Origin of the sequence: Pseudomonas sp. Irchel 3H9 (genome assembly GCF_900187495.1) — a bacterium.
GTDB classification, from domain to species: Bacteria; Pseudomonadota; Gammaproteobacteria; order Pseudomonadales; family Pseudomonadaceae; genus Aquipseudomonas; species Aquipseudomonas sivasensis.
The window spans coordinates 1-56504 of the sequence record NZ_FYDK01000013.1; the positions used below are offsets into that span (position 1 = coordinate 1).

The following is a 56504-nucleotide window of genomic DNA, read 5'->3' on the forward strand; positions in this document are numbered from 1 at the left end:
GATGATGTTCGAGACTTTCAGGTACGAGTTCGTGGCCAGTGGCGGGCCGATGCAGATGCTTTCGTCCGCCAGTTTCACGTGCATCAATTCGGTATCGGCCGTCGAGTAAACAGCGACGGTCTTGATGCCCTCTTCCTTACAGGCGCGCAGGATCCGCAGCGCGATCTCGCCGCGGTTGGCGATCAGGACTTTTTGCAGTTTCTTCGCAGGTTTCAACATCGAAGGCGCTCCGCGGTTCAAACGATGGTGAACAGCGGCTGGTCGTACTCAACCGGCTGACCGTTTTCTACCAGGATGGATTCGATGACGCCGGCTTTTTCAGCGGTGATGTGGTTCATCATTTTCATCGCTTCAACGATGCAGATGGTGTCGCCCACTTTCACAGTCTTGCCGACTTCAACGAAGGCTGGCGAGGTCGGTGCCGGGGTACGGTAGAACGTACCGACCATTGGCGATTTGACCACGAAGCCGTTCAGTGCAGGAGCGGCCGGGGCAGCAGGTGCGGCGGCAGCGGCTGGCGCGGCAGCAGGTGCAGCGGCCGGAGCCGGTGCTTGCATCTGTGGCGCGTAGAACTGTTGGGCCGGGGTCTTGCTGTGGCGGCTGATCCGGACGGACTCTTCGCCTTCCTTGATTTCCAGCTCGTCGATACCGGATTCTTCCAGCAGTTCGATCAGTTTCTTAACTTTACGGATATCCATGAATCATCAACTCCCAAGGGGCGGTCAGGGGCGCTTGGCCGGTTGTTCAAGTTGTTCCAGGGCGGCCTCCAGGGCCAGTCGGTAACCGCTGGCGCCAAGGCCGCAGATCACTCCTACCGCTACGTCGGAGAAGTACGAGTGATGGCGGAAAGCTTCGCGTTTATGCACGTTCGATAAATGCACTTCGATGAATGGGATGCTCACCGCCAGCAGCGCGTCACGTAATGCAACACTTGTGTGCGTAAAAGCGGCGGGATTGATCAGGATGAAGTCCACACCTTCGCCGCGCGCGGCGTGAATGCGATCAATCAATTCGTACTCGGCATTGCTTTGCAGGTAGAGCAGATGGTGGCCAGCTTCACGAGCCCGTCGCTCCAGATCAAGGTTGATCTGATCCAGGGTCACAGCCCCGTAGACGCCCGGTTCGCGGGTGCCGAGCAGGTTCAGGTTGGGTCCGTGAAGAACCAGTAGGGTCGCCATCGGCTGTTCCTTGTTATTGATGGGAGTACGGCAGAACCCGGCGACTATGCCGCAAAGCCTTTGTGACTGTCCAGTTCTATGCAGTAGGCAGCACGATTAGCGAGGATTGCGCAAAATTTGTGACTGGTGGTCGAGATCTGGTCATTGGTAATACGCCCTTGAATCCCGTGAAGATCAAATGTGGGAGGGGGCTTGCTCCCGATAGCGGTGGATCAGTTACAGGTGCTGAGACTGACACACCGCAATCGGGAGCAAGCCCCCTCCCACATGTTGATCTTCATTTGATTTTGGATCTTCATGGGGCAGGTCAGACGCGGAACGCCTGCACCGCCGTATTGAGCTGCCCACCCAGTACCAACAGGTGCTCGCCCTGGCTTCGGCCTTGGCCGATGCGCAGCAAATTATCCTCACCCAACTGATGAATCCGCTCACTGTTATCGCGAATCTCGCTCACCGCACCACTCTGCTGCGCCGTCACATCGGCAATCCGCACAGCGGTGTCGGAAATGGTCTGGATTGCCCCGACGATTTCATCCAGTGCGCCGTCAGCCGCTTGAGCTTGCTGGGCGGTGGCTTCGGCGTGTTCGACCTGGGCGCGCATGCCCTCCACTGACTGGTGAGCGGCGTTTTGCAGGCCGGTGATCAAACCCTGGATTTCGGCGGTGGCGCCGGCGGTGCGCTGGGCGAGGGTACGTACTTCGTCCGCGACCACAGCAAATCCACGTCCGGCCTCCCCGGCGCGGGCGGCTTCGATGGCGGCGTTGAGTGCCAGCAAGTTGGTCTGGTCGGCAATCGAGCGAATAACGGTGAGCACACCGCCGATGGTGGCGGACTCTTCAGCAAGTTTCTCGATCATCTGCGCGTTTTGCTGCACTTCGCCGACCAGCGCATGCAAACCGGTCAGGCTCAGGCCGATCACCCGCTGGCCTTGTTCCACCGCCTGGCCCGCACTGCGGCTGGCGCTGGCGGCTTGGCTGGCATCGCCGGCGACCTGTTGGATGGTTGCTTCGAGTTCGCCCAGGGAGTCGCGGATTTGCGCCGTGTCGCCCGCCTGGCGTTCAGCGCCGTCATGCAGGCCGCTGCTCAGTTCGGCGAGGGCGCGGCTGCTGCCGGCCACTTCTTCGGCATTGCCGCGAATGGTGCCCACCAAGTCCACCAAGTAAGCGCGCAAACGGTTCAGAGAGGCTTCAATGTCGCGCAGTTCGCGGTTGGTCTTGCCCAGTGCGATCGGCTGGCTGAAGTTGCCTTCGGCCCAGGTGGATAGGGCGGGTGCGAGATTGGTCAGCACCCGTGCCAAGCGGCGTTGCAGGGTGTCGATCAACAGCGCGATCAGCAGGATCAGGCCGATCATCACCCCTTGCATCAGGCGTACTTCGCCTTGGATGAGCCCATGTTGTGCGCGTACGACAGGTTCAAGCCCAGCGATGGCCTGTTGCACGGCGTTGATCTTCTGGTGGGTGCTGGCGGCCAGGTCGGCGCGTTGCTGGATCTGTTCGCGGGTGCGCTTGAGTTCGGCGGGGTAGCGGGTCAGCAGGCTGTTGAGCTCGCGCTTGAGGTCGACGCCGGTGTCCTGGGCTTCGGTTTTTTCAGTGTTTTCCAGGCCCATCAAGGCGGAAAAATCATCGGTGTTGGACTCGCTGCTGGCTTTGACGCCAAGCAATGGCAGTTGCCCCAGTACGTCGGCTTGGGCGCGAATATTGGCGACTTCGCGCTCAACATCATCGGCCAACTCTGCGCGCCCGCTGCTCACCAGCTTGTCGCGGGCCAGGGACAACCTGCCCAGGTGCTGGGACGCGGTCAGCAGTGGCGGCAAGTAGCGTGCGGCTTCAGGGGAATTGACGCTGATGGCGTACTGGCTCAACTGGTCCAGATTGGCGCCCAATTCGCGCTCTGCTTGCAGCAGCAACGCTTGTGGGTCGCCGGCCAGCTTGCCGGCGGCCAGCAAGTCGGTCTTGCTGAATGCATCCAGGGCCACCAGGCTGGGGCGCAGGTTCTGCGCCAGATCAGCGGGCAAATCATCCAGATGTTGCAGCAGGTTTTCCAGGCTTTGGCTGGCGCTGCTCAGGCGCAGGGCGTCGCCGCTCGCAAGGTACTCGTCGATATTGCGCGCAGCTTGGTTTTGGAACGTCTGGGACAACCCCAGGTAGCGCTCCATCAGCAAATACGGCCGTTCAAGCGCCCGCTGCGACCACCACAGCGTCGCCCCAAGTGCCAGGCACACGGCCACCAGAAGAAGGGTATTGAGATTGGTCAGCAGCTTCAGGCGCATGCGTGGTTTCAACCGACAGCAAAAGGTAAGTGCCTGAAGTTATTGCGTTTTCATTACAGCGTTATGACGGAATCAGTGGATTCCGGTGAAAAGGTGGCACTTTGCTTTGATGCGCGCGCGGCTTGCACACGGTTGCGTCCGGCATGCTTGGCGCGATACAGCGCCTCGTCGGCCTGGGCGGCCATCATCAGGCTGTCGGAGCCGTCGCACAACTCAACCAGCCCGGCGCTGAAAGTGCACCACAAGTCCTGGGGTTGTGCCGGATAGTGGATTTCGGCAAAGCGCCCGCGGATTTCATCCAGCACCTTGCAGGCCGACTCCAGGTCGGTGTCGGGCATCACGATGGCGAATTCTTCACCGCCGTAGCGCCCGATGTAGTCGGTCTTGCGCAAACGCTGCTTGAGAAACAGCGCCAGGCTCTTGATTACGCGGTCGCCCATCGGGTGGCCGTGACTGTCATTCACGCGCTTGAAGTGGTCGATGTCGAGCATGGCAAAGCTCAGCGGCTTGTTCTCGCGGCGCGCGCGGAAGCTGCAGTCTTCGAGCAATTGCAGGATATGGGTGTGGTTGTACAGCCCGGTCAGGCTGTCGCGCACCATTCGCGCCTTGAGGTGGCGGGCGCGGGCGGCGCGGTTGCGCACGGTGGTGATCAGGTGGCGCGGTTTGATCGGCTTGGTGAGGAAGTCGTCACCGCCTTCGCTCATCGCATCCAATTGCTTGTCGAGGTCGTCTTCGGCCGACAAGTAAATGATCGGCACGCTCACATAGCGGTCGTTATGGCGGATCACCTTGGCCAGTTCGGTGCCGGTGCAGGCGGGCATGTACATGTCGAGGATGATCAGGTCGGGCTGGAAGTCCGCCAGTTCGGCCATGGCCTGGATCGGCTCAATCAAGGTGCGGGTGACGATCCCGGCGCTGTTGAGTAAGCGCTCGGTGTGCAGCGCCTGGGCGCGCGAGTCGTCGATGATCAGCACTTTATAGGGCTCGTACTGGGCGACGCAGGTCAGCACTTCGATTTTTTCCAGCAGGCTGGAGGCTTCCAGTGTGCCGGTCAAAAACTCCTGGCCACCGGCGCGCACGGCGGCCAGGCGGGTCGGGGTATCGGTTTCGTGCAGGCTGAAAAATAACAGCGGCAGCTTTTGCTCCAGGCCTTCCTGGGCTTCGGCAGCGAGCTTGAGGCCCAGGCCTGGGCCGCAGAAATCCACGTCCATCACGATTGCCGACGGCAGGCGCTCGGCCATGGACGCGCGAAACGCTGCCACGCTGTCCAGAGATTGGGCGCTCATACCAAAAAATTCCAGCTGCTTGGCCAGGCGCTCAGCGCGGTCGTGATCGGCCAGCATCACGTAGATCGGCTTGCGCATCGGCGGCAGGAAGGTTTGTTCCAGCTGGTCGCCCTGGCGCAGGCCGGTGCGGGACAGGCGCTGCATCAAACGGTTGAGTTCGGTGATCAGTTGGCTGCTCAGGCGGCCACGATTTTCATCCACAGCTTTGAGTGATTCACCGATGTTGCGTGCCAACTGGCCGTGTTCGGGCTGCTCAAAACGCTCAGCGAAGCGCAGCAGGCGCAGGTTGGCCTCACTGAGTTCTGAGAGGTCGGCGCCTGACCATTCGCTGCGTTGCAGGCGCTGCCAGATCTCAAGAATTTGACGTGCCTGATGAATTACCCGCTGGGCAAAATGCTGCTTGAGACGCTCACGGCTGGGGTCTTCTGGCTCGGTCATATCCTGACTACTAGTAAGGGTGCATGCTGAGGTCGAACTGATGGCTCTATGCTAGCACCTCTTGTCAGCGGGATGAGTGTCATATGTCAATTAACTGCATGTCGGCGATATTCAGTTAATGACCTGACAGTCGCACAGCGTAAAACGCGTGCATCCTTTATAGTCGAATGCTTCCCGCGCGCCAGTTTGGTGAAAAGCCCCGCATGGGCGGGCACGATGGGGTAGGGTTGTGGTCGGAGTGTTTGAACGCACGCCGTCAATTCAAGTGCATGAACTCAAGTGATTGAAAGGATATCGCCATGCTGGACTGGAAAAACCGCGCAGGCAGTGCCAAAGGCCCCGCCCCTGAGCCAAAGTCGGCCAACCGCAGCTATTTTCGTACCCTGCTGATGAGTCGGGCGCTGCTTAGCGTGCTTGGCCTGTACCTGTTGGTCACAGGTGCCCTGGGTTGGTACTGGAGCGAAGAGCCGGCGCTGTTCCCGGTCCAGCAGAACGCGCAAATTGCTGCCGAGAAAGAAGGCAAGCAGATGGTGGTGGGCTATACCACCGTCGAAACCCTCAAGACCGTGGTCGGCACCTTGCTGAACAAGCCAGGTGGCTATATTTCCAACGACCGTTTCCCGCCGGGCCTGTGGATGGACAACATGCCGAGCTGGGAATACGGCGTGCTGGTGCAAGTGCGCGACCTGACCCGTGCCTTGCGTAAAGATTTCGCCCGTTCCCAGTCGCAGTCGGCTGAAGACGCCGACTTGGCGAAGGCCGAGCCGCGCTTCAACTTCGACAACAAGAGCTGGGTGCTGCCATCGAGCGAGTCGGAGTATCAGGAAGGCATCAACTCCCTGAACCGCTATGAAGCGCGCCTGTCCGACCCCAACCAACGCGGCGCACTGTTCTATTCGCGTGCCGACAACCTGAACAACTGGCTGGGTGATGTTGCTACCCGTCTGGGTTCGTTGTCCCAACGCCTGTCGGCCAGCGTGGGCCGGGTCAAATTGAACACCGCACTGAAAACCGAAGCCCTGGCACCGGGTGAAGTGCCGCAGGTCGACGAAGAAGTGGTGGAAACCCCATGGATGCAGATCGACAACGTGTTCTACGAAGCCCGTGGCCAGGCATGGGCACTGTCCCATCTGCTGCGCGCTATCGAAGTTGACTTCGCCGACGTACTGGCCAAGAAAAACGCCACGGTCAGCGTGCGCCAGATCATCCGTGAGCTGGAAGCCTCCCAAGAACCTGTCTGGAGCCCGATGATCCTCAACGGCAGCGGCTTCGGCGTACTGGCGAACCACTCGCTGGTGATGGCCAACTACATCTCGCGGGCCAACGCTGCGGTGATTGATCTGCGTCAGCTGCTTAACCAGGGTTGATGATGGACGCTTCTCAACAGGAGGCCGCGCACCGTGCGGCTTCCGATGCTGAACTGATTTGCTGGGTCGACGAGCAGGACAACCTGCTCGGCACCCTCGTCAGGTCCGACCTTCGCCAGCGCGGCCTGATTGGCCGCTGCACGTTTATCTTCCTGTTCAACTCTGCCGGCGAGCTGTGTGTGCACCGGCGTACCCTGAGCAAAGCCATGTACCCAGGATTTTGGGATACGGCGGCCGGCGGCATGGTGGCGGCCGGGGAAGAGTACGCCGACTCTGCAGCGCGTGAGCTGGAGGAAGAACTGGGTGTGGGCGGGGTGGAATTGGTCGAGCATGATCATTTCTACTTTGAGGACGGTAACAACCGGCTCTGGTGCAGATCCTATTCCGCCGTGTGGGATGGCCCCCTGCGGTTGCAGCCCGAAGAAGTCATGGAAGCGCGCTTTTTGCCCATCGAAATTGTCCTGCAGGAGGCCGAACAAAAGCCCTACTGCCCGGACGCACAAGAGGGCTTGCGCCGCTATCTGGCCTCGCGTCGCTAAAGTTGCATAAATTGGCGCCATTTGGCCCTTAGCAAGTCGGCCTTTTGCCGTTACACTGCGCGACTTTTCACCCGAGCCACCTTGGCGGTTCGGTAGCGCTGCCCCTGCCTGAGTGGGGCTTCGCGGTCGGTCGTGCTTGAGCGCGCCGATCAGTCTTCATCCTCCCAAGAGGATTGCCGGTGGCCAAAAAAGCCGCATCCTTCGCCGCCCTTGGTGGCCTGGTATTTTCCACCGATGCAGGTCGACACTGCCCGGACTGTCGTCAGCCCGTGGATTCGTGTACCTGCAAACAGACCCTGATCCCTGAAGGCGACGGTATTGCCCGCGTGAGACGCGAGAGCAAGGGCCGTGGCGGCAAGACGGTGACGACTATCACCGGCGTGCCCCTGGCTGAAGATGCGCTCAAGGAACTGGCTACCACGCTGAAAAAGCGTTGTGGCACCGGTGGCGCGTTGAAAGACGGCGTCATCGAGATCCAGGGCGATCACGTCGAACTGCTGTTGGCCGAGCTGATCAAGCTCGGTTACAAGGCCAAGAAGTCCGGCGGCTGACAGCCTCTTCCCAACCTGTGTCTAAACTCTGTCCTGCGAGTGGGGTCTACCTTCCTTACAGGCAAATCGTCATTTTCATTCTTTAGACTGCGCCAGCCTCCCTGAGAGGTGGCGCCTTCGCCTTCATTTATAGGGGACTTCGATGTCCGTACGACGCACACGCAAAGACGATGGCAGCCAATGGACAGTTGCGGACAGCCGCAGTGTTTACGGGATCCGCCATTGGGGGGCCGGGTATTTCGCGATCAATGACGCCGGTCGCGTTGAAGTCCGTCCGAACGGCCCGAACAGCACGCCTGTCGATCTCTTCGAGCAAGTCGACCAGTTGCGCAAAAGCGGCCTGTCGTTACCGTTGCTGGTGCGCTTCCCTGACATCCTGCAAGACCGTGTACGCCAGTTGACCGGCGCCTTCGACGCCAACATCGAGCGCCTGGAATACCAGAGCAAGTACACCGCGCTGTACCCGATCAAAGTGAACCAGCAGGAAGCGGTGATCGAGAACATCATCGCCACTCAGGACGTGTCTATCGGCCTTGAAGCCGGCTCCAAGCCTGAGCTGCTGGCCGTACTGGCCCTGGCGCCGAAGGGCGGCACCATCGTCTGCAACGGTTACAAAGACCGTGAGTTCATCCGCCTTGCGCTGATGGGCCAGAAGCTCGGTCACAACGTGTTTATCGTGATAGAGAAAGAATCCGAAGTCGGCCTGGTGATCGAAGAGGCTGCCAACCTCAAGGTCAAGCCTCAGGTTGGCCTGCGTGTGCGCTTGTCGTCCCTGGCGTCGAGCAAATGGGCAGACACCGGTGGCGAGAAGTCCAAGTTCGGTTTGTCGGCGGCGCAGCTGTTGTCCGTGGTTGAGCGCTTCCGCGCGGCCGGGCTGGACCAGGGCATTCGCTTGCTGCACTTCCACATGGGCTCGCAGATCGCCAACCTGGCCGATTACCAGCACGGGTTCAAGGAAGCCATTCGTTACTACGGCGAACTGCGCAACCTCGGCCTGCCGGTGGACCACATCGACGTGGGCGGCGGCCTGGGCGTCGACTACGACGGTACCCACTCGCGTAACGCCAGCTCGATCAACTACGACATGGACGACTACGCCGGCGTGGTCGTGGGCATGCTCAAGGAGTTCTGCGACGCGCAGAGCCTGCCGCACCCGAATATCTTCTCCGAAAGCGGTCGTTCCCTGACTGCTCACCACGCCATGCTGGTGGTGCAGGTGACTGACGTCGAGAAACACAACGACGAAATCCCGGTCATCGAAAACAAGGAAAGCTTGCCGGAAACCGTGCAATGGCTGGTGGACCTGCTGGGTCCGACCGATATCGAGATGGTCACCGAAACCTACTGGCGCGCCACTCACTACATGAGCGACGTGGCCACCCAGTACGCCGACGGTAAACTGACCCTGGCCGAAAAAGCCCTGGCCGAACAGTGCTACTTCGCGGTGTGCCGCCGTCTGCACAACTCGCTCAAAGCCCGCCAGCGTTCGCACCGCCAAGTGCTGGACGAACTCAACGACAAGCTGGCCGACAAGTACATCTGCAACTTCTCGGTATTCCAGAGCCTGCCGGACACATGGGCCATCGGCCAGGTACTGCCGATCCTGCCGCTGCACCGTCTCGACGAAGAGCCGCTGCGCCGCGCCGTGCTGCAAGACCTGACCTGCGACTCCGACGGCAAGATCAAGCAGTACGTCGACGAGCAGAGCATCGAAACCAGCCTGCCGGTACACGCCCTGAACGAAGGTGAAGACTACCTGTTGGGTATCTTCCTGGTCGGCGCCTATCAGGAAATCCTGGGCGACATGCACAACCTGTTCGGTGATACCGATTCGGTGAACATCTACCAGCGTGAAGACGGTTCGGTGTACAGCGCCGGGATCGAGACACACGACACCATCGAAGACATGCTGCGCTACGTGCACTTGTCGCCGGAGGAGTTGATGACTCACTACCGTGACAAGTGTGCGAGCGCGAAGATCAGCGCGTCGGAGCGTACTCAGTTCTTGGACGCGTTGCGTTTGGGCCTGACGCGCTCTTCGTACCTTTCCTCGTAAGTACAGGCGACACAGATCCAGTGTGGGAAGGGGCTTGCCCCCTCCCATAGCTGGGCCTCGTTTGGCAGTACCTTCTTCGTGGGGGTCAATGATGTCGAGCAAATACCTGCAAGCGTTTACCCTGGCCTTCGCCGCCTTCCTGGCAGCCTGCTCCCCAATAAAAGTGCTCAACGCACTCACCCCCAGCAGTACCTTCACCAAGACTTCAGCCATTGCCTACGGCGATGATCCCCGCCAGAAACTCGATATATACCGAGCCGTTCCTGCCGTGCCCAACGCTCCCGTGGTGGTGTTCTTTTACGGCGGCAGCTGGAACAGCGGATCCAAGGACGATTACAGGTTCGTCGGCGAAGCCCTGGCTTCAAGGGGCATCGTGGTGGTGATCGCCGATTACCGGCTGTACCCGCAAGTGCGTTACCCCGCCTTTCTTCAGGACGGCGCCAAAGCGGTGGCCTGGACATATAACCACGCCGCTGAATATGGCGCCGATCCCCAGCAGCTTTATGTGATGGGCCACAGCTCCGGCGCCTACAACGCCTCGATGCTGGCGCTGGATGGGCGTTGGCTAAAAGAAGTGGGCTTGGCGCCGTCGATCTTCAAGGGATGGATTGGCCTGGCCGGGCCTTATGACTTCTTGCCGATTGAAAACCAGGACGTGCGCCCGGTGTTCTTCTTCCCCGATTCACCGCCGGAGTCGCAGCCGATCAACCACGTCAGCCGTGACGCGCCGCCGACGCTGCTGATGGCCTCGACCGACGACAACTTGGTCAACCCGACGCGCAATACCGCAGGGCTGGCGAAAAAATTGCGCGAGGCGGGTGTGCCGGTTGAGGCGTTCTACTTCACCAGGACCAACCACGCGACGTTAGTGGCGTCTTTCGCCAAGCCGTTGCGCTGGCTGGCGCCAGTGTTGAACCAAGTGACAGCGTTTATCCAAGCCACTGATCCCGCTGGTTCAAGCGCCAGGCTATCGCCCACAAAGTGAGGCTGCGCAGGGCCATGAACAGCAGAAAGGTTATCCACAACCCATGATTGCCCTGGCCCTGCAACGCCCAGGCAAACGGCAGTGTCAGCAATACCGTTAGTAGCATCCCATTGCGCATTTCCCGCGCGCGGGTGGCGCCGATAAACAGGCCGTCCAGCAGGTAACTCCACACCGCAATCAGTGGCAGCAGCGCCAGGTAAGGCAGGTAGGTGTCAGCGGTGTCGCGCACGCTGGGGATATCGGTCTGCATGGCGATAAACAGGTGCCCGGCAAAGCTGAACAGCAGCGCAAACCCGACGCTGGCGATCAGCGACCAGCCACCGGCGACCACCAATGAGCGGTGCAGCGACTGGCGGTCGCGGGCGCCGATGGCGTGGCCACAGAGGGCTTCGACCGCGTGGGCCAGACCGTCCAGCGCATGCGCCGTCAGCAGCAGGCCGTTAAGCAGCAAGGCATTGGCAGCAACGGTGGCATCCCCCAGCCGCGCGCCTTGCACCGTGATCATGAAAAACACCGATTGCAGCGCCAGGCTGCGGATAAAGATGTCGCGGTTGACCGCCAGCAACGGGCGCCAGCTTTGCCACACTTTCAGCGCGGCCCAAGCGATATGGCCTGGATAGGCGCGCAGGGCCTTTTGTGTGAGCGCCAGGCCGAGCAGGGCGCCGGTCCATTCGGCGATGACCGACGCTCTCGCCGACCCGACGACCCCCCAATCCAAACCGAGTACGAACCACAGGTTGAGAGCGATATTCACCAGATTAGTGGTCAGCAGAATTGCCAGCGGCGCACGGGCGTTCTGTGTGCCGAGGAACCAGCCGACCAGCGCATAAGTGGCCAGGGCTGCGGGCAGGCCGAACAGGCGCGTGTGGAAGAAGTCGCGGGTGAGCTGATTCAGCTCGGGGGAGGGCTGCATCCATTCCAGGGCGAGGTGGCTTAGGGGAATGCCCACGGTGCCCAGCAGCATCGCCAGCCCCAGTGCCAGCAACAGACCTTGCAGCAGGATTTGCCGCAGTGCCGCCCCGTCATTGCGCCCTGCAGCCTGCGCGGCAAAACCGGTGGAGCCCATGCGCAGAAAACCCATGGCCCACGCGAGAAAGGTATACAGGCTGGCCCCGACGGCCACGGCGCCCAGTTGATGGGCATGGGGCAGGTGGCCGATGACCATGCTGTCGACCAGGGCTACCAGCGGCACCGAGATGTTCGACAGAATCATTGGCGCGGCAAGGGCCCAGACGCGTCGATGGGTAGGGCGGTGGCGCCAGTCGGTGAGTAAGGTGGACATGCAGGCTCCTTGGGGGAGCGGCATTGTAACCGTCCAGTAGCTACGCAGCAGAACCAATGTGGGAGGGGGCTTGCCCCCGATAGCAATAGATCAGCCAGCCTATCTGTAGCTGACCCACTGCTGTCGGGAGCAAGCCCCCTCCCACAGTTTGATCTCCAGTGTGTGTGGGAACTGGCTTGGCTTGAGCCGATCGAGAACCAAACCACCCTCCGTCGGTCAATGTGACCAGCGCCACATCGGCTTCGCCGGCACTGATATATAGTTCACCCCTCGGTTCCCTCTGACTACGAGTGCCCCATGCTTAACAAAGGATTGTTCCTGGCCTGCGCGCTGGCCCTGCTGAGCGCCTGCGATTCCTCCGATAAACCGGCTACGCCGCCCGCACCTACAGTGGCGGCAGCGCCGAAACCGGCCAAGGCGGCGGTGGATGTGCCAGCGCTCAAGCAGCGCTACGCCGGGCGTGAGTTGAGCGTGGTGGACGTGTCCGAGGTTCAGTTGGACGGGGCCAGCACCTTGTCGGTGAGTTTTTCCATTCCCTTGGACCCCGATCAGAAATTCGCCGACAAGCTCCATCTGGTGGACAGCAAGTCGGGCAAGGTCGATGGCGCCTGGGAGCTCTCGGATAACCTGATGGAGCTGCGCCTGCGCCACCTTGAGCCGCAACGCAAACTGGTGCTGACGGTCGACGCCGGTGTAAAGGCGGTCAACGACAACACGCTCGCCGCCGAGTACATCGCCCGCCTGGAAACCCGTGACCTTCAAGCCACTGTCGGCTTTGCCAGCCGTGGCACCTTGCTGCCGACGCGCCTCGCTGAGGGCCTGCCGGTGATCGCGCTGAACGTCGACAAAATCGACGTTGAATTCTTCCGCATCAAGCCTGAATCCCTACCGTCATTCCTGGCGCAGTGGGGGCGCAACACCAGCCTGCAAAGTTATGAATCCCGCGAACTGCTGCCGCTGGCGGATCTGGTCTACGGCGGCCGTTTTGACCTCAATCCGGCGCGCAACACCCGCGAAACCCTGTTGCTGCCGATCGCCGGCCTCAAGCAATTGCAACAACCGGGCGTGTACCTGGCGGTGATGCGCGCGTCGGGCACCTACAACTATTCGCAACCGGCGACGCTGTTTACCCTGAGTGATATCGGGCTGTCGGTGCACCGCTATGCCAATCGCCTGGATGTGTTTACCCAGGCGCTGGAAGGCGGCAAGGCGCTCGATGGCGTGGACCTGGAAGTGCTCGATGCCGATGGCCGCGTGTTGGGCCAGGGCAAGACCGAGAAGGGCGGCCACGCTGAGTTGCCGTTGCCGAAAAAGGCCCAGGTCTTGCTCGCCAAGCAGGGCGAACAGACCAGCCTGTTGCGCCTCGACAGCGCTGCGCTGGACCTTGCCGAGTTCGACATCGGCGGCCAACCCTCGCACCCGTTGCAGTTTTTTGTGTTCGGCCCACGCGACCTGTATCGCCCCGGCGAAACCGTGCTGCTCAACGCCCTGCTGCGCGACAAGGACGGCAACGCCGTCAAGCCGCAACCGGTGAGCGTCGAGGTACGTCGCCCGGATGAACAGGTCAGCCGCAAATTCGTGTGGGATGCTGACGCATCCGGCCTGTATCAATATCAACTGCAACTGGCCGGCGAAGCACCGACCGGGCGCTGGCAGTTGGTGTTCGACCTGGGTGACGGTAAACCGCAGCTGTATGAATTCCTCGTCGAAGACTTCCTGCCCGAGCGCCTGGCGTTGGAACTCAAGGGCAGCGACACGGCGCTGAGCCCGGCGGATAACCCGGTCATCCAGGTTAACGGTCGTTACCTGTACGGCGCGCCTGCGTCGGGTAATCGGGTCAGCGGGCAAGTGTATGTGCGGCCGCTGCGCGAAGCGGTCAAGTCGCTCCCTGGTTATCAGTTCGGCTCGGTCACCGAAGAAGAACTGAGCCAGGATTTCGAACTGGACGAAAGCGTCCTCGACGCCAAGGGCCAGGAAAAACTGACCCTCGAAAGCAAATGGGCCGAAGCTAAATCCCCCTTGCAACTGATCGTGCAGGCCAGCCTGCAAGAGTCGGGCGGTCGGCCGATCACCCGTCGCTTGGTGCAACCGATCTGGCCGGCCGAGCAACTGCCGGGCCTGCGCGGGCTGTTTGACGGCACCGAAACCAATGGTGATGGCCCGGCGGAATTCGAAGTGCTGCTGGCCAATCAGGACGGGCAGAAACTCGCTGCGCAAAACCTTAAGGTGCGCCTGGTGCGCGAGCGCCGCGACTATTACTGGAACTACTCCGACAATGACGGCTGGAGTTACCACTACAACGAGAAATTCCTCAACCTCGACGAACAGACCCTGAATATCAAGGCCGGCGACACCGCCAAGGTCAGCTTCCAAGTGGAGTGGGGGCCGTACCGCGTCGAAGTCGAAGACCCGCAGACCGGGCTGATCAGCAGCCTGCGTTTCTGGGCCGGTTATCAGGCCCAGGACAACACCGAAGGCGGCGCCGTACGGCCCGATCAGGTCAAGCTGGCGCTGGATAAACCGGCCTATGGCGACGGCGACACCGCCAACGTCACCGTGACGCCGCCCGCTGCCGGTAAAGGCTACCTGCTGGTGGAATCCGCCGAAGGACCGCTGTGGTGGCAGGAAATCGACGTACCGGCCGAGGGCAAAAGCTTCGCCGTGAAGCTCGACCCGAAATGGTCGCGCCACGACCTGTACGTGAGCGCCCTGGTGATTCGCCCCGGCGAGCGCAAAGCCAACATCACCCCCAAACGCGCAGTGGGCCTGCTGCATCTGCCGCTCGATCGCACCCAGCGCAAGCTTGGCGTGACCCTCAGCGCGCCGGAAAAAATGCGCCCCAAACAACCGCTGACGGTGAAGATCTCCGCCAAAAATGCCGACGGCAGCGTGCCGAAACAGGTGCATGTGCTGGTGGCAGCCGTGGACGTCGGCATCCTCAATATCACCGAGTATCCGACGCCCGATCCGTACTCCAGCCTCTTCGGCCGCAAGGCCTATGGCGTGGACCAATTCGACATCTACGGCCAGTTGATCGAAGCCGGGCAGGGCCGTTTGGCCAGCCTGGCCTTTGGTGGTGACGCCGCGCTGGCCAAGGGCGGCAAGCGCCCGGACACCAGCGTGACCATCGTCGCCCTGCAAAGCGCGCCGGTGACGTTGAACGACAAAGGCGAGGGTGAAGTCAGCGTCAATATCCCCGACTTCAACGGCGAGTTGCGCCTGATGGCCCAAGCCTGGAGCGATGACCGTTACGGCATGGCCGAAGCCAAGACCGTGATTGCCGCACCGCTGATTGCTGAACTGTCAGCGCCGCGCTTTCTGGCCGGCGGTGACCAGACCACCTTGGCCCTTGACCTGTCGAACCTGTCGGGCAAGGCGCAGAAACTCGATGTGCAATTGAGTGCCGAGGGGCAGTTGGAATTGGTCAACACTGCCGCGCAGACCGTTGAGCTCAAGCAAGGCCAGCGCACCACCCTGCGCATCCCGGTGAAAGCCTGGGGCGGGTTGGGCAAAGGCAAGGTGAAAGTGACAGTCAACGGGCTGGATCTGCCGGGTGAAAACCTGCCGCCGTTCAGCCGTGAGTGGACCTTGGGCGTGCGCCCGGCCTATCCCGCGTTGCTCAAGCATTACCGCGCAGTGCTTAAAAGCGAACCCTGGAGTTTGCCAGCCGGCACCCTGGATCAGTTCGACACCTCCGGGCGCGAGGCGCTCTTGAGCCTGTCGAGCCGGCCGCCGCTGAACCTCGGCGCACAGATCTCGGCGCTCAAGGCTTACCCCTATGGTTGCCTGGAGCAAACCGCCAGCGGCCTGTACCCGTCGCTGTACGCTGACGATGCCTTGCTCAAGCGACTGAGCATCAAGGGCGAGCCGGATGCCGAGCGCAAGCGCAAGATCGAGCTGGGCATTGAACGCCTGCTGGGCATGCAGCGCTACAACGGCAGTTTTGGTTTGTGGGGCGCTGACGGTGAAGAGGAATATTGGCTGACGGCCTACGTCACCGACTTCCTGCTGCGCGCCCGCGACCAGGGTTTTGCCGTGCCGCCTGAAGCCTTGAAAAAGGCCAGCGAGCGCCTGCTGCGGTATGTGCAGGAGCGCAACCTGATCGAAGTCGACTACAGCGACAACGCCGAACACACACGCTTTGCCGTGCAGGCCTACGCCGGCATGGTGCTGGCGCGCAGTCAGCAGGCGCCACTGGGGGCGCTGCGCAGCATTTTCGAACGGCGCAGCGATGCGCGTTCCGGGTTGCCGCTGGTGCAGTTGGCCATTGCCTTGCAGAAGATGGGCGACCAGCCACGCGCGGACCAGGCCTTGCAGGCTGGCTTGGCAGCCCAACGTAGCGCCAAGGAATGGCTGGCCGACTACGGCAGCCCGCTGCGGGACCAAGCGATGATCCTGGCGTTGCTGGAAGAAAATGACTTGGCCAAGGGCAAGCGTGAGGAGCGTCTGTTCACGTTGTCGGATCAACTGGCTGCCAGCCCGTACCTGTCGACCCAGGAGCGCAATTCACTGTTTCTGGCGGGGCGGCTTGGGTTTGCCAAGCCTGAAGCGAACTGGCAAGTGTCCCTCACCGGCAGCGGCGGTGTGCACGAGTTGAACAACCAGCAGTCGACGTTGGCGCTGGAAGGCAACCTGCTGTCCAGCGACCTGAGCCTGAGCAATCAGGGCGAAACACCGGTGTACCAGCAACTGACGATCTCGGGTTACCCGCAAGTGCCCCCGGCACCGGGTGGCGACAACCTGAGCATCCGCCGCGAATACCTGGGCATGAACGGCCAGCCGCTGAACCTGCGCAACCTCAATAGCGGCGACCTGGTGCTGGTGCACTTGGCGGTCAGCGCCAAGCAGCGTGTACCGGATGCCTTGGTGGTCGACCTGCTGCCCGCGGGCCTGGAGCTGGAAAACCAGAACTTGGCCCAGAGTGCCGCCAGCCTGGAAAACGCCAGCAGCCAAGTGAAGGAATGGCGCGAGTCGATGCAGAATGCGGCGCTTAAGCATCAGGAGTTCCGCAATGATCGCTACGTGGCGGCGATCAACCTGGACGGCGATGGCACCACGCACCTGCTGTACCTGGCGCGTGCGGTGACTCCGGGCACCTATCGCGTGCCGCCTCCGCAAGTGGAGTCCATGTATCGACCGAACTGGCAGGCGGTGGGAGAGACCCCGGTGGACTTGGTCATTAAGGGTCGTTGAAGAAGCAATGTGGGAGGGGGCTTGCTCCCGAGAGCGGTGGGTCAGTTGCCAGATGCATTGACTGAAACACTGCTATCGGGAGCAAGCCCCCTCCCACAGGCGATTGCTGACCGTCCTGGCTTAGTGCACGACCCAACTAAGCAGCCAAAGGCCCAGCAGCAGCCAGATAATCCCCATGATGATCGACGCCCGCATAAACGCGCGTACTGCCGAGTACAGCAGCATCAGGCCGACGATCAGCGTGATGATGCTGATAATCGACGTATCCATGCCCAAGGTTCGGGACAGGCCTTCGACAAAGTTGCCCCCGGCATGAGTCAGGGCCCCGAATAATCCGCTGAGGCCGTCGACGATAAAACGGATGATGGAACCGAGCGCCTGGCCCAACCATTCGAAAAAGCTTTCTACCTGCATGTGCATGTCCTGATAAGAGGTGGGCGTGTCTGTGCCTTTGGTTGTTAATGCAACAGGCTAGTTCCCTACCAGCATAGAGGTTTGCCCGTTTGAATTTGCGTTTAGTTGCCCGCTGGACCCTGGCGACCCTTCTGTTGGTGATTGCCCTGCTGTGGCTGGCCGACCGCATCTGGCCGCTGCCCCTGCCCAAGGACGACTTGGCGCGGGTGGTGCTGGCCGAGGATGGCACACCCTTGTGGCGGTTTGCCGATGCCAATGGGGTGTGGCGCTACCCCGTGCAAACCGGTGAAGTCTCGCCGTATTACCTGGATGCCTTGCTCACCTACGAAGACCGCTGGTTCTACCAACACCCTGGCGTAAACCCGTTGGCGTTGGTGCGCGCGACGTGGCAGAACCTGACCGGCGCGCGGGTAGTGTCGGGCGGCAGCACCTTGTCGATGCAGGTCGCCCGTTTGCTCGACCCGCATTCGCGCACCTTCCATGGCAAGTTGCGTCAGCTGTGGCGCACGGCGCAGTTGGAGTGGCACCTGTCCAAGGAAGAGATCCTCAACCTCTACCTGAACCGCGCGCCGTTTGGCGGCACGTTGCAGGGCGTGGCGGCGGCCAGTTGGGCGTACCTGGGCAAATCCCCTGCGCAACTGACCCATGCCGAAGCGGCCTTGCTCGCGGTACTGCCACAAGCGCCGAGCCGCCTGCGTCCAGATCGGCATCCGCAGCGCGCCCAGGAGGCTCGGGACAAGGTCTTGCGCCGCCTCGCCGAGTTCCAGGTATGGCCGCAATCGGCGGTCGACGAAGCCCTTGAAGAACCGCTGCTACTTGCCCCGCGTCTGGAACCGAGCCTGGCGCCCTTGCTCGCTCGCCGCCTGAACCGCCCCGACAGCCCGCCGCTGATCCGCACGACCGTTGACGCCACCCTGCAACGCCGCCTCGAAGATCTGTTGCTGGGCTGGCGCGCGCGGCTGCCGGAGCACACTTCGGCGGCGATCATGGTGGTGGAAGAGGAAACCATGGCGGTGCGGGCGTACCTGGGCTCGGTGGATATCAACGACGCCAAGCGCTTTGGCCATGTGGACATGATCAGCGCGCTGCGCTCGCCGGGCTCGACCTTGAAACCCTTTCTGTATGGCATGGCCCTGGATGATGGGTTGATTCACTCCGAATCGCTGTTGCAGGACGTGCCCCGGCGGTATGGCGATTATCGGCCGGGCAACTTCTCCATGGGGTTTACCGGCGCGGTGCCGGCGAGTACTGCGTTGTCCAGCTCCCTTAACCTGCCGGCGGTGCAGTTGCTGGAAGCCTACGGGCCCAAGCGGTTTGCTGCCGAGATGCGCATCGGCGGTGTGCCCTTGGCATTGCCCGCGCTGGCCGAGCCGAACCTGGCGCTGATCCTGGGCGGCGCGGGCAGCCGTCTGGAAGATCTGGTGGGCGGTTACAGCGCCTTCGCCCGGGACGGCAAGAGCGCCTCTATCCGACTGCAGCCGGACGACGCGCTGAGAGAGCGGCCAATGCTGTCGCCGGGCTCTGCCTGGATTGTGCGGCGCATCCTCAGTGGGCAAGCGCGGCCGGATCGCGACCCGCGTGCCGAGTTGGTGCAGCGCCCGGTGCTCGCCTGGAAAACCGGCACCAGCTACGGCTTTCGCGATGCCTGGGCGATTGGCGTGGGGCCGCGTTACCTGATTGGCGTGTGGATCGGCCGACCGGACGGCACGCCCGTGCCGGGCCAGTTCGGCTTGGCGTCAGCGGCGCCACTGATGTTGCAGGTGCACGACGTGTTGACCAACCGCGACAGCCAGCGCGGCATCAGCGCGCCAGTCAAACCGGTGCCGGCCAACGTCGGCGTTGCGGCGATCTGTTGGCCGCTGGGCCAGCCCATGAGCCGCAGCGATCCCAATTGCCGCCGCCAACGCTTCGCCTGGACCCTGGACAACACCACGCCGCCGACCTTGCAGGCGTTGGATCAACCGCTGAGTGTGGGGTTGATGGAAAGCGTCTGGGTCAATGCCAAGGGCTTGCGGGTCGATGCTCATTGCCCCGGCGCAGTCGCCAAGCCTATCGCCCTGTGGCCAGCACCGCTGGAACCTTGGCTGCCAAGGGCCGAACGCCGTGAAGCACGCATCCCAGCCGCCGACGCGGATTGCCCGCCGCCAGCGCTGGCCGCGTCTTCACCGTTGTCCATCGTTGGCGTGCGTGAAGGCGACCAATTGCGCCTGCCCGCCGCCAGCCAACAAGCCCTGCGTCTTAAAATCTCCGCCTTGGGCGGCAGTGGTCGACGGTGGTGGTTCCTTAATGGCGCGCCGTTGGGCGACAGCGCCAATCAGGACTTTATCAATGCCAGTTTCGAGCGACTGGGCCGCTATCAATTAAGCGTGCTCGATGAGGCGGGGCAGACGGCCAGGATTGAGTTCAGCGTGGTGGATTAACTTGCCTTCTCTGAATTTCCGCCGGAAGCTACACACCTTCAGGAGCCCCTCCCATGAACCTCGAACACCTCACCGAACGTCTTCACCGCATCCGCGATACCAACGACTGGAAGCAGTTCCACAGCCCTAAAAACCTGGCCATGGCTGCCAGCGTGGAAATGGCCGAGCTGGTGGAAATCTTCCAATGGCTGACCGAAGACCAATCTCGCCAGTTACCCGCTGACAAACTCGCCCACGCCGGCCAGGAAGTCGGCGATATCGTGCTGTACCTGCTGCTGTTGTGCAGTGAGCTGGGCCTGGACATGAATGAGGTGGTGCGCGCCAAACTGGCTGACAGCGAACGGCGGTTTGCCCATGAGTGATCGTCATTTCGACCAGTTGGCTACACGCTTTGCCGAGAAAATCTACGGCGGTGCCAAAGGCGCAATCCGCCTGGCGGTGCTTCAGGCCGACCTGGCCGAAGCCCTGCCGGAACGCCCGTTGCGCGTGCTGGATATCGGCGCAGGCCTGGGGCATATGTCGCTGTGGCTGGCCGAGCGCGGCCACCTGGTGACCCTGGCCGAACCCGCCGAGCCGATGCTTGAGGGGGCGCGCCAGCGCTTCGCCGAGGCCGGGCAAACGGCGACCTTTATCCAGGCGCCCTGGCAAGACCTGCTTGGCCAGCTCACCGAACCTTACGATCTGGTGCTGTGTCACGCGGTGCTGGAATGGCTGGCCGAACCCCATGCGATCCTGCCGGTGCTGCACCAGCTGACCGTGCCCGGTGGCTGGCTGTCCCTGGCGTTTTACAACCGTGATGCGCTGATTTATCGCAACCTGCTCAAAGGCCACTTCCGCAAAATGCGCAAGAACGACATGGCCGGCGAAAAGCAGAGCCTGACCCCGCAACAGCCCCTCGACCCCCGCGAATTAGCGGCGCAACTCGACGGGCTTTGGCAGGTCGAAAGCCAAAGTGGCGTGCGGGTTTTTCACGACTATATGCCGGTGGAATTCCAGGCCCGCGCGGATTTACAGGACCTTGTAGAGATGGAACTCGCTCACCGTCGTCACCCAAGCTTTGCCGGACTTGGGCGTTATTTGCACTGGATCTGCCGTCCGGTTTAAGCGGCCCAGCCTGCGGAGGTCGAAATGCGTCGTCTCTGTTTGATTTTGTTATCCCTTGGGCTGGGCGCGTGCTCCAGCCCTAACCCTTATGTGGCGGCTTCTGCTCCCATGCCACCGGCGCCGGCCCAGGCAGCCACTACGTTCGATGCCAGTGCGTACCCTGCGCCGGTACGCGACTACGGGGCCTACCGTAATTGGGCCTGGCGCAACGGCCAACTGCCGGCGGGCTCGGCATGGGCCGATTCGGCGCAGATTGCCGAAGCCGTCAGCGGCGCCCTCGACCAGCGTGGCCTGCGCCCTTTGCACGACAACCGGGCGCCCGACCTGCTGGTCAGCGCGGATGTGCGCCTTGAGAAGCGTCTCAAGCAAGTCCAGGACGATTATGGCTACGGTTACGGCGGCTATAACCGCTACGGCAATGGCTATGGCATGTACAACTCGGCGCCGATCGTGCGCACCTACGAGGTGACGGTTGCGGTGGTGCGGGTCAACCTGTTTGATGCCCGCAGTGGTCAGCCCGTGTGGAGCACCAGTGCCGAAACTGCCAGCCAGGGCAGCCTCAGCGAACGTGCTGACGCTTTGCGCCAGGCCGTGCAAAAGGCCATGACCGCTTACCCGCCCAGTTAACCGCTATTCTCATTTCAAGCGCAGTTCGCTCTTTGGAGAAAACCATGTTTCGTCGCATCGCTATGCTCGCTTTTGTCGTGCTGCTGGGCGGTTGCCAGACCAACCAGGTCAACCACGATTTTGACGCCAGCCGAGACTTCGGCGCCTACCGCAACTGGGCCTGGAAAGATCCGGCCCTGCAATATCGCCCAGATGATCCACGGATCAAGAGTGACCTCACCGAACAGCGCATCCGCCAGGCGGTAGGCGAGCAACTCGACCAACGGGGCCTGCGCCCAGCCGCAGCGGGCACCAAGGCTGACCTGATCGTTCAGGCCTACCTGATCGTCGAAGACCGCCAGCAACAAGTCACCACCAATTACGGCGGCGGCTGGGGCGGCCCGTGGAACGGCTACTGGGGTGGGCCGATGTACAACGAAACGCGCAACATCACCTACAAAGTGGCGACCATCCAGATCGACCTGCTCGATGGCAAGGACGGCAAACTGGTATGGCGCGGCAGTGATGAACAAATGATGGGCAGCACGCCCAACCCACAGGACCGCAACAACGCGATCCGCACGACGGTGACGCACATCCTCTCCAGCTATCCGCCGCACTGACTTCAGCCGCCGCGATTTGTGGCGCTTGGCCAGCGCACATTCCAAGCCTTGTCTACACTCCACAGCACCTACGGAGAGTAAGCGCTAAGGAGTGCTCGATGTCTCCCGGACTTCGTTGCAGGCAGCGTGGTGCGATCGGCTTGATGGCGGCCTTGACGCTCGGTTTGGCGTTGGTCTTCTTACTGCTGGTGGTCGACAGCGGGCGGCTCTATCTCGAAAAGCGCAAGTTGCAAGGCATTGCCGACATGGCCGCGCTGGAAGCGGTCCAGCGCAATGGCGATTGCCTGGCCGCGAACAACAACACCGCCACCACCTACGCCGGCGCCAGTGCGGTGCGCAACGGCTACATCATTCCCCCCGCCAATGCACTGGACGTGCGCTGTGGTTCGTTGACCACGGCGGCTTCGAATCTACGGGTGTTTTCCGCAGATGCCACCAAGCGCGATGCGATTCAAGTGATCGCCTCGCGCCCGGTGTTGACCAGTGTCGCCGGTGGTATCTGGTCGATGTTCAATGGCGGCGCCTACAGCCTGACCACCCTGTTGACGGCCAAGGCCGTGGCCGCGCCGAAGATTTTGCCGCCCCAGGCGCAATTGACGATCAAGTCCACGTTGGTGACGGTCAACTCCACCGATTCCGCCGCGCTGAACCTGCTGTTCGGCAAGTTGTTGGGCGGTAACTTGTCGCTCGATGTGGCCGGTTGGCAGGGGTTGGTGGACACCAATCTCAACCTGTTGAGTTACCTGAACCAGTTGGCACTGAACGTGGGCGTCCAGGCGGGCAATTACGACGAGTTGCTGGCCAAGAACCTCAAGCTCGGTCAACTGATCGATGCGGCGGTAACCGTGCTTCAAGCCGGGTCGGGTACCGCGACGGTGGCCGCCTCAGGGCTTACGAAGATCAATGCATTGGTGGGCAATCTCGACGTGACGCTGGGCAGCCTGTTGCAATTGCAGACAGGGGCTGTGTCCGCCGGGCTTAACACCACGTTGAACGCGTTCCAGCTGGCTGAGGCTTTTGTGCAATTGGCCAACAAGAAGAACGGGGTGGTGGCTGCGGTGCCTGTGACCATTCCCGGTGTGACGGCGAATCTCAAGCTCAAGGTCATTGAGCCGCCCATACTGTCCGCGATCGGTGACCCCACCTATGCCAAGAATAGAACCGATGCGAGTACGCGGATTTATGTGCGCACGGCGCAGGTAAGCCTGGGGCTGACAGTGACGCTGCCGGTACTCAACATCCCTGCGGTGAATTTGGTTGTGAACGGCTTGGTCGCTCCGCTTACGGACGTGCTGAACAATTTGCTCAGCCTGAACCTGGCCGGGACTGTCAGTTCGCTGCTGTGTGCCGTGGGAGGCGTTCCTTGTCAGACCACAGACTTGAGGCTGCTGTCTTCCGCCACTAACCCGCCGGTTCCCAGTGTGGATGTGATTCTTGAGCTGGGCATTGCTGAAAGCTATGTCACAGGGTTTACCTGCGCGAGTGACGCGACCAAAACGCTGACCACCCAAACCAATGCGTCGGTGGTGAGCATCAAAATCGGCCAGAGCCCTACCCTGATCGATTCACTGGGAGCCAGCCCGCCGCTGGCGGCCGTGCCACCGCTGCCGGTGATCGATATCGGCGCGGTGACGTGCCTCAAGCCGCTGCTCGGGCTCGGCCCCACCGTCTGCGATTACCCTAATCGCAAAGCGTTTTATGGCGGGGGGATTGGGATGCTTATCGACCCCAGCGTGGGCTCAGTGACTTCGGCGGGTGGCGCTTACACCTACAACCAGCCACCAGAGATTAAGCAGCCACCGCTCTATCATTCGCTATCGACGGCTAGCCTGGTGACGTCCCTCGGACAGGCTTTGCAAACAGGGCTGAAATTCCAGGTTTACAAGCCCACGGGGTTCAATCTGCTGGGCGGGTTATTGGCAACCAGTGCGACGCTGCTTAACGATTTGAATAGCACACTGGGTAACGTCATCGGCACTGTCCTTAGCCCAATTGTCGACCCGCTGGTAAACGGCTTGCTGTCCACCTTGGGCATCAACCTCAACAAAGTTGAAGTCGGCGCCAACCTCAGTTGCAGACCCCACGGGCAAGCGGCATTGGTGCTTTAAGCCTCCACGATCGGTAACTCCACACAAAACCTGGCGCCTTCTGCGCCGTTGACGACGCTCAGCCGGCCGCCCATGTTTTCCACAATTCCGTAGCTCACCGACAACCCCAGCCCCGTGCCCACGCCAATCGGCTTGGTGGTGAAGAACGGTTCGAAAATCCGTTCCAGCAGGCGAGGGTCAATACCGCCGCCGTTGTCCTCGACCCAGATCCGCACGTGGCGGCTGTCGTGCTCGCAATGCAGTGCGATCCAAGGGCGCAGTGCCGGGTTATGTTCGCGATTGCTCAGCAGTGCATCACGGGCGTTGACCATCAGGTTGATCAGTACTTGTTCCAACTGGTCGACGTAGCCTTTGACCTGCACGGTGAAGTCCACCGGGGTGACGCGCAGGTCCATGCCTTTGCCCTTCAAGCCTTCGCTGAGCATCGACAGCGTGCCCTCCACCGCCTGTGCCGGGTCGAAGGGCTGCTGCTCGATTTCCGAGCGGCGCCCAAACACCCGCATATGGTCCACCACCCGCGCCGCGCGCAGCACTTGGGCGTCGATGCGCTGAAGTTTTTCGGTGAGGTAATCGACGTCTGCGTTGCCGCTACTCAGGCGCTTGAGCACGTTGACGATGGCCATGCGCATCACGTTCAGCGGTTGGTTGATTTCATGTGCCAGGCCCGTGGCCATTTCGCCGAGGGTGGCCATCTTGGCGCTTTGGGTCAGCTGTTGCTGGGAGCGGCGCACTTCCGTGTTATCCCGGCCTACGGCTTGCACTTCCACCAGCGCGCCGCGCTCATCAAACACCCCGCGGTCCGACCAGACCCACCAGGCATGCTCGCGGCCAGGCAGTTCCAGGCTGATTTCGGCGGTGCTGACCGGGAACTCCGGAGTCAGTTGGTTGATGCGCTGCTCAAAGGCTTGGCGCTGCTCTACCGACAACCAATGCCCCAGGTTCATCCCCGGCAGCTGCGTGGGCAAACATTCCAGATAGTTGGCCAGCGGTGTGTTGCCGAAGGTCAGGGTTAGGTCTGGTCGGTAGCGGCAGATCATGGCCGGGGAGTCTTCCACCAGGATGCGATAGCGCTCTTCGCTCTTTTTGATCTGTTCGGCGGCCAGGGTCGCTTCGGTGACGTCCAGCCATAGCCCTACGGCCTCTACCGGTAGACCCAGTTCATCGCGCAGCAGCTTGGCTTCGTCGAGCAACCAATGGTCTACGCCGTGTTTATCGCGAACGCGGTAGCGGCTGCGCACGTTGCCTTCGCGAAGCAGTTGGCGAGTGCGCTCGAAGTAGAGGTCACGGTCATCGGGATGAATCCATTCGATAAGACTGGCCGGCGTGCATTCTTCGAGGGTGCGGCCGAGTAGAGGCAGCAGGCTGTCGCTGAAAAACAGCGGCTGCAGGGTGCCTTCGACATACCGTTGTACGTAGATGATTGCCGGTGAGCTGGCGATCAGGTTGTCCAGCCTTGCGTGAGCGGCGGCGGCCTGATGCTGCTGGTTTTTTATATCGCTGATATCCAGCATGAAGCCGATCAGCCGCCGTGTGCTTCCCACCCCTAACGCTTGGCCTTGAACGCGGTACCAAAGGGGGGTTTGTGCGGCGTCCATACGATGCAGACGTACGCTGGTGGACACCGGTTTGCTCGCTGTCTGCAAGTCTTGCAGGCGACTGGCGAGCTCCTGGCGGTCAGCGGGGTGGATCAGCATCAGCCACTCTGTCAGGGCCATGCGCGGGGTGCTGTGGTTGGGGCTCAGGTGCTGTAACAACTGCGGTGCCAGCTGGATCTCTTCAGTGTCTGGTTCGAGTTCCCACCAACCGGTGCCCAGTAACCCCTGCAACGCTTCCAGCCGGTCAAGTTGCTGCTGATGACGCTGCTCGCGAAGGCGGCTGAGTAATGGGGCGGCGATGGCGGCGGTCAGTTGGAGCCAGTCACGGTCACTGGCCTTTTCTTCGCCGCGATAAAACCCGCAAAGCAGCCAGGCGGCAACGCCATGGTCGTCACGGTAGGGCACCAGGAAGCCTGCGGCATTGTTGAAAATGCCCTGCAAGCGCGGGTGCTCGCTGTGGCCATGGTTCAGGCTCAGGTTCAAGGGGGTCTTGCCGTCGAGGCTGTCCAGCGCGGTTCCCAGGGGCTGTCCGTCGTGCCACAGGGCAGGTGCATCGTGTGCGCGATAGTGGCTGTGGATCAACCAACCCTGCTCCTGGCTATCGAGCAGGGCAATGGCGACACAGGGAATCTGCAAGCATTGCGCAATGCTTTGCAGGTTGTCTTGGAGCTCCTCGGGCAGGCGCGCCAGGCTGCAAACCCACAGTCGCTCACTGATCTGGGCACTCAGGTACTGATTCTGTTCGCGGGTTTCAGCTTGATTGCGGTGGGCAATCAAGTCGCCGATGTCGAGCAGTTGTAATACCCAGCCATCACCTTGAGGTTGAATCCAGCCTCGGGTTTGCAGGACGCGCCCCGCATGCGCCTTGAAATCCAGGTCCAGGGTTTGTCCTTGCCAGTCGCCGGGGCAGCCCTCGATCACCACGGCGCTGTGGGCATCTACATAGTCCAGCAGTGGCATCGGTTGTTGCGGGTCGGTTGTTTTCGCCAAGCGATGGCGCAGCGCGCCGTCGGTTTGCAGCACGCGACCCTGATTATCCAGATAAATGTGCAGGCCGGCGTTCGCGGGGGCGTGTGCTGGCGAAGCAGAGATACCCGGAGGGCGGCCCAGGAGTCGATCGAAAAACCTTTCCCCCGAGTTCAAAACTGCAGGCTCGCTTGGGCCGAGAGCGTCGTAGGCAAGTTGGGCACAGTGCCGAAGCCCGGCAGGACCAGGAAGGGCAGAACGCTCTTGAGGTTGTCGGAGGGGTAATTGATTCGTACGGTCAGCATCCCGGTGCCCGAATAGTCTGCTGTGACATAGGCCGGTACGAATTTGAAGGCCGGCGGCAGCCACTGCAATTGCGCCTGGGCGGCACTGATCGCGCGGGTTTTCAGCGCATCGGTGTAGCCAGGCGTCGTAGGGTCAAGCGCCACGCCGCGTCTTACACCTTCTGCCGTTGCCTGGTTGAACGATTGCAGCAGCAGTAACGGCAGGCTGTAACTGACCAAACCATAAAACACGGCAAAAAAAATCATGAATACCATCGCGAACTCAAGCGCGGCGGCACCTTTCTGTTTTCTAGGGAGGCCCTTTTTCATGACTGCGTCTACCCTGACAACCACTACCTGATATCAGCATAGAATCATTCAGCGAAAAGGGATTTTTTTTACGTGATTCATAGCCTGTTGCTGTTTGTTTGGCTGGCGTTATGCGCCGTGCAAGATATCCGTCAACGCCAGATCGCCAACCGCCTGACGTGGGGTGGGCTGCTGCTGGCGTTGGTTTATTTGCTCTGGAGCGGGTCCACCTGGCTAGGGGCATCCGCTGCCGAGGGCGGATGGGCGTTTACCCTGGCGCTGCTGTTTACCTTGCCCGGTTATGCCTTAGGTCGGCTGGGCGCGGCGGATGTGAAGTTATTGGCGGCGTTGGCGTTGGCAACCAACAGCCAGTACTTGCTCGGCACGTTTGTCGGCGCAGGGCTGGCGAGCGTTGCGTGGTTGTTGGTGGCGCCCAGGATGTGGCCGCTGATGAATCAAGGAGTTAGAAGCGCTCTTTGTCACCTTGAGCCGCAGGCGTCAAACAAACAGCCATTTGCGCCCTTTTTATTCGTCGGATTTGTACTCGCTTGGGCTTGGATCCCATTAGTCGTGACGTAGCCTAGTGCTATGTACATAGTAAGAAAGTACGTCTACGTTTAAGGGTGAGTTGTACGGAAAATAAGCGGTTGGAATGGAACGGTTGGTCTTTGGCTTGCCCAGGCATGGAGTCGCGCGTGAACAAGCTTACCTCTCTAGTGAAAGTGCTCGTTGTCGATGATCAACCTTTGATCGTGGAAGAGCTGTGCGAATACCTCGAAAGCAGCGGCTATCGCTGCATCCCATGCCATTCCAGCCTCCAGGCTGTAAAACGTTTCAGCGAAGACGCTGACATCGGCCTGGTGCTGTGCGACCTGCATATGCCGGAAATGGACGGTATCGAGTTGGTGCAGGCGTTGCAGCGTTTGGCCGGTAAACAGCGTGCCTTTGAATCCATCATGCTGACGGGGCGCGCCGACAAACAAGATGTCATCAAGGCCCTGCGCGCAGGAATCGCGGACTATTATCAAAAACCGATCAATCTCCCCGAGTTGCTCGAAGGGTTGCAACGTCAGGAGGCGGTGCTGCAGGAACGGCATAAAAGCCTTGAGCTGGGGCACCTGAACCAGAAGCTGCAATACCTGTCGGCGTCCATCGATGACCTTTATCACGATCTCGACAAGGTGCGTAGCAACCCTCAATCCTCCATCAGCGCCACTGAGGCGCAGGGGGAGGGTGAAGCACTTGATGTTGAGATGCCGGTTATTTTCAAACAGCTGTCACCGCGTCAATTGGACGTTGCACGGCTGGTGGGCAAGGGGCAGACCAACTACCAGATTGCCTGTGAGCTGGGCATCACTGAAAACACGGTGAAGCTCTATGTTTCCCAGGTGTTGCGCCTCACCCATATGCATAACCGCACGCAGTTGGCGCTGGCGCTGTCACCGAGCAATTCGGCGATACGCCAGCGGGTGACCGCCCACTAGTTGCTACCGCTCGGCGAGGTACCGCCTTGTTTCTGATCGTAGTACTCAGGAATAGGGTGCTTGTAGCTCTCTATCAGGCGCAGCATGGCGCCCTCGCGTTCAGCGGGGGTCGCCTTCTGCGGCTTGGACGACGCCAGTTGGCCGCTGACCTGCAGCTGTAGCCAGCCTTCGGTCTGTTTCTGTTGAGGCGAAGACGGGCCGGGCTCAATGGCCATGGCGGTCAGGGGCAGCGTTGCCAGCAGCAGGTTGGCGAGCAATGCGAGTTTCATCTGGATTCTCCCTGATTGACTGACTTGATAGGCGCCTGCAAGGCATCTCTGACCGCCGCTATTTGATCCTTGGCGGGCGACGCAGGCGAACGCTTGAGTTGCTGCGCCCGGGCCTGGGCCTGGCTGACTTGAACGGGGCTCAACCCCATGCGACTGACCACTTGCGCGGCCTGCCCCCAGTTGTCCTGGTAGATCAGCAGGGTCACCAGGTTAATGGCGGCCAACTGATTGCTCTGGTTGAGCTCCATGGCGGTGAGGAACTCGAAACGTGCATCGTCCATACGCAGTTGGTTGAGGTAGACCACTCCTAAGTCATTGCGGATTTTTTCATCGGTAGGCGAGAGCTGGGCGGCCCGTTGCAAATGGGCCAGGGCTTTACCGTTGTCGCCCTTGGCGACGGCGAGTTGCCCGAGTCCATGTTCGCCTTCAGCCGACAAGCATGTACCCAGCAGGGTTTTGTACAACGGCTCTGCGTCGTTGCGCCCTAACAGCCGGTAGACCTTTGCTTTGCGCAAGCGTACTTGAGGCAAGGAGTCCGGCAGATTTTGCAGATTGGCCAGGCTGGCGTGCAGCTTGCCGTCGTTGGCCATGTCGTCGGCGAGGTTCAGCGAAAGCTCCTGGTCGGCGCTGGGCTTGGAGCAACTGCCGTTAGCGGCGAACCCGGACCAAGGCGTCTGGCCCAGGTTCGCGCAGCCGCTCATGAGCAACAAACTGCACGCGGCAATCAGTGTTTTCATCAGTTGTCCTTTCAAGGCCCCATGGCCTTCGAGATGGCGATAAAGCCGGGACCGGCCAGTACGATCAGTAACGCCGGAAACAGAAAGACCATCATGACCACGGACATCTTGGCCGACATCTTGGAAATGTATTCCTGCATGCGCGTCAGGCGCCGGTCGTCCAGCAGTTGCTTGAGTGCCTGCAGCGACTTCATTGCGCCGCCGCCCTGATGCAGCAGCTGTTGCAGAATCGTGCAGGTGTCACTGAACTCATCGACGCTCAGCATCAGGCTGGTTTTGTTCAACTCTTCGCCAAGCTCCAGGCCCGAGTCCACCCTGGCCAGCACAATGCGCAATTCCGAAGTGAGTACCGGCAGCAGCTTTTGCGCTTCTTGGGACATCACGCGCAAGGTTTGCTCAACGGCCATGCCGGATTCAAACAGGATGCGCAGCAGCGGAATGAAGGTCGAGATTTCCCGGGTGATCTGCTCCTGGCGCCGTTTGGCCAGCGACGCGAGCACGCGCTTGGGCAGCAGGTAACCGGTGGCCAGCCCGAGGAAGGGCGCTAGCCAAACGGGGTCCGCATCAGGGAAAAACACGCTTTGTATCAGCAGCGTCAGGCCCAGCAGTACCAGTGGCGCGCCCACTTGGCAGGCGGCGAACATCGAGCGCTGCCCGGCCTTGCGCCAGCCAATACGGTTGAGCAGGGTTTGGGTTTCGTTGTCGAGGCTGATGGTGCGTTGGCCAATCCGGGTGTTGCCCAGCGTGCGCAACCATCGGCCTATCTTGTCTTCACGCTCGGTCTCGCCCTGCAGCCGAGAGGTGACCACGCGCTGTTGACGACGGTGAGCCAGGACGTTACCGACCAGCAGTAACGTCGCCGCGAAAAACAATACTGCGCTGATCAACATGGCCATGTCAGACGCTCCTCAGCATGCGCCACAGGGCGATGCAACCGAAGACCTGCATGGCGAAGGCACCAATCAACATCCACCTGCCGCTGTCATCGGCCCACATACCCACCAGATACGTTGGGTTGGTCACCAGGAAGTAACCGGCCACGCTGATCGGCAGCAACGCCAGCACCACGGCGGTCACGCGAGTCTCCCCCGTCATCGCCCTGAGTTGGCGAGCGCCCTGGTCCCGTTCGCGGATCATTTTGATCAGGTTTTCCAGCAACTCGCTGGCGTTGCCGCCATAGCGATGATTGACCTTCAACCCCAGCGCAAAGAGGCGCAGCTCATCCTGTTCGTAAAACTCGGCAAAGTCGTGCACCGCATCCGGCAGGCTGACCCCGAGGATGACATTGCGCTTGATGCGTCCCATGGACTTCTTCAGCGGGTCATCACTGGCTTCAATGCCACCCAGCACGGCGTCCGCCAGCGTGCGGCCGGATTTGAGGCTGCGTACGGCGTGATCCAGCAACTGAGGCAACTGCTCAATCATCCGGCGCAAACGGCGTTGATAGCGCAGGGCCAGGTAGAACCGCAGGATCAGGGGCGGCAGTACGACCATCGTCAGCAAGCCCAGCCATTCGGCAGCCAGGAAACCGAGCGCCACGCCAAAGCCCCAAAGCATGAGCCATAGCCCCAGGCGTTCGGTGGGCTTGCCCAGGCCGGCACGGATGAACATACGTTCAAGGCTGGTCACGACGGCCTTGTCATTCACTGCCTTAGGTTGGCCCTGGCCCAGTCGCTCCATCACACGCTCGGCCTGTGCCTGGCGCAAGCCACTGCGCATCATGTGCGTCGCCAGCAACAGCATGCCCAGAGAGATCAATGCGAGCAGGATCGGACCGATCATCAGGCGGCTCCTACAACGGCAGCGGGATTTCGCGGCGCAGTTTGTCGCCGGCGGGGTTGATGGCTTCGCGCAGGAAACCGAAGCCGGTGCGTTTGTCATGCCGGAACAGTGTGTTGGTGACGTACACGTCATCACGCACGCCCACGACTTCCACCACTTCACTGACGCAACGGCGACCGTCGGGCAAACGCGTCAGTTGGATCACCACATCCAGTGCCGCGCAGATCATCTGGCGCAGGGTTTTCTCCGCGACCACGCGGCCGGTGAGTCCCACCAGCGTCTCCAGGCGCAGCAGCGCATCCTGTGCGTTGTTGGCGTGCACGGTGCTCATGGAACCGTCGTGGCCGGTGTTCATTGCCGTGAGTACGTCGAGCACTTCCACGCCACGAATCTCCCCCAGAATGATGCGGTCCGGGCGCATCCGCAGGGCGTTGCGAATCAGGTCGCTGGCCTTCACTTCGCCGTGCCCTTCGGCATTCGGCGGGCGGGTTTCCAGGCGTACTACGTGGGGGTGGCCCAGTTGCAGTTCGGCCACATCTTCGATGGTGACGAGCCGCTCATGGGGGTTGATCAGTTGGCTCAGAATGTTCAGCAGCGTGGTTTTACCGGTGCCGGTACCGCCGCTGATCAAGATGTTGCAGCGCTTGCCCACGGCCTCTTGGAAGAACTCGAAAATCAGTTGATCGATGGTCTGCATGGCCATCAGGTCGCTGCTTTTGAGCATGTCCTTGCGAAACTTTCGGATCGACAGGCAGGGCCCGTCCAGGGCAATCGGAGGAATGATCGCATTGACCCGACTCCCGTCCGGCAACCGCGCATCGACCATGGGTGACGACTCATCCAGTCGTCGCCCCAAGGGTGCGAGGATGCGTTGCATGACCCGCTCCACATGGTGGTCGTCGATGAAACGCAGGTCGCTTTGGTGCAGCAGGCCGTCGCGTTCGACGAACACTCGGTGGGGGCCGTTGACCAGGATTTCAGTAACGGATGTATCGCGCAGCAGCACCTCAAGCGGCCCGAAACCGGTGAGTTCGTCGACGATTTCTTCTGCCAGGCGCTCCATTTCATAGCGGGAGATTGCCAGGTGCATGCGGGTGATGTACTCGGCGACTTTATCCATCACAAATTGCGCCAAAGATTGGCGCGTGCCTTCCAACAGGTTTTTCCCCGACTCCTCTATGGCATCAATGATGTAGCGGTGCAGGACCAGTTTGAGGCCGTCGTGATCGGTGTTGTCGACGGTGCCGCGTAAGGGCGAACCGAACAGTTTATCGCTGCTCATTTCGTACTCCAGAGACGGGTAAGCCAGTTGGCCGGTGGTTTCTCAAGGCCTTCGGAGCGTTTGGCCAGGCGCTCGCCAAGGGTGCGCAGGCCTTGGGTGAGCGGCTCGCGGGGTGATAAAGCAAATAAGGTCTGGCCCTGATTTTTGGCATTCAGGCGGATTTCCGCGCTCAGGGGCAGCACGGCAATCACTTCCAGGCCGAAGGTCTTGCCCAGCGCCTCGGCCTCCGGTGCGGCGCCTTTGATATAGCGGTCGACCAGCAGACGGCCGTGCTCCAGTTTCATGCCTTTTTCACGCCAACGATTGAGCACCGCCAGGTTGCGTCGGCAGTCGAGCACGCTTTGATCGGTGCACCACAGCAACTTGTCGCAATGGCTGACGAAGGTGCGCAGCGCTTCGCTGTCCGGCTGGCCGGTTAGATTGACGACAATGTGCTGGAAGTGTTGGCGCAGTGCGCTGAGCAGCATGTACAGCTCGGCAGCGCTGGTTTGCTCCAGCGATTCGTCGCCGTCGGTGTAGGCCAGAATGCGCAGACCAGCCTCGGCCGAGGTAAAGGCGCTGTTGATCAAGGTGGCATCCAGGCGTCGTAAGTGGCGCAGGGCATCACCGAAGTGAAACGAGCTTTCCAGGCCCAACAGCGCCAGGCTGTCGCCCCGAGGCAGCCCCAAATCCAGTACCAGGGTTTGCTGCCCGCTTTTTTGCACCACTTGCGCCAGGTGGGTGGCCAGTAATGCGCCGTCGGTACCGCACTGGGTGCCATAGAGCACCGTCAGGCCACCCAGGTGAGTGGTGTGGCTGACCGTCGGCAGGCGCTTGCTCAGGCGTCGAACCAGGCCGGCCACTTCACTGGAGCGCGAGCCATAGGCGACAAAGTCGCGGGCGCCGGCCCGCATGGCATTGAGTACGAGTTGATTGTCCATGCCGTCGCCCAGCGCGACGATGGCCAACATGGGTTTGGCCTCCAGTGCCCCTTCAATCAGCGCACATTGCGTGGTGACGTTTTCACGGTCCAAGCCGATGAAGACCAGGTTGGCGAAGGTCACGTCGACCAGTGCCAGCAGTTCGTCCAGACTGCCGCCGCCGGCACTGACCACTTGGCCCAACGGTGCAAGCGCGCCCTGAAGCCACTCCAGATCGGTGCTGTTACGCGTTATTGCCAGAAACGTTTGGCTCAGGCTTTCGCTCATTGGGACAGCCCCGTGCGACGGTCGAAGTTGCCATTTTCAAGGAAAAACAGGCGGTACCAATTTGGGTCGTAGCTGCGCAGCTTTTCGCCGGGCAGGGACGGCAACTGCGCATCGGCCGCCAGGGGTTGTACGAGGTGGGGGGTGACGATCATCAGCAACTCTTTTTCCTCGCGGCTGATGTTGGAATCGCGGAAGAACGCACCCAGGATCGGGATGTCGCCCAGGCCGGGAAATTTGTTGATGGTGGAACGGTTGTTGGTACTGATCAGGCCACTGATGACGAAGCTTTCGCCATCGGCCAGGGACACGCTGGTGTCGGTGCGACGCACAGTGAGTGCGGGTACCTGAATGCCCTGGATCTGCACGGCGTTGCTGTAGTCCAGTTCGCTGACCTCCGGTGCGACCTTGAGGGTGATGCGGTTTCGATCGACCACGGTGGGGGTCAGGGTCAACCGAATACCAAACTCCTTGTACTCGATGGAGATGGTGTCGCTGCCGGCGCTGGGCACCGGAACAGGCACTTCGCCCCCGGCCAGGAACGTTGCGCTTTGCCCGCTCAGGGCGACCAGGCTGGGTCGCGCCAAGGTGTAGGCGAAACCGCTGCTTTCCAAGGCATTGATCATCGCCGACACGCGCCCGCCGCCGAAGCCGATATTGAAGTTGGAGGCGCTCACCGGCAGAGCCAAGGTGTTAGCGCTGGGCACCGCGAGGTTGGGGCTGCCGATCAGGAAGTTTTTGCCAATCCCCAGGATCGAGGTGCTCGCCTCCTTGAGCTTGGTGCGACTGACTTCGACGAAGCGGATATCGGTCTGTACCTGGCTCGGCAGCAAGGGGTCGTCCGAGGGGGACAGCGACAAGCTGGTCAACGCTGAAGTGGCTTTGCCTTTGACGAACACCATGCTCTGGCGTGGGGTGTTAGAGCACGCGGTCCAGATCATAAGGCTGGTGGCGCCTTGGGAGATGCCAGTCAGCAGGAACGCCTGGTTGCCGTTGACTTGAACGTCGGCGATTTTGGGGTCGCCGACCGCCAGGCGGGTAATGGCAACCGGGGATTGCATGGCTTGTTGCATGCCTTCACCGACTTCGAGCGTCGCAGGAAGCTTGCCCAGGCTGGCGCAGTTGCCCGGTGCTGCCTGTGCGAGCGCGATGGGCAGCGTCAGGGTGACGAGGGCCCAGAACGCTCGTGAAAAAAACCTCAGGGAACGACTGCTCATTCAAGGCATCCTTAGCGCTATCTGGGCGTTTGTTGAGTAACCTGGTTGCCGCGTATCACCTCGACACCCGAGCGACGTGGAGCGCTGGTGGTGGCCGATGGGCTGAAGTTGCTGGTGGGTGGTGCAGTAAAGGCCAACTGATTGAACTGGTAGAGGTCGCGCTTGGCGTTGTCGAGGTTTGCCGCTGATTCATTGGTGCCCGACCAGTACTGGCTCAAGCGTTGTTCGTCAGCGCTGCGCAGGGCCAGGCGCATTGCACCGGCTTGCGTGGCAAGCACCAACCGACTCATCAGTTGTTCTGGAACGGCCAGCAACACGGTGCGCGCACTGGCACGGCTCTGTTGTTGCTTGGCTTTGTCTTCGGCCGTTGTTGCTACAGGGGAGCCGGGTTTACCGTCATTGGTCAGCCCGAGTTGGTCACCCACTCCAAGCAGGCGAAGTGCGGGGACTACGGTTTGCGCCGAGGGTTGCGGGTTACCGTTTTCCTGGCGCAGGTACAGCATCACGTCAACATAATCACCCGGGTTCAATTGCCCAGCGGCGCCGGTTACTTCATCCACGGCAACGGCCAGCGCGCGTTCGTCAGAGCGGATCATCCGGGCGAGGCTTCCGCCAGCCTCGAAGCTTTGTTCGGTCAGCCAGGTTCCGGCTTCCAGGCTGCGCCAAGGCGTGCGTCCGATGGCTTGCTCCAGCGTGGTGAGGCTGCCAGCCGGTGCAGTGCGCAGTTTTTCCAGGGTCAGGTCGGCGGCGGTGAGGGCGACGAAGGGCGGCACGTCGTGGGCCAGTACCACCACGGGTTGACGTGTCGGGTCTTCGACGGGGGCCGTTGAAGAGGGGGTGGCAACGGGCTGAGCAACCACGGCGGCCGCCGGTTCCGGACGGCTCAACACGAGGCCCCAATAACCGGCAATCAGCGCTCCCAACAAGAGCAACCCGGCCAGAATCATACTGATGCGACTGCTCATAAAGGCTCTCCCTTTCCCACTGCAGAACCTGCTGTCTGGTCCATCCAGCACTGCGCAATCAGTTCACTATCAAGGTCTAACTATTTCGCTATTTGAAGGTAGTTCAGCTAGGACGAAATGCCATTACTCCTTGGAAAATTTCTCTTCATTAGTGGGAAATAAGGTTCTTCAGGCGTCATCGATTTGGCTACTACTTTGTGATTAGTCGCTTATTACAGTTGTTGGGAGTGGATTTGCCGACAATGCTCTAATGGCACAGCGAGATCATGCTGTAGCCCAGCTACATCAGCGCCCGGAGCGCAAAGGAGAAGTCAAATGTTCCTTGACGTCATTCGCAAGGTGTTTATCAAAATCCAGATTTTGTCTTACGGAAGAGAGGGGGCCTCCGGTATCGAATATGCAATTGTCGCGGCGATGTGTGCAGCGGTGATCGGGCTGTTCATGACGCCCATCAGCACTAAAGTGAAATCCATTTTTACATCGATCCAGACCGGTATCGGCGCTGGCACTTGAGCTTTTAACCCTTGTTGGAGAGTCACATGTCAGCAATTGGCAAGGTGTTCTTAAAGCTTCAACTGATGGTCTGCGCCAGGGATGGCGCTTCCGGTATTGAGTACGCCATTGTGGCTGCCATGTGTGCAGCTGTGATCGGTATCTTCATGACGCCCATCAGCGACAGAGTCACTGCGCTGTTCAAGTTGGTCGAAGCCAGTATCTTGTCCACTTGATCAATGGCGCGATACGACTACCCTGAGTGCACGTTTAGTATCAGGATCCTTACATGAGCCCCATGTCGTCCCCCCGGCAACAAATCCTGTTAGTGGACGACGAAGAGGACGCGCTGATCGAGCTCGCCGAATCCCTCGGAAACGAGGGGTTCGTGTGCTTTACGGCAACATCCGTCACCTTCGCCCTGCAAGAGTTGACACTTCACCCCGATATCGCCTTGGTCATCACCGACCTGCGCATGCCCGAGGAAAGCGGTATCTCCTTGATCAAGCGCCTGCGCGAACACACCTCACGCTCGCACCTGCCGGTGATTGTGATGTCCGGTCATGCCGAAATGGATGACGTCAGCGACATGCTGCGCCTGCAGGTCCTGGATCTGTTTCGCAAGCCGATTTACCTGGTGCGGTTGATTGATACGTTGGACAGCTTGTTTCCTCTCAGCAAACGGTAGGGCTTTTGGGGACTGCTGCGCAGTCGAACACGAGCAAGCTCGCTCGCCACAACAAGCCCTCTTACCACAGCAAACTCGTCTGCCGCAGAACTCCGCTCAGCCTAAACTGAGCGCTGTAGGCCTTGTCAGAGTTGATAGCTGAAACTCAACGTATACCGCGGCTGGCGGTTGAGGCTGTCGAGGGCCTCGTCCGACATCGGCTTGGCCGCTTCGAGCGCGATGTTGTAATACTTCGCGTCGCCAAAGCGCAGGCCCACGGCGGCTGAAGACAGGTTGTTGCCTTTGATGGGCTGGTCGTTGAACCAGGTCTTGGCACGGTCGAACACGATGTAGGGTTGCAGGATTCTCACCCACTCGCCGGCACGGTTGTAGCTGTAGTTGACCTCATAGGCCATGCCCCAGCCCTTGTCGCCCGAGCCTTGATCATCGGGGTAGCCACGACCGAAGTTCTGCCCGCCGAAGGTGGCGCGCTCGCTGTCGGGCAAGGTGTCGTCACTCCAATAAAGCGCTCCTGACAGCACGCCCTGAACGTTGCCGAACAGCTTGTTGCTTTGCACGCCCGACAGGCGCAGGCGGAAGAAGTCCAAGTCAGGTTTGAGGCCTTCGAGGTCGCTGCGTGTCTTGGCGCCCATGCCGTCGATGCCTTGGTACAGCCCCGCGCTGAGGATGCGCAGTTGGTCGGCGTCGGCCTTGCGCCAGTCGCCTTCGAACGCCACGGCGCGCAGGTTGGTTTCGATGTCAAAGCGCTGGGGGAATCCCACCAGTTGATAGCGGGTTTTCTGGTCGACCCCATAGAACCGCGTGCCCAGGGTCAACGACTCGGTGGGCGAGGCGATCAGCGGGTGGCTCAGGCCAATGGAGAATCGGTCGATTGCCTGATGGGGCTTGAGTTCGAAGCCGCCGCCCAGTTGCAGGTTGGTGCCGGGGTCGGCGCGATAGCGTTCACCGGATAGCACCAGTTGGGTGCCCTCGGCATTGACGAATTGGCTGTAGGCGGCGCGGTAGTAGTGTTCTTTGTCGTCGCCCGGTGGGAACAGGCCGCTCACGCTCAGTTGTTCACCCATGGCGGTCTGGGAATTGCTGGTGGCGGTTAACAAGGCTTGCGTGCCGCCACGACTGGCTTGGTTGAGGCTCATGCTGGTGGTGAAAGGCTTGCGGCTGGCAGTGATCTGCATGTGGGTGCCGCCGTCGGTGGTGCCAGGTGGCGGCACTTGCGCTTGCAAGGTGACGCCGGGGATCGCGCCCATGAGTGTGGTGTAGCGCTCGAAGGTTTTACGGGTCAGTGGGCGCTCGGCCTTGAGTTTGTCGGCGAGCTTTTCGACGTAGGACGACACTGAGCCAATATCGCCTTGTACTTGGTAATCGCGGATATAACCCTCCACCAGAATGACGTGCACCAGGCCGTCATCGAAGCGTTGCTCCGGCAGGAACGCATAGGACAGCAGGTAGCCGTCTGCCTGGTAGCGCCGGGTGATGCTGCGTGTCGCCTCGATCAATTGGGCCAGGTTGGTTTCGTGGCCGATCAAGGGCTCGAACGCCAGGGCAACGTCGTTGAGCGGGTAGACCGTGCCGCCGTCGATCTGCAGTTTGCGAATGGTCACCTTGGTGTCCATCAGCAACGGTTGCGCCTCACTCGCCGCGGGGGTGGGCAGCTGCGTTTGCGGGGTGTTCGGGCGGTAGGCATCGGCGGGCAGATTGGGCACCGGCAGGTTGCGGATGGTGTCGTTGCTATTGAGGAAGCTGGGCAGGGTATCGGCGTGGGCGTAAGCACTGAGGGTGAGCAATAACAACGGTGTCAAAGCGCGCATAGGACACTCCATGGTCAAAGCAGCAGCGTTTCGCAGGTGCCCGCCGGGCTCTGAAGGCGCGGTTCGGGTGTTTTTCAGGGGCCGTTCAGTGGCCCTAAAAAAAGACGAGAGATTTATTAGATCTCTCGTCTCAACCAAGCGTAGGCGCTGTAGGTGAGGCCGTCTAATCGGCCAGGTGCAATTCTATTTTTTGCCGGTGAGGCCACCGAGCACCCCCCCCAGGCCACCGCTGGTGCTGGCCCCGGCACTGGCACTGGCGCCAGCAGATGCGCTGCCGCCCAGGTTCAAGCCGCCGCCGAGCAACCCGCCGCCGCTGGTACCGCCGGTGACCAGGCCACCCACCGACGCCACGGTGCCGCCGACAGCGCTCACGGTGCCGCCCAGGGCGTTGGTGACCGGGTTGGCATTGGCGCCGCTGATTTTGCCGCCCAGGCTGTTGACGGCGCCGCCGACGTTAGTCACCAGTCCATTGACTGGGGCGCCCAGGCCGGTGGCGTTGCCGACGTTTTGGGTCAGGCTGGCGATGCCACTGGTGGCAGGGTTAAGTGCGCTGCCGAGGTTGGTGGTCACCGCCATGATCGGAGCGCCCGCGGCGGTGTTTGGAGTGCCGCTGCCGCCCAGCAAGGTGCCCAGAGATGCCACCGTGCCGCCGGCGCTGGCGCCGGTGACGCCAGCAGCGCTCACCACGCCATTGGTATTGCCGGCGTTGAGGCCGTTGCCGGCGCCGGCGATGACACCACCGATCAGTTCCGGCAGACCGAGTTTGATGCCACTGCCACTGCCACTGCCACTGCCGCTACCGCCGCCGTTGCCGGTGCCGGTGGCTGGGTCGACATAGCCGCTTGCGGTGCCGACCACGGTGCCGACGCCATTGAGCAGGTTACCCACGGCGCCGGTCACAGGGTTACCGGTGCCGCCAGCGCCGGCGACTTTATCGCCGAGGCCATCGACGGTGCTGCCGACTTTATCCAGCAGGCCGCCGACCGGGCTGTCCAGGCCCGTTGCGTTGCCAACTTTGCCGGTGGTTTTTTCCACCAGCGAGACGACCGGCACCAGCACTCGGGCGCCCACGGCATTGGTCACATTGCCCAGCGGGCCGGTGGTGCTGGCGGTGCTCAGGGTATCGCCGAGCATGGTCACCACGTTGCCGACTTTGTCGACCGCGCCGCCCACCACTGGCGCAGTTGCGCTGACCACGGGCACTTTACCCAGCAGCGTGCGCACGTTAGCGCCGGTGGTGCTGACGCCATCGCCCAGATCGGAAACACCTTGGCCTACGCCGTCGAGGGTGTTGCCCAGTGCATTGCTGTCAGTGCCCAACGAGCCGAGCCCATCCGACAGGCCGTTGCCGATGCTGCCGACCGCAGTGCCGGTGGCCACCACCAGACCTTGGGTGGTCGCGCCAACAATCGGCAAGCTGCCGAGGGTGGTGCCGAGACTGCTGACGGTGCCGCCCACGCCGGTCACGGTGTTGCCCAGCGTGTCGACGACGGTCGCGGTGACCAGTGGCGTGGTGGTGCCGCCACCAGTGCCGCCACCAGTACCTCCACCAGTGCCTCCACCGGTGCCGCCACCAGTACCTCCACCGGTGCCACCACCAGTACCGCCACCGGTACCTCCACCAGTGCCGCCACCGGTACCTCCGCCAGTACCTCCACCGGTTCCGGCAGTATCCGAAGAGGAGGAGCCGCTACTGTGATGCCCGCCACCACCGCTGCTGCAGCCACCGAGTGTCATTGCTATTGCCAGGGCCAACGCGGTACTTGCTTTCCAAAACACTACTTGAGTTTTCATGATTGAATTCCTTGCACCCGTACAACCTTAGTTGTCTTCAAACGCTCGTTATTTCTTGGGATAGCGATGCGTTTGTCCGTAGGTCTATAACAGACCCGGGTGCGTGTTCCCTCAAGGCTCAACTTGGTATTAACGATTTATATAGAGGGCGTGAAGTGTGTGCTTAATGACTAGTCGTAAGGGTATAAGGGGAGGGCGTATCAAGATGTATATGTCTATTGAATCAGTCGCTTAGATAAACAAATAGCGGACTTTTTCAAGTCCGCTATTACTTATGGCGTATATATACAATTAAGCAGGTTTTGTTATGCGATTGGCCGCCACTTCCCCACCATATGTTCAATATCCCCCGCGCCCTTCAACAGTAATTCGCCACTGGAACCGGCGGTGCTGCTGTGCAACGTCACTTCGCTGGGCAGGCGCACCGGTTTTTTGAATACCACTTCGATTTCTACATTGGCAGCGGGCAGGTGCTCACCGAGTGCGGCCAGTGTGCGGGCCTTGTTCCACAGTCCGTGGGCGATGGCCTGGGGGAAGCCAAACAACTTGGCGGTCGGGGCACTCAGGTGAATCGGGTTGTAGTCGCCGGAGACCCTCGCATAGCGACGGCCGATATCCGAAGGGGCCTTCCAGTGGGTCAGTTCGCTGATGTGTACAGGTGTGGGCTGGGTGTCATCGGCAGCTTCGCCTTCGAGTTTTACGCCTCGGCAGAGCATTCGGCTCTCGGCTTCCCACAGCACTCCGAGAGAATCTTCGACGGTGGTTACCACCTCAAAGGTTGCGCCCTTGGCGTGAGGTTGGAGGTTTTGCGCGTGCACGCTTATGAAGAGTTCGTTTACCCCGCCCAATGGGCGATGGATTCGAATGCAATTGCTCAGGTGGATCAACCCCAGCAACGGGAAGGGAAATGCCTTGGCCGTGAGCAACTGCATTTGCAATCCAAACGCCAGGATGTGTGGGTAGGTCGCCGGTAGGATCGGGCTGTCGGCAAAACCGCAGACCTTGCGATACGCCGCGACGTCCTTGGGGTTGACGCTGACCCGGCAGCGCAGCCCCTGTTCAGGCAGTGTGCTGCCGGTAATCTTGCGCTTGAGCGCCGCTCGCCAATACAACGGCGGCAGAAACGGGGTATTGCCTAAGGTCTGCCATTCCATGCTCACGCTCCCAATAGACTTTGCCCGCACACCCGCAATGCTTGCCCGCTGATCGCGCCGGAACCGGGCTGGCCCAGCCAGGCCACAGCTTCGGCGACGTCCTGCGGCAAACCGCCTTGGCCCAGGGAGCTCATGCGGCGCCCGGCTTCACGCAGGGCGAACGGGATGTGTGCGGTCATCTGGGTTTCGATAAAGCCTGGCGCTACAGCATTGATGCTGATCCCGCGCTCCTTGAGCAACGGCGCCCACGCCTGCACCAGGCCGATCAAACCCGCCTTACTCGCGGCATAGTTGGTTTGCCCACGGTTACCGGCGATGCCGCTGATGGACGCCAGCACCACCACGCGGGCGTTGTCGTGCAGGCTGCCGCTGTCGAGCAGCGCTTTGGTCAATACCTGCGGTGCATTGAGATTGACCGCGAGCACCGCATCCCAATATTCCGGGGTCATGTTGGCAAGGGTTTTGTCACGGGTGATACCGGCGTTATGCACCAGAATATCCAGGCCATCGGGCAGGTGTTCGATCAACTGGCTGGCGGCGTCTTCGGCGCAGATATCCAGCACCACCGTGCGAGCACCCAGGCGCGCCGCCAGGGCTTCGAGGTCGGCCTTGGCCTGGGGGACGTCAAGGAGAATGACCTCAGCGCCGTCGCGGGTCAGGGTTTCAGCGATAGACGCACCGATGCCACGCGCCGCACCCGTGACCAGCGCCTTGCGCCCGGCCAGTGGGCGGGTCCAGTCCTCAACGGGCGTGGCGCAAGCCTCCAGGCGAATCACCTGGCCGGAAATGTAGGCGCTTTTCGGTGAGAGGAAGAAACGCAGCGCGCCTTCCAGTTGGTCTTCGGCACCCTCGCCGACGTAGAGCAATTGCAGCACACCGCCGTTGCGCAGTTCCTTGGCCAAGGAGCGGCTGAACCCTTCCAAGGCCCGCTGGGCGCTGGCGGCAAACGGGTCGCTGAGACTTTCCGGGGCGCGGCCGAGGATCACCAGGTGGGCGCTGTTATCGAGGTTTTTCAGCAGGGGCTGGAAGAACTCGCGCAGTTGCTTGAGCTGGTCGGTGTGTTGCAGCTCGCTGGCATCGAACACCACGGCCTTGACCTTGGGGCCGTGCCCGGGAATCCACGTCGATGACTCGGCGCCGTAGGTATAAATCGCGTCGGTGAGTTTGTTGGCAAATGCCTGCACCTTGCTTGTCAGGGCTCCACCGCCCAGCAGCAGTGCACCGTCTACCGGGCGTAGGCGTCCGGCTTGCCAGCGTTCCAGGCGTACCGGTGACGGCAGGCCAAGGGCGGCGACCAGGCGATGGCCGAGGCTTGAGTTGGCGAAGTCGATATAACGGTCAGACATGGAACGCTCTCCGAAGGCTGGGGTTCAAAGGGTTGACCATCCCAGGGTAGCAGTCGTTCGACTAGGCTCAGTGATCAAGCCCATAACAGACAGAGGGAGCTTTCCATGACTCAATTGCGCCGTGTAGCGATCATTGGCGGTAACCGCATTCCTTTCGCCCGTTCCAATGGCCCCTACGCCACGGCGAGCAACCAGGCGATGCTGACCGCAGCCTTGGAAGGCTTGATCGAACGCTACAACCTGCACGGCCTGCGCATGGGCGAGGTGGCCGCCGGCGCGGTGCTCAAGCATTCGCGCGACTTCAACCTGACCCGCGAATGCGTGCTGGGCTCGCGCCTGTCACCGCAGACCCCAGCCTATGACATCCAGCAGGCCTGCGGCACCGGGCTGGAGGCGGCATTGCTGGTGGCCAACAAGATTGCCTTGGGCCAGATCGAATGCGGCATCGCCGGCGGGGTGGACACCACGTCAGACGCGCCGATTGGGGTGAATGAAGGGCTGCGCAAGATCCTGCTGCAAGCCAACCGCAGCAAATCCATGGCGGATAAATTAAAAGTCCTGTTACAACTTCGTCCCCATCACCTTAAGCCAGAACTGCCGCGCAATGGCGAGCCGCGTACCGGTTTGTCCATGGGCCAGCACTGTGAGTTGATGGCGCAGACCTGGCAGATCACCCGGGCCGAGCAAGACCAGCTTGCGCTGGAGAGCCACCAGAAAATGGCGGCCGCCTATGCCGAAGGCTGGCACAACGATCTGCTCACCCCGTTTCTGGGCCTGACCCGCGACAACAACCTGCGTCCCGACCTGACCCTGGAAAAACTCGCCGCCCTCAAGCCCGCCTTCGATCGCAGCGAAAAGGGCACGCTCACCGCCGGCAACTCCACACCGCTCACCGATGGTGCATCTCTTGTGCTGCTGGGCAGTGAGGCTTGGGCGAAGGAGCGGGGGCTGCCGATCCTGGCGTATCTGCGCGATGGCGAAGCGGCGGCGGTGGATTTCGTCAACGGCGCCGAAGGCCTGTTGATGGCTCCGGTGTATGCGGTGCCGCGTCTGTTGGCGAGGAATGGCCTGACGCTGCAGGACTTTGATTACTACGAGATCCACGAAGCATTCGCGGCCCAGGTGTTGTGCACGCTAAAAGCCTGGGAAGATGCGGATTACTGCAAGACCCGCCTGGGGCTGGACGCGCCGTTGGGCGCCATCGACCGCAGCCGGTTGAATGTGAAGGGCAGCTCCCTGGCCGCCGGGCACCCATTTGCCGCCACCGGCGGGCGTATCGTCGCCAACCTGGCTAAGTTGCTGGATGCGGCGGGCAAGGGCCGAGGGCTGATTTCGATCTGCGCGGCGGGCGGTCAAGGGGTGACGGCGATCATTGAGCGTTGATTGCAGCCGAAACTGGCATATAGGATGCATTCTTGAGTGGTCAAAGATCGGTAGCCCCTCCCACCGGCGAGCCGATTGCCGTATAACGAGTGCCATACGCGTATTTGGTAATAAAGGACCCACAATAAAAGCTGATGAAGACTCCTAAACGCATTGAACCCCTGATCGAAGACGGTCTGGTCGACGAAGTGCTGCGCCCTCTCATGAGTGGTAAAGAAGCAGCTGTTTATGTGGTGCGCTGCGGCAACGAATTGCGTTGCGCCAAGGTTTACAAGGAGGCGAACAAACGAAGTTTTCGTCAGGCATCCGAATACCAGGAAGGCCGTAAGGTCCGAAACAGCCGTCAGGCCCGGGCCATGGCCAAGGGCTCCAAGTTCGGTAAGAAAGAAACCGAAGATGCCTGGCAGAACGCTGAAGTGGCGGCATTGTTCCGCCTGGCCGGTGCGGGCGTTCGCGTGCCCAAGCCCTACGACTTCCTCGAAGGCGTGCTGTTGATGGAGCTGGTGGCCGACGAGTACGGCGATGCGGCGCCACGTCTGAATGACGTGACACTGGAGCCGGACCAGGCGCGCGAATACCACGCCTTCCTGATTTCCCAGATCGTGCTGATGCTGTGTACCGGCCTGGTGCACGGTGACTTGTCCGAGTTCAACGTACTGCTTACCCCCACGGGCCCGGTGATTATTGACCTGCCCCAGGCGGTGGATGCGGCGGGCAACAACCACGCGTTCAATATGCTGGAACGGGATGTGGGCAACATGGCCTCCTACTTCGGGCGTTTTGCCCCGGAGTTGAAGAAGACCAAGTACGCCAAGGAAATGTGGGCGCTGTACGAAGCCGGTACCTTGCACCCGGCCAGCGTCTTGACCGGCGAGTTCGACGAGCCGGAAGAGTTGGCGGATGTGGGCGGTGTGATTCGCGAGATCGAAGCGGCGCGGCTGGATGAAGAGCGCAAGCAAGCGATTCGGGCGGCAGATGATGCTCCGCCGAGCAAAGCGTCCGAAGAACCGCCACCGCCGCCTTGGATGCAATGATCTTCGGGTAAATGAAGATCAAAATGTGGGAGGGGGCTTGCTCCCGATAGCGGTGTGTCAGTTACAGATATTGAGACTGACACACCGCCATCGGGAGCAAGCCCCCTCCCACATTGGTTTTGTAGTTAGTCAGTTAGAGCCTCACGCGCAGCAGCTTCCCGACGCCAACTCCTTGAGAATCGGACAATCCGGCCGATGATCGCCCTGGCAGTGCTCCACCAGATCTTGCAACGTATCCCGCAACTGCCCCAGCTCCAGAATCTTCTGGTTCAACGCCTCGATATGCTGGCGCGCCAAGGCTTTCACGTCGGCGCTGGCCCGTTGGCGGTCCTGCCACAGGGTCAGCAGCTTGCCGACCTCTTCCAATGAAAACCCCAGATCCCGCGAGCGTTTGATAAACGCCAATGTGTGCAAGTCGTCCGGGCCATACACACGGTAGCCACTGTCGGTGCGGTGGGCGGCTTTGAGCAGGCCGATGGATTCGTAGTAGCGAATCATCTTGGCGCTCAGCCCGCTTTGGCGTGCGGCTTGGCCGATGTTCATGGGCGTTGATCCTCTAGGTCAGTGGGTTTCCAGGTTTTCAACAACAGTGCATTGCTCACCACGCTGACGCTGGACAAGGCCATAGCCGCGCCCGCCAGCACCGGGTTGAGCAGGCCGAACGCGGCCAGGGGAATACCGATCAAGTTATACACAAACGCCCAGAACAGGTTCTGGCGGATTTTTGCGTAGGTCTTGCGGCTGATCTCCAGAGCGGCCGGCACCAGGCGTGGGTCGCCGCGCATCAGGGTGATACCGGCAGCATGCATGGCCACGTCGGTGCCGCCACCCATGGCGATGCCGATATCGGCCGCCGCCAGGGCCGGGGCGTCGTTGATGCCGTCGCCGACCATCGCCACCACGCCGGTTTTTTTCAGCTCGGCGACGGTGGCGGCTTTATCGGCAGGCAGGACTTCAGCGTGGACATCGTCGATACCCAGTGCGTGCGCCACCACGCGGGCACTGCCGCGGTTGTCGCCGGTGAGCAAGTGGCTGCTGATGTGTTGGGCCTTGAGTTGCTCAACGGCTTCCAGCGCACCGGGTTTGAGGGTGTCGCCAAAGGCGAACAACCCGAGTACGCGCGGTTGTGGACCCTGTTCGATCAGCCAGGACAGGGTGCGGCCTTCGGACTCCCAGTCGCTGGCGACACCTGCCAAGTCACCCGCGCTCAAGCCGATTTCTTCCAGCAGACGGCGATTGCCCAGTGCCAGTGGCCGACCGTCGAGGGTGCCGGCAATGCCGCGCCCGGTGAGGGATTGGCTGGCGCTCACATCCGCCACCTTCAGCCCTTGTTCGCTGCAGGCATCCAACACGGCTTTTGCCAGGGGGTGTTCGCTGCCACGTTGCAGCGCGCCGGCCTGTTGCAGCAGCAGGGCTTGATTGCCATCCACCGCGACCAAGTGGGCGATTTTTGGCGTGCCGGAGGTGAGGGTGCCCGTCTTGTCGAAGACCACGGCGCTCACTGCGTGGGCGCGCTCCAGCGCTTCGGCGTCCTTGATCAGGATGCCGTAGCGGGCGGCGACACCGGTGCCGGCCATGATTGCAGTCGGCGTGGCCAGGCCAAGGGCGCAAGGGCAGGCGATCACCAGCACGGCCACGGCGTTGATAATCGCGGTCTCCAGCGACGCGCCGTACAGCCACCATCCCACCAGCGTGAGCACCGCCAGTACCAGCACGGTCGGGACGAAAACCTGGCTGACTTTATCCACCAGTTTCTGAATCGGCGCCTTGGCGGCCTGGGCATCTTCCACCAGGCGGATGATGCGTGCCAGGACACTTTCGGCACCAAGGGCGGTGGTGCGCACCAGCAGACGACCTTCGCCGTTGATGGCACCGCCGGTGACTTTATCGCCGGGTTGTTTCGGCACCGGCAGGCTTTCACCGCTGATCAACGCCTCGTCGGCATGGCTTTGGCCTTCGGTCACTTCACCGTCCACCGGGAAACGCTCGCCGGGTTTGACCAACACCAGGTCATCGAGCTTCAACGCGCTGATGGCGACGTCTTCTTCACGGCCATCCTGCACACGCAGTGCACGTTCAGGGCGCAGGGCTTCCAGCGCACGGATGGCGCTGGCAGTCTTGCGTTTAGCACGGCTTTCCAGGTATTTGCCCAGCAATACCAAGGCAATTACCACCGCTGAAGCTTCGAAGTACAGGTGCGGCGCCATACCCGCATGTGCGGTGAGCCATTCATAAATGCTCAGGCCGTAACCGGCGCTGGTGCCGATGGCGACCAGCAGGTCCATATTACCGGCGCCGGCGCGTACGGCTTTCCAGGCGGCTATGTAGAAGCGCGCACCGAAAATGAATTGCACGGGCGTGGCGAGGGCGAACTGCACCCAGGGCGGGAGCATCCAGTGCAGGCCAAAGGGCTCCACCAGCATCGGCAGCACCAACGGCAATGCCAGCGCAATGGCCAGCAGCAGCGACCAACGCTCGCGGTGCACGCGCTGGGCTTGATCGGTATCGGTGGCGATTTCGCTTTGAGGCAGGCTGGCGCTGTAACCGGCCTTGTCGACCGCCGCAATCAGCACGGCGGGGTCCATTTGGCCCTGCACTTCGACGTGGGCGCGCTCGTTGGCCAGGTTGACACTGACGCTTTGCACCCCCGGCACCTTGCCCAGCGCACGCTCGACACGCCCGGCACAGCTGGCGCAGGTCATGCCGCTGATGGGCAGATCAAAGGTGGTGGATCCATTCATGGGGCATTCCTCCAGAAGAAGTTGCCCCTAGCATCAACCTTGACCTGTGGGTAAGGTCAAGCGCCTTCAGTAATCCAATGCAGCCGCTTTGAGGTACATGCCATCCGGGCCCTGGGCGATCCGTAACTTGCGTACGTCACCGGCCTTGAGCGTGATGTTTTGCGCGGGCGGGGCGAGCAGGCCAGGCAGGCAGCCCGCAGCTTGGCCCGGCAGCAGCTTCAGGCGCAGTGACACATCGCCGGCGGGCAGGTTGAACGAGGTGGACTGTTCCTGGAACAGGCGCCCGGCCAACTGGTCCTGGATGTACAGGCCGATCTCGCAATTGGTCGGTACTTCCAGGCGCTCGCGGGAAATGATCAGCACGGCATAGTCTTGATCGGCACTGGCCATGGGCGCAGCGGCAGACAAACTCATCAAGCCGGCAAGGGCAAAATACGACCAGCGCATGGCGAATGCTCCGTGGTGTGAATCAAAGATGGTCAAGCTTGGCCGACAGTGCCGCCGAATACCAGCCCGGCCGATTTTTTCAGAACTTGACCTTGCCATTGTGGCAAGGTCGAGACTGGGTTCAACCTCATCAAAGGAGTTATGTCATGCAAGTATTCAGTGTTGAAGGAATGACCTGCGGCCATTGCGTCCGGGCGGTGACCCAGGCGGTACAGAGTAAGGATTCAAGCGCCAGTGTGAAGGTCGACCTGGCCGCCAAGGAAGTGGGCGTGGAAAGCCGCTTGTCTGCCGAAGAGGTAATCAGCTTGATCACCGAGGAAGGCTACAGCGCCAAGCTCGCCTGATTTTAATAGTTAGCGAGCTATCGTTATGTTCAAGGCATCCAGGCCCGGCTAGACTGTCGGGCTGCCGACTCTCTTGGGTGCCTGATGAACCTTCGCATAATCCTGATTCTGGGTGCCTTGAGCGCCTTTGCGCCGCTGGCGATCGATTTCTACCTGCCGGGCTTCCCGGCGATGGCCACTGCGTTTGCCACCGATGAAAAACACATCCAGCTGACCCTGGCGGTGTATTTCGCCGGTCTGGCCATTGGCCAATTGATCTATGGCCCGCTGGCGGACCGTTTTGGTCGGCGCGGGCCGCTGCTCAGCGGCGTGACTCTATTTACCCTGGCGTCCTTCGCCTGCGCCTACGCGCCCTCCCTCGATTGGCTGATTGGCGCACGCTTCGTGCAGGCCTTGGGTGGCTGCGCGGGCATGGTGATTTCCCGCGCGGTGGTCAGCGACAAATGCGATGCCGTGGGCTCGGCCAAGGTGTTTTCCCAGTTGATGCTGGTGACCGGCCTGGCGCCGATTCTTGCGCCGCTGGCCGGCGGGGTGATGGTCGGGTTGTGGGGCTGGCAGTCGATTTTCCTGGCATTGACGATCTTCAGTGTGATGGCCGCTATCGCCGTGGCATTCGGCTTGCCTGAAACCTTTCCGGCCCATCAGCCACGCCAGCCGTTGTCGGGCTCGTTGCGCCGCTATTTTGGGCTGTTGTCCGACCGGGTTTACCTCGGTTACGCCCTTACCGGCGCGCTGTCGATTGCCGGGATGTTTGCCTACATCGCGGGTTCACCGTTCGTGTTTATCAAACTGTATGGCGTGCCCGCTGAGCATTACGGCTGGGTATTCGGCTCCAACGCCGCTGGCTTCATCCTGGTGGCGCAGCTCAACGCTCGCTTGCTGGCCAAGCGTGGCCCGGCGTTTTTGCTGTCGCGTTCGGTGTGGGTGTATCTGCTGGCGGGTCTGACGCTGCTGGGCATCACGGCGTTGCGCACCGATGCGCTATGGCCATTGCTGGTGCCGCTGTTTATCTGCATCGCCAGTCTGGGCTGCATTTTGCCCAACACCTCGGCGTGTGCCATGAGCGGGCAGGGTGCTCGGGCAGGCAGTGCGTCGGCATTGCTCGGCTGCATCCAGTTCGGTGTGGCGGCGGGGGCGGCGTCGCTGGTGGGGGTGTTGCACGATGGCACGGCCATGCCAATGGCGATGGTCATCAGCCTGTGCGGTGTATTGGCGGTGACGGTGGCCGTGTCGACCCAACGCCTGCAACGGGCCAGAGCCTTGCAGGCGCAGGGCTGAGAGGCGGGTCAGCCAGCGGCGGAGTGTTGCTGGCTGATTGGAAAACGGTGGGGCGCCTTGATACGCGCTTGCAGGGTATCGGCAAAGGCGCGCGCCTCGGCTTCAGTGTGGAAAGTAATGGCTTTCTGGTCCAGACGGACCTCCCACTGGGATTTTGCTAACGCTTTTATCAGGATCTTCATTGCTGACTTCCTCACGTAAAAGAATCGTGGCAAAGGCGGCCAATATAAACCCCGGATACGCTCACAAATATGACAAAGATCAACTCTCTGACTAGCGGTGTCGTCCATTACTCACACGAATAACGGACAACACTGACAGCCGTTGTTTTAGAACCCTTCCAGCACGATCTTGCCCTTGGCCTTGCCGCTTTCCAGCAGTGCATGGGCCCGGCGCAGATTCGCTGCATTGATCACGCCGAAGTGCTCGCCCACCGTGGTTTTCAAGGTGCCGGCGTCGATCAGCTCGGCCACGCGATTGAGTAGGTTGTGCTGCTCAATCATGTCCGGCGTCTCGAACATCGAGCGCGTGTACATAAACTCCCAATGCAGCGACAGGCTCTTGCGCTTGAGTTTGCTCACGTCCAACGCCTTGGGGTCGTCGATCAGTGCCAGCTTGCCTTGGGGTTGCAGCGCTTCGACCAACTGGTCCAGGTGATGCTCGGTTTGGGTCAGGCTGGCGACGTGGGTGACCTGCGGGTGGCCGGCTTGTTTCAACGCTTCACTCAGCGGTTGGCTGTGGTCGATCACCAGGTCGGCGCCGAGGGCCTTGGTCCATTCCTGGGTTTCCGGGCGCGAGGCGGTGCCGATTACTTTCAATCCGGTGAGCTGGCTGGCCAGTTGGGTCAGGATCGAACCCACGCCACCTGCGGCACCAACGATAAGCAGGCTCTGGCCTTCGTCCTCTTTACCTTCACGCACCTGCAGGCGCTCGAACAGCAGTTCCCAGGCGGTGATGGCGGTCAGCGGCAGCGCGGCGGCTTCGGCAAAGCTCAGGCTCTTGGGCATATGGCCGACGATACGCTCGTCCACAGTGTGCAGTTCACTGTTGCCACCTGGGCGTACCAAGGAGCCGGCGTAGAACACTTTGTCGCCGACCTTGAACAGGCTCACGTCACTGCCGACCGCCTTGACCACACCGGCGACGTCCCAGCCCAGCACTTTGGCGGCGCCGTTTTCCGGGGCGACGTTCTGGCGCACCTTGGTGTCCACCGGGTTCACCGAGATGGCTTTGACTTCCACCAGCAGGTCGCGGGGGCCGGCGACGGGCGCCGGCAATTCGATGTCTTGCAGGGATTTTTCATCGGTGATTTGCAGTGATGCGTAGTAGGCAATGGCTTTCATGAGGGCTCCGGAAAAAGGCGGTGATCAGGCGAGAAACTTCAGGCGCTTGAGTTCGAAGTGTTCGAGTACATCAGCGGCCTTGGCGCGAAAACTTTGGATATGTGCGCTTTGGTCATGGTCGGCCAGTGCGGCGTCATCGCTCCAGCGTTCGAGCATGTAGAAAGTCTCGGGGTGTTGCAGGTCTTGGTGCAGGTCGTATTGCTCGCAACCGGCTTCAAGGCGGGTAGGTTCCAGCAGGCCGCGCAGCAGGGTTTCCAGGGTGGCCTGTTGGCCAGGTTTGGCGATCAGCGTGGCGATGACGTTAAAAGCTGTGGGCATATTCAATTCCAGACACGTAATGAACGGGATGGACAGATGATTGGTCATTTCCCCTGAAGATAAAAGCGGCTAAAACAGCACTCTGTTTCAATAATATTTTGATAATGGGTGGGTGGATGCTGCGTTTTGATGATTTGCAGTTGTTTGTGCGCGCTGCGGACTTGGGGAGTTTGTCGGCGGCGGCGCGGGTGATGGACCTGTCGCCTGCCGTGGCCAGCGCGGCGCTCAAGCGTATCGAGCAACAATTGGGCGCCCGCTTGCTGGCCCGTTCCACCCGCAGCCTGCGCCTGACTGCCGAAGGTGAGGGCTTTCTGGAATACGCCCGCGCCTCGTTGAGCTCCCTTGATGAAGGGCGACGTCTTTTGGCCAGCGGTCAGGACCATGTCAGCGGTGTGCTGCAACTGTCGGCGCCCTCGGATTTCGGCCGCAACCAACTGCTGCCGTGGCTGGACGAGTTCCAGCGTGAGTATCCGCAGCTCGCCGTACGCCTGCTGTTGGGTGACCGGATTGCCGACCTGTTCCGCCAGCCGGTGGACATTGCCCTGCGTTATGGTGAGCCCGAGGACTCCAGCCTGATTGCACTGCCCGTCGCGCCGCGCAACGTTCGTGTGCTGTGCGCAGCCCCCAGTTACCTCGCACGCCACGGTGAGCCGCGACACTTGGAGCAATTGGCCCAGCACAATTGCTTGCTGTATATGCTCGGCACCCGAGTGCATGACCACTGGACGTTTCACGACGGCAAGCGCGAAGTCAGCCTGACGGTCAGCGGCGACCGCTTCAGCGACGATGCCGATGTGGTGCGCCGCTGGGCCGTGGCGGGTATGGGCATTGCCTATAAATCCTGGCTGGATGTGAGCACCGACGTGCTGGCTGGACGACTGCGCCTGATCCTGCCGGAACTGCGCGGCGAGCGCACGCCGCTCAATCTGCTGTGTGCCCATCGCGCGCAGTTGAGCAAACCCATCAACCTGCTGCGGGAAATGCTCGTAGCTCGCTGTGCGACATTGACGGCTCAATTGTCGGAGCGATTGGACCTCGTGTAATAGCCTCCGTAACGCAAGGAAATTTCACTCAAAACCCGTCCCTACTCTGGCTGTCAGACGCCACGGAACCCGCCCTTGGCGCACTTATACTCTGGCGCCTACCGCATCAGAAAAGTAATTCGACAGGGAGTGAATCGATGGAAGAAGCACCATGCATTAGTCAGATTGCCAGCTTGCTTGCTGAGCCAAAACGCACAGCCATGCTGTGGTCCTTGATGGACGGCTCGGCGAAGTCGTCGAAGGAACTGGCGGCACTTACCGGTCTACCGTCGGCCTCGGCCAATGCACATCTGGCGCGGCTGACCAGTAGCGGCTTGCTGCGAACCGAAGCGCGGTATGGCAAGCGACTGTTTCGCTTGGCAGACGGCGATGTCAGCGCCGCCATCCATGCCTTGGCCAGTACTACCCTGGCCAGTGCCACACGCAGTGCGCCGGGTGTTTCAACGCAGGTCTTGGTTGCGCCGCCGTCATTACGCCGTGCTCGGCTGTGTCATGGTCATCTTGGTGGCGAGCTGGCGGCGCAGTTGTATGAACGAATGATGGCGGCGAGGTGGATCGAGCGCCATGAGCAACGGCTCGCCGTCACATTCAAGGGCGCGCAGCAAATGGCGGGCCTGGGTATTTTTACCCAAGCATTGGCAATGCCGCTGCTGTGCGATTGTTTTGACTGGAGCCAGCAGCAACCACACCTCGGGGGCGCGCTGGGTGCTGGGTTGTTTCAGTTGTTCCTGCAATCGAATTGGATCAGCCTGGTCAACGAGTCCCAGGCTGTGGTGGTCAACGACGTCGGGCTGGAAGAGATCGCCCGATTGGCCGCGCTGTAGGAGCAGGCGCCGTGGTCACAGGCGCTCACTCCAACATTCGCTCACGTCAGGGCTTTACGAGTCGCGCATCCAGGCTGTTCTGCGCCAGGCGTTTGGCCTGGTCCTGGGTCATGCCCAAGGAGGTGTACAGCGCGTGGAAGTTCTCGGTGACATAACCGCCGAAGTAGGCCGGGTCATCGGAGTTCACGGTCACTTTCACGCCACGCTCAAGCATGTCGAGGATGTTGTGCTGGGCCATGTCGTCGAACACGCAGAGCTTGGTGTTGGACAGCGGGCACACGGTGAGTGGGATCTGCTCGTCGATGATGCGCTGCATCAGGCGTTCGTCTTCGATGGCGCGCACGCCATGGTCGATTCGCTGGATTTTCAGCAGGTCGATGGCTTCCCAGATGTACTCCGGTGGGCCTTCTTCGCCGGCGTGGGCAACGGTGAGGAAGCCTTCATGGCGGGCACGGTCGAACACGCGCTGGAACTTGCTCGGCGGGTGACCCATTTCGGAGCTGTCCAGGCCCACGGCCACGAACGCATCACGGAACGGCAGCGCCTGGTCGAGGGTTTTTTGTGCTTCGTCTTCGCTCAGGTGACGCAGGAAGCTGAGGATCAGCCCGCTGGTGATGCCCAGTTGCTGCTCGCCATCTTTGAGTGCTGCGGCGATACCGTTGAGCACGACTTCGAACGGCACGCCACGGTCGGTGTGGGTTTGCGGGTCGAAGAAGGGTTCGGTGTGGATCACGTTCTGCTCTTTGCAGCGCAGCAGGTAGGCCCAGGTCAGGTCGTAGAAGTCCTGAGACGTGCGCAGCACATCGGCGCCCTTGTAATACAGGTCCAGAAACTCTTGCAGGTTGTTGAACGCGTAGGCCTTGCGCAAGGTTTCGACGTCGTTCCACGGCAGCGCAATCTTGTTGCGCTCGGCCAGGGCGAACAGCAGCTCAGGCTCCAGCGAGCCCTCCAGGTGCAGGTGCAGTTCAGCCTTGGGCAGGGCGTTGAGCCAATCGTACATGTCTAAATTCTCATCAGGTGCAATGGCGGCATTCTACAGGGCATAGCCGAAATAATCGGTAAAACCTGACCGGCAGGAGAGTATTCGTTTTATTCGCGCAAGAGGGTTGTGAACTAAGGTGTAACGAAACGTTAGCAGCGTGGCGCAGTCTGTACCCCATCAATGACTGATTTGCTGTACGAAAAAGGCCTCGAATGCTCACCTCCCTCAAGCAAGAAAAATTCATGCTACTGGCGCTGATTGCCGCCATCGCCGCCTACCCGCTGGAGCACTGGATGCTGCACAGCGGGCAAATAGTCGCGCTGTTGGCAGGCGTGGCGCTGATTGGTTTTATCGTAGTGGCGTCGATGCGCGTGGCCCACCACGCCGAGCAACTGGCGGAGAAAGTTGGCGACCCCTACGGCACCATGATCCTTACCCTGGCCGCCGTGCTGGTGGAAGTGGTGATCCTGGCGATCATGATGAGTAATGAGCCATCGCCCACCCTGGTGCGTGACACTATTTATTCGGCAGTGATGCTGGATATCAACGGCATTCTCGGCCTGGCCGCCTTGATGGGCGGCATCAAGCACGGCGAGCAGTCCTACAACGACGACTCGGCGCGCACCTACAGCGTGATGATCCTCACCGCCATGGGCGTGTCGATGGTGGTGCCGGAATTCATCCCCGAAGCTGACTGGAAAATTTACTCGGCCTTCACCATTGGCGCGATGGTGGTGCTCTACACCTTGTTCCTGCGCATGCAGGTGGGGCCGCACAGTTATTTCTTCAGCTACAGCTATCCGGAAAAACGCCGCAAAAAACTGCCGGAAGAGGAGCAAACGCCGCCTGTGAACCTGGTGTTCTCCATCGGCACGTTGGTGTTTGGCGTGATTGTGATTGGCGCGTTGGCCGAGGTGATGTCCAAGACCCTCGACCTGGGTCTGGAAGGCACGGGCGCACCGCCGGTGATTACGGCGATTGTGGTTGCAGCC

The 56504-nt window shown here is 61.1% G+C and carries 52 protein-coding genes (1 of these 52 running past the window's edge); 24 read left to right on the forward strand and 28 right to left on the reverse strand.

Features of this window, described 5'->3' with window-relative positions; translation table 11 throughout:
* The 5 genes from CKW32_RS27435 to CKW32_RS27455 all read right to left on the reverse strand — a co-directional run.
* The coding region (locus tag CKW32_RS27435; RefSeq protein ID WP_274603016.1) for a biotin carboxylase N-terminal domain-containing protein at window positions 1-219 on the reverse strand (219 nt) is incomplete at its 3' end.
* Window positions 220-236: 17 nt separating this feature from the next.
* Complete coding sequence (gene accB / locus CKW32_RS27440) at window positions 237-698, reverse strand: acetyl-CoA carboxylase biotin carboxyl carrier protein (RefSeq protein WP_027607997.1); 462 nt, start codon at window positions 696-698, stop codon at window positions 237-239.
* A gap of 24 nt (window positions 699-722) precedes the next feature.
* Window positions 723-1178, reverse strand: a complete 456-nt coding sequence (gene aroQ, locus CKW32_RS27445) for a type II 3-dehydroquinate dehydratase (protein ID WP_010213488.1) — start codon at window positions 1176-1178, stop codon at window positions 723-725.
* Between the two features lie 307 nt (window positions 1179-1485).
* Entirely contained in the window at window positions 1486-3447 is a 1962-nt protein-coding gene (locus tag CKW32_RS27450) for a methyl-accepting chemotaxis protein (protein ID WP_095186485.1), read from the reverse strand.
* Between the two features lie 53 nt (window positions 3448-3500).
* Entirely contained in the window at window positions 3501-5171 is a 1671-nt protein-coding gene (locus CKW32_RS27455; protein ID WP_032887154.1) for a PleD family two-component system response regulator, read from the reverse strand.
* Between the two features lie 299 nt (window positions 5172-5470).
* On the opposite strand from CKW32_RS27455, the gene CKW32_RS27460 reads away from it, so the two are divergent.
* The 5 genes from CKW32_RS27460 to CKW32_RS27480 all read left to right on the forward strand — a co-directional run bounded on the left by CKW32_RS27460 (window position 5471) and on the right by CKW32_RS27480 (window position 10669).
* Window positions 5471-6538, forward strand: a complete 1068-nt coding sequence (locus CKW32_RS27460) for a DUF2333 family protein (protein ID WP_032887153.1) — start codon at window positions 5471-5473, stop codon at window positions 6536-6538.
* A 2-nt stretch (window positions 6539-6540) separates the two neighbouring features.
* The gene (locus CKW32_RS27465) at window positions 6541-7077 is read left to right on the forward strand and encodes an NUDIX hydrolase (RefSeq protein WP_032887152.1); all 537 of its coding nucleotides are present in this window, start codon (window positions 6541-6543) and stop codon (window positions 7075-7077) included.
* A gap of 179 nt (window positions 7078-7256) precedes the next feature.
* On the forward strand, window positions 7257-7628 hold the full coding sequence (locus CKW32_RS27470; protein WP_005784408.1) for a translation initiation factor Sui1: 372 nt from the start codon (window positions 7257-7259) through the stop codon (window positions 7626-7628).
* Between the two features lie 142 nt (window positions 7629-7770).
* The gene (speA, locus tag CKW32_RS27475; RefSeq protein ID WP_032887150.1) at window positions 7771-9684 is read left to right on the forward strand and encodes an arginine decarboxylase; all 1914 of its coding nucleotides are present in this window, start codon (window positions 7771-7773) and stop codon (window positions 9682-9684) included.
* 91 nt (window positions 9685-9775) lie between these two features.
* Window positions 9776-10669, forward strand: a complete 894-nt coding sequence (locus CKW32_RS27480; RefSeq protein WP_095186486.1) for an alpha/beta hydrolase — start codon at window positions 9776-9778, stop codon at window positions 10667-10669.
* Here CKW32_RS27480 and CKW32_RS27485 read toward each other — a convergent pair.
* Window positions 10614-11951 carry an MATE family efflux transporter gene (locus tag CKW32_RS27485; protein WP_095186487.1) on the reverse strand — a complete coding sequence of 446 codons (1338 nt, stop codon included), beginning with the start codon at window positions 11949-11951 and terminating at the stop codon, window positions 10614-10616. The two genes, CKW32_RS27480 and CKW32_RS27485, sit on opposite strands and share 56 nt — an antisense overlap.
* Window positions 11952-12248: 297 nt before the next feature.
* Here CKW32_RS27485 and CKW32_RS27490 point away from each other — a divergent pair, with 297 nt between their 5' ends.
* Window positions 12249-17144 carry an alpha-2-macroglobulin gene (locus CKW32_RS27490; protein ID WP_095186488.1) on the forward strand — a complete coding sequence of 1632 codons (4896 nt, stop codon included), beginning with the start codon at window positions 12249-12251 and terminating at the stop codon, window positions 17142-17144.
* 120 nt (window positions 17145-17264) lie between these two features.
* Here CKW32_RS27490 and CKW32_RS27495 read toward each other — a convergent pair whose 3' ends face one another.
* Window positions 17265-17558 carry a hypothetical protein gene (locus CKW32_RS27495; protein WP_032887145.1) on the reverse strand — a complete coding sequence of 98 codons (294 nt, stop codon included), beginning with the start codon at window positions 17556-17558 and terminating at the stop codon, window positions 17265-17267.
* A gap of 89 nt (window positions 17559-17647) precedes the next feature.
* Here CKW32_RS27495 and pbpC point away from each other — a divergent pair, with 89 nt between their 5' ends.
* The 6 genes from pbpC to CKW32_RS27525 all read left to right on the forward strand — a co-directional run bounded on the left by pbpC (window position 17648) and on the right by CKW32_RS27525 (window position 24419).
* The gene (gene pbpC / locus CKW32_RS27500; protein WP_095186489.1) at window positions 17648-19978 is read left to right on the forward strand and encodes a peptidoglycan glycosyltransferase PbpC; all 2331 of its coding nucleotides are present in this window, start codon (window positions 17648-17650) and stop codon (window positions 19976-19978) included.
* A 53-nt stretch (window positions 19979-20031) separates the two neighbouring features.
* A complete protein-coding gene (locus tag CKW32_RS27505; protein ID WP_003188211.1) occupies window positions 20032-20340 on the forward strand; it encodes a MazG-like family protein in 309 nt (102 codons plus the stop codon).
* A complete protein-coding gene (locus CKW32_RS27510; RefSeq protein ID WP_032887143.1) occupies window positions 20333-21082 on the forward strand; it encodes a methyltransferase domain-containing protein in 750 nt (249 codons plus the stop codon). Before CKW32_RS27505 ends, CKW32_RS27510 begins: the two co-directional genes overlap by 8 nt.
* 24 nt (window positions 21083-21106) lie before the next feature.
* Window positions 21107-21709 carry a DUF4136 domain-containing protein gene (locus CKW32_RS27515; RefSeq protein WP_032887142.1) on the forward strand — a complete coding sequence of 201 codons (603 nt, stop codon included), beginning with the start codon at window positions 21107-21109 and terminating at the stop codon, window positions 21707-21709.
* Window positions 21710-21753: 44 nt separating this feature from the next.
* Complete coding sequence (locus CKW32_RS27520; RefSeq protein WP_032887141.1) at window positions 21754-22311, forward strand: DUF4136 domain-containing protein; 558 nt, start codon at window positions 21754-21756, stop codon at window positions 22309-22311.
* A gap of 98 nt (window positions 22312-22409) precedes the next feature.
* Window positions 22410-24419 carry a pilus assembly protein TadG-related protein gene (locus tag CKW32_RS27525; RefSeq protein ID WP_095186490.1) on the forward strand — a complete coding sequence of 670 codons (2010 nt, stop codon included), beginning with the start codon at window positions 22410-22412 and terminating at the stop codon, window positions 24417-24419.
* Here the strand turns inward: CKW32_RS27525 and CKW32_RS27530 are convergent.
* Both CKW32_RS27530 and CKW32_RS27535 read right to left on the reverse strand, forming a co-directional pair.
* On the reverse strand, window positions 24416-27157 hold the full coding sequence (locus tag CKW32_RS27530) for an ATP-binding protein (RefSeq protein ID WP_095186491.1): 2742 nt from the start codon (window positions 27155-27157) through the stop codon (window positions 24416-24418). The two genes, CKW32_RS27525 and CKW32_RS27530, sit on opposite strands and share 4 nt — an antisense overlap.
* Window positions 27154-27594, reverse strand: a complete 441-nt coding sequence (locus CKW32_RS27535; RefSeq protein ID WP_032887137.1) for a TadE/TadG family type IV pilus assembly protein — start codon at window positions 27592-27594, stop codon at window positions 27154-27156. The genes CKW32_RS27530 and CKW32_RS27535 overlap by 4 nt, the downstream gene beginning before the upstream one ends.
* 72 nt (window positions 27595-27666) lie before the next feature.
* Here CKW32_RS27535 and CKW32_RS27540 point away from each other — a divergent pair, with 72 nt between their 5' ends.
* Complete coding sequence (locus CKW32_RS27540; RefSeq protein WP_177434329.1) at window positions 27667-28152, forward strand: prepilin peptidase; 486 nt, start codon at window positions 27667-27669, stop codon at window positions 28150-28152.
* Window positions 28153-28268: 116 nt separating this feature from the next.
* Window positions 28269-29057, forward strand: coding sequence for a response regulator transcription factor (locus tag CKW32_RS27545; RefSeq protein ID WP_032887159.1), 789 nt, complete (start codon window positions 28269-28271; stop codon window positions 29055-29057).
* Here CKW32_RS27545 and CKW32_RS27550 read toward each other — a convergent pair.
* The 8 genes from CKW32_RS27550 to cpaB are packed head-to-tail and all read right to left on the reverse strand — an operon-like array spanning window position 29054 to window position 36493.
* Window positions 29054-29326 carry a DUF3613 domain-containing protein gene (locus CKW32_RS27550; protein WP_032887136.1) on the reverse strand — a complete coding sequence of 91 codons (273 nt, stop codon included), beginning with the start codon at window positions 29324-29326 and terminating at the stop codon, window positions 29054-29056. The genes CKW32_RS27545 and CKW32_RS27550 overlap by 4 nt on opposite strands.
* Window positions 29323-30063: a lipopolysaccharide assembly protein LapB gene (locus CKW32_RS27555; protein WP_032887135.1), complete on the reverse strand. Its 741-nt coding sequence runs from the start codon at window positions 30061-30063 to the stop codon at window positions 29323-29325. The genes CKW32_RS27550 and CKW32_RS27555 overlap by 4 nt, the downstream gene beginning before the upstream one ends.
* Before the next feature lie 11 nt (window positions 30064-30074).
* Window positions 30075-30959, reverse strand: a complete 885-nt coding sequence (locus CKW32_RS27560) for a type II secretion system F family protein (protein WP_095186492.1) — start codon at window positions 30957-30959, stop codon at window positions 30075-30077.
* A 1-nt stretch (window position 30960) separates the two neighbouring features.
* Complete coding sequence (locus CKW32_RS27565) at window positions 30961-31845, reverse strand: type II secretion system F family protein (protein ID WP_032887133.1); 885 nt, start codon at window positions 31843-31845, stop codon at window positions 30961-30963.
* Between the two features lie 10 nt (window positions 31846-31855).
* Entirely contained in the window at window positions 31856-33127 is a 1272-nt protein-coding gene (locus CKW32_RS27570; RefSeq protein ID WP_032887132.1) for a CpaF family protein, read from the reverse strand.
* On the reverse strand, window positions 33124-34314 hold the full coding sequence (locus tag CKW32_RS27575; RefSeq protein ID WP_032887131.1) for a pilus assembly protein: 1191 nt from the start codon (window positions 34312-34314) through the stop codon (window positions 33124-33126). Before CKW32_RS27575 ends, CKW32_RS27570 begins: the two co-directional genes overlap by 4 nt.
* A complete protein-coding gene (locus tag CKW32_RS27580) occupies window positions 34311-35528 on the reverse strand; it encodes a type II and III secretion system protein family protein (RefSeq protein WP_095186493.1) in 1218 nt (405 codons plus the stop codon). Before CKW32_RS27580 ends, CKW32_RS27575 begins: the two co-directional genes overlap by 4 nt.
* Window positions 35529-35545: 17 nt before the next feature.
* The gene (gene cpaB, locus CKW32_RS27585; protein ID WP_095186494.1) at window positions 35546-36493 is read right to left on the reverse strand and encodes a Flp pilus assembly protein CpaB; all 948 of its coding nucleotides are present in this window, start codon (window positions 36491-36493) and stop codon (window positions 35546-35548) included.
* A gap of 315 nt (window positions 36494-36808) precedes the next feature.
* Between cpaB and CKW32_RS27590 the strand changes: the two genes are divergently transcribed.
* From CKW32_RS27590 to CKW32_RS27600, 3 genes are read left to right on the forward strand one after another with little or no spacing between them, the layout of a single operon-like run.
* Window positions 36809-37006: a Flp family type IVb pilin gene (locus CKW32_RS27590; protein ID WP_095186495.1), complete on the forward strand. Its 198-nt coding sequence runs from the start codon at window positions 36809-36811 to the stop codon at window positions 37004-37006.
* A 26-nt stretch (window positions 37007-37032) separates the two neighbouring features.
* Complete coding sequence (locus CKW32_RS27595; RefSeq protein WP_032887127.1) at window positions 37033-37221, forward strand: hypothetical protein; 189 nt, start codon at window positions 37033-37035, stop codon at window positions 37219-37221.
* Between the two features lie 53 nt (window positions 37222-37274).
* Window positions 37275-37673 carry a response regulator gene (locus CKW32_RS27600; RefSeq protein ID WP_032887125.1) on the forward strand — a complete coding sequence of 133 codons (399 nt, stop codon included), beginning with the start codon at window positions 37275-37277 and terminating at the stop codon, window positions 37671-37673.
* Between the two features lie 125 nt (window positions 37674-37798).
* On the opposite strand, the gene CKW32_RS27605 is transcribed toward CKW32_RS27600, so the two are convergent.
* The 4 genes from CKW32_RS27605 to CKW32_RS27620 all read right to left on the reverse strand — a co-directional run bounded on the left by CKW32_RS27605 (window position 37799) and on the right by CKW32_RS27620 (window position 43775).
* Complete coding sequence (locus tag CKW32_RS27605) at window positions 37799-39481, reverse strand: ShlB/FhaC/HecB family hemolysin secretion/activation protein (RefSeq protein WP_095186496.1); 1683 nt, start codon at window positions 39479-39481, stop codon at window positions 37799-37801.
* A gap of 183 nt (window positions 39482-39664) precedes the next feature.
* On the reverse strand, window positions 39665-41275 hold the full coding sequence (locus CKW32_RS27610) for a collagen-like triple helix repeat-containing protein (RefSeq protein ID WP_095186497.1): 1611 nt from the start codon (window positions 41273-41275) through the stop codon (window positions 39665-39667).
* Window positions 41276-41580: 305 nt separating this feature from the next.
* Window positions 41581-42429, reverse strand: a complete 849-nt coding sequence (locus CKW32_RS27615) for a MaoC family dehydratase (RefSeq protein ID WP_032887122.1) — start codon at window positions 42427-42429, stop codon at window positions 41581-41583.
* Between the two features lie 2 nt (window positions 42430-42431).
* Window positions 42432-43775, reverse strand: a complete 1344-nt coding sequence (locus tag CKW32_RS27620; protein ID WP_095186498.1) for a 3-oxoacyl-ACP reductase — start codon at window positions 43773-43775, stop codon at window positions 42432-42434.
* Between the two features lie 105 nt (window positions 43776-43880).
* Here CKW32_RS27620 and CKW32_RS27625 point away from each other — a divergent pair, with 105 nt between their 5' ends.
* A complete protein-coding gene (locus CKW32_RS27625) occupies window positions 43881-45158 on the forward strand; it encodes an acetyl-CoA C-acetyltransferase (RefSeq protein WP_095186499.1) in 1278 nt (425 codons plus the stop codon).
* A 134-nt stretch (window positions 45159-45292) separates the two neighbouring features.
* Window positions 45293-46192 carry a PA4780 family RIO1-like protein kinase gene (locus CKW32_RS27630; protein WP_032887119.1) on the forward strand — a complete coding sequence of 300 codons (900 nt, stop codon included), beginning with the start codon at window positions 45293-45295 and terminating at the stop codon, window positions 46190-46192.
* Window positions 46193-46333: 141 nt separating this feature from the next.
* Here the strand turns inward: CKW32_RS27630 and cueR are convergent, their stop codons facing one another.
* From cueR to CKW32_RS27645, 3 genes are all read right to left on the reverse strand, one after another.
* Window positions 46334-46735, reverse strand: a complete 402-nt coding sequence (gene cueR / locus CKW32_RS27635) for a Cu(I)-responsive transcriptional regulator (protein WP_032887118.1) — start codon at window positions 46733-46735, stop codon at window positions 46334-46336.
* The gene (locus CKW32_RS27640; protein ID WP_095186500.1) at window positions 46732-48933 is read right to left on the reverse strand and encodes a cation-translocating P-type ATPase; all 2202 of its coding nucleotides are present in this window, start codon (window positions 48931-48933) and stop codon (window positions 46732-46734) included. The genes cueR and CKW32_RS27640 overlap by 4 nt, the downstream gene beginning before the upstream one ends.
* Window positions 48934-48999: 66 nt before the next feature.
* A complete protein-coding gene (locus CKW32_RS27645) occupies window positions 49000-49380 on the reverse strand; it encodes a hypothetical protein (RefSeq protein ID WP_095186501.1) in 381 nt (126 codons plus the stop codon).
* A 146-nt stretch (window positions 49381-49526) separates the two neighbouring features.
* Between CKW32_RS27645 and CKW32_RS27650 the strand changes: the two genes are divergently transcribed.
* Both CKW32_RS27650 and CKW32_RS27655 read left to right on the forward strand, forming a co-directional pair.
* Window positions 49527-49724, forward strand: coding sequence for a heavy-metal-associated domain-containing protein (locus CKW32_RS27650; protein ID WP_032887113.1), 198 nt, complete (start codon window positions 49527-49529; stop codon window positions 49722-49724).
* A gap of 84 nt (window positions 49725-49808) precedes the next feature.
* Entirely contained in the window at window positions 49809-51002 is a 1194-nt protein-coding gene (locus tag CKW32_RS27655) for a multidrug effflux MFS transporter (RefSeq protein ID WP_032887112.1), read from the forward strand.
* Window positions 51003-51010: 8 nt separating this feature from the next.
* Here CKW32_RS27655 and CKW32_RS28385 read toward each other — a convergent pair whose 3' ends face one another.
* The 3 genes from CKW32_RS28385 to CKW32_RS27665 all read right to left on the reverse strand — a co-directional run bounded on the left by CKW32_RS28385 (window position 51011) and on the right by CKW32_RS27665 (window position 52663).
* A complete protein-coding gene (locus CKW32_RS28385) occupies window positions 51011-51184 on the reverse strand; it encodes a hypothetical protein (protein ID WP_163033283.1) in 174 nt (57 codons plus the stop codon).
* A 147-nt stretch (window positions 51185-51331) separates the two neighbouring features.
* Window positions 51332-52345, reverse strand: coding sequence for a zinc-binding alcohol dehydrogenase family protein (locus tag CKW32_RS27660; RefSeq protein WP_095186502.1), 1014 nt, complete (start codon window positions 52343-52345; stop codon window positions 51332-51334).
* 24 nt (window positions 52346-52369) lie between these two features.
* A complete protein-coding gene (locus CKW32_RS27665; protein ID WP_032887109.1) occupies window positions 52370-52663 on the reverse strand; it encodes a putative quinol monooxygenase in 294 nt (97 codons plus the stop codon).
* A gap of 116 nt (window positions 52664-52779) precedes the next feature.
* Between CKW32_RS27665 and CKW32_RS27670 the strand changes: the two genes are divergently transcribed.
* Both CKW32_RS27670 and CKW32_RS27675 read left to right on the forward strand, forming a co-directional pair.
* Window positions 52780-53706 carry a LysR family transcriptional regulator gene (locus CKW32_RS27670; RefSeq protein ID WP_032887108.1) on the forward strand — a complete coding sequence of 309 codons (927 nt, stop codon included), beginning with the start codon at window positions 52780-52782 and terminating at the stop codon, window positions 53704-53706.
* Between the two features lie 137 nt (window positions 53707-53843).
* Window positions 53844-54530 carry a helix-turn-helix transcriptional regulator gene (locus tag CKW32_RS27675; RefSeq protein WP_032887106.1) on the forward strand — a complete coding sequence of 229 codons (687 nt, stop codon included), beginning with the start codon at window positions 53844-53846 and terminating at the stop codon, window positions 54528-54530.
* A 46-nt stretch (window positions 54531-54576) separates the two neighbouring features.
* Here CKW32_RS27675 and CKW32_RS27680 read toward each other — a convergent pair whose 3' ends face one another.
* On the reverse strand, window positions 54577-55530 hold the full coding sequence (locus CKW32_RS27680; RefSeq protein ID WP_032887105.1) for an adenosine deaminase: 954 nt from the start codon (window positions 55528-55530) through the stop codon (window positions 54577-54579).
* Window positions 55531-55724: 194 nt separating this feature from the next.
* On the opposite strand from CKW32_RS27680, the gene CKW32_RS27685 reads away from it, so the two are divergent.
* A protein-coding gene (locus tag CKW32_RS27685; RefSeq protein ID WP_032887104.1) for a calcium:proton antiporter crosses the window boundary here: on the forward strand, window positions 55725-56504 show its 5' portion. Its footprint extends 312 nt past the window's final position; 780 of the gene's 1092 nt are visible here — the first part of the coding sequence; it begins with the start codon at window positions 55725-55727; its stop codon lies beyond the right edge, outside the window.

Bases quoted from the DNA above. Each gene is read 5' to 3' on its own strand.
- CKW32_RS27665 (WP_032887109.1), bottom strand. From the start codon at position 52,663: ATGCCCACAGCTTTTAACGTCATCGCCACGCTGATCGCCAAACCTGGC.
- CKW32_RS27455 (WP_032887154.1), bottom strand. From the start codon at position 5,171: ATGACCGAGCCAGAAGACCCCAGCCGTGAGCGTCTCAAGCAGCATTTT.
- CKW32_RS27565 (WP_032887133.1), bottom strand. From the start codon at position 31,845: ATGATCGGTCCGATCCTGCTCGCATTGATCTCTCTGGGCATGCTGTTG.
- CKW32_RS27610 (WP_095186497.1), bottom strand. From the start codon at position 41,275: ATGAAAACTCAAGTAGTGTTTTGGAAAGCAAGTACCGCGTTGGCCCTG.
- CKW32_RS27615 (WP_032887122.1), bottom strand. From the start codon at position 42,429: ATGGAATGGCAGACCTTAGGCAATACCCCGTTTCTGCCGCCGTTGTAT.
- aroQ (WP_010213488.1), bottom strand. From the start codon at position 1,178: ATGGCGACCCTACTGGTTCTTCACGGACCCAACCTGAACCTGCTCGGC.
- CKW32_RS27450 (WP_095186485.1), bottom strand. From the start codon at position 3,447: ATGCGCCTGAAGCTGCTGACCAATCTCAATACCCTTCTTCTGGTGGCC.
- CKW32_RS27570 (WP_032887132.1), bottom strand. From the start codon at position 33,127: ATGAGCAGCGATAAACTGTTCGGTTCGCCCTTACGCGGCACCGTCGAC.
- CKW32_RS27560 (WP_095186492.1), bottom strand. From the start codon at position 30,959: ATGGCCATGTTGATCAGCGCAGTATTGTTTTTCGCGGCGACGTTACTG.
- CKW32_RS27580 (WP_095186493.1), bottom strand. From the start codon at position 35,528: ATGAGCAGTCGTTCCCTGAGGTTTTTTTCACGAGCGTTCTGGGCCCTC.
- CKW32_RS27495 (WP_032887145.1), bottom strand. From the start codon at position 17,558: ATGCAGGTAGAAAGCTTTTTCGAATGGTTGGGCCAGGCGCTCGGTTCC.
- CKW32_RS27595 (WP_032887127.1), top strand. From the start codon at position 37,033: ATGTCAGCAATTGGCAAGGTGTTCTTAAAGCTTCAACTGATGGTCTGC.
- CKW32_RS27645 (WP_095186501.1), bottom strand. From the start codon at position 49,380: ATGCGCTGGTCGTATTTTGCCCTTGCCGGCTTGATGAGTTTGTCTGCC.
- CKW32_RS28385 (WP_163033283.1), bottom strand. From the start codon at position 51,184: ATGAAGATCCTGATAAAAGCGTTAGCAAAATCCCAGTGGGAGGTCCGT.
- cueR (WP_032887118.1), bottom strand. From the start codon at position 46,735: ATGAACATCGGCCAAGCCGCACGCCAAAGCGGGCTGAGCGCCAAGATG.
- CKW32_RS27510 (WP_032887143.1), top strand. From the start codon at position 20,333: ATGAGTGATCGTCATTTCGACCAGTTGGCTACACGCTTTGCCGAGAAA.
- CKW32_RS27640 (WP_095186500.1), bottom strand. From the start codon at position 48,933: ATGAATGGATCCACCACCTTTGATCTGCCCATCAGCGGCATGACCTGC.
- CKW32_RS27680 (WP_032887105.1), bottom strand. From the start codon at position 55,530: ATGTACGATTGGCTCAACGCCCTGCCCAAGGCTGAACTGCACCTGCAC.
- CKW32_RS27555 (WP_032887135.1), bottom strand. From the start codon at position 30,063: ATGAAAACACTGATTGCCGCGTGCAGTTTGTTGCTCATGAGCGGCTGC.
- accB (WP_027607997.1), bottom strand. From the start codon at position 698: ATGGATATCCGTAAAGTTAAGAAACTGATCGAACTGCTGGAAGAATCC.
- CKW32_RS27660 (WP_095186502.1), bottom strand. From the start codon at position 52,345: ATGAAAGCCATTGCCTACTACGCATCACTGCAAATCACCGATGAAAAA.
- CKW32_RS27505 (WP_003188211.1), top strand. From the start codon at position 20,032: ATGAACCTCGAACACCTCACCGAACGTCTTCACCGCATCCGCGATACC.
- CKW32_RS27490 (WP_095186488.1), top strand. From the start codon at position 12,249: ATGCTTAACAAAGGATTGTTCCTGGCCTGCGCGCTGGCCCTGCTGAGC.
- CKW32_RS27670 (WP_032887108.1), top strand. From the start codon at position 52,780: ATGCTGCGTTTTGATGATTTGCAGTTGTTTGTGCGCGCTGCGGACTTG.
- CKW32_RS27515 (WP_032887142.1), top strand. From the start codon at position 21,107: ATGCGTCGTCTCTGTTTGATTTTGTTATCCCTTGGGCTGGGCGCGTGC.
- CKW32_RS27620 (WP_095186498.1), bottom strand. From the start codon at position 43,775: ATGTCTGACCGTTATATCGACTTCGCCAACTCAAGCCTCGGCCATCGC.
- cpaB (WP_095186494.1), bottom strand. From the start codon at position 36,493: ATGAGCAGTCGCATCAGTATGATTCTGGCCGGGTTGCTCTTGTTGGGA.
- CKW32_RS27550 (WP_032887136.1), bottom strand. From the start codon at position 29,326: ATGAAACTCGCATTGCTCGCCAACCTGCTGCTGGCAACGCTGCCCCTG.
- CKW32_RS27605 (WP_095186496.1), bottom strand. From the start codon at position 39,481: ATGCGCGCTTTGACACCGTTGTTATTGCTCACCCTCAGTGCTTACGCC.
- CKW32_RS27630 (WP_032887119.1), top strand. From the start codon at position 45,293: ATGAAGACTCCTAAACGCATTGAACCCCTGATCGAAGACGGTCTGGTC.
- CKW32_RS27480 (WP_095186486.1), top strand. From the start codon at position 9,776: ATGTCGAGCAAATACCTGCAAGCGTTTACCCTGGCCTTCGCCGCCTTC.
- CKW32_RS27590 (WP_095186495.1), top strand. From the start codon at position 36,809: ATGTTCCTTGACGTCATTCGCAAGGTGTTTATCAAAATCCAGATTTTG.
- CKW32_RS27535 (WP_032887137.1), bottom strand. From the start codon at position 27,594: ATGAAAAAGGGCCTCCCTAGAAAACAGAAAGGTGCCGCCGCGCTTGAG.
- CKW32_RS27485 (WP_095186487.1), bottom strand. From the start codon at position 11,951: ATGTCCACCTTACTCACCGACTGGCGCCACCGCCCTACCCATCGACGC.
- CKW32_RS27625 (WP_095186499.1), top strand. From the start codon at position 43,881: ATGACTCAATTGCGCCGTGTAGCGATCATTGGCGGTAACCGCATTCCT.
- CKW32_RS27460 (WP_032887153.1), top strand. From the start codon at position 5,471: ATGCTGGACTGGAAAAACCGCGCAGGCAGTGCCAAAGGCCCCGCCCCT.
- CKW32_RS27465 (WP_032887152.1), top strand. From the start codon at position 6,541: ATGGACGCTTCTCAACAGGAGGCCGCGCACCGTGCGGCTTCCGATGCT.
- CKW32_RS27520 (WP_032887141.1), top strand. From the start codon at position 21,754: ATGTTTCGTCGCATCGCTATGCTCGCTTTTGTCGTGCTGCTGGGCGGT.
- speA (WP_032887150.1), top strand. From the start codon at position 7,771: ATGTCCGTACGACGCACACGCAAAGACGATGGCAGCCAATGGACAGTT.
- CKW32_RS27600 (WP_032887125.1), top strand. From the start codon at position 37,275: ATGAGCCCCATGTCGTCCCCCCGGCAACAAATCCTGTTAGTGGACGAC.
- CKW32_RS27655 (WP_032887112.1), top strand. From the start codon at position 49,809: ATGAACCTTCGCATAATCCTGATTCTGGGTGCCTTGAGCGCCTTTGCG.
- CKW32_RS27525 (WP_095186490.1), top strand. From the start codon at position 22,410: ATGTCTCCCGGACTTCGTTGCAGGCAGCGTGGTGCGATCGGCTTGATG.
- CKW32_RS27675 (WP_032887106.1), top strand. From the start codon at position 53,844: ATGGAAGAAGCACCATGCATTAGTCAGATTGCCAGCTTGCTTGCTGAG.
- CKW32_RS27650 (WP_032887113.1), top strand. From the start codon at position 49,527: ATGCAAGTATTCAGTGTTGAAGGAATGACCTGCGGCCATTGCGTCCGG.
- CKW32_RS27575 (WP_032887131.1), bottom strand. From the start codon at position 34,314: ATGAGCGAAAGCCTGAGCCAAACGTTTCTGGCAATAACGCGTAACAGC.